This is a genomic window from Rhodospirillales bacterium, from assembly GCA_016712595.1.
Classification (GTDB): domain Bacteria; phylum Pseudomonadota; class Alphaproteobacteria; order Rhodospirillales; family Defluviicoccaceae; genus Defluviicoccus.
The window spans coordinates 1-42693 of the sequence record JADJQT010000005.1 but is presented as its reverse complement, the minus strand read 5'-3'; the positions used below and the strand labels follow the sequence as shown (position 1 = coordinate 42693).

General features: G+C 60.2%; 33 protein-coding genes. 20 read left to right on the top strand and 13 right to left on the bottom strand.

The window, feature by feature from the left end:
* Positions 1-72: 72 nt before the first annotated feature.
* On the bottom strand, positions 73-1260 hold the full coding sequence (locus tag IPK66_17825; protein MBK8177045.1) for a Fic family protein: 1188 nt from the start codon (positions 1258-1260) through the stop codon (positions 73-75).
* A 754-nt stretch (positions 1261-2014) separates the two neighbouring features.
* Here IPK66_17825 and IPK66_17820 point away from each other — a divergent pair.
* The 8 genes from IPK66_17820 (at position 2015) to IPK66_17785 (ending at position 15459) form a co-directional block, all read left to right on the top strand.
* Positions 2015-2932 carry a DUF1738 domain-containing protein gene (locus IPK66_17820; protein MBK8177044.1) on the top strand — a complete coding sequence of 306 codons (918 nt, stop codon included), beginning with the start codon at positions 2015-2017 and terminating at the stop codon, positions 2930-2932.
* Positions 2933-2946: 14 nt separating this feature from the next.
* Entirely contained in the window at positions 2947-3594 is a 648-nt protein-coding gene (locus IPK66_17815) for a hypothetical protein (GenBank protein ID MBK8177043.1), read from the top strand.
* A complete protein-coding gene (locus IPK66_17810; GenBank protein MBK8177042.1) occupies positions 3591-3797 on the top strand; it encodes a hypothetical protein in 207 nt (68 codons plus the stop codon). Before IPK66_17815 ends, IPK66_17810 begins: the two co-directional genes overlap by 4 nt.
* Positions 3798-4205: 408 nt before the next feature.
* On the top strand, positions 4206-7793 hold the full coding sequence (locus tag IPK66_17805) for a DUF3883 domain-containing protein (GenBank protein MBK8177041.1): 3588 nt from the start codon (positions 4206-4208) through the stop codon (positions 7791-7793).
* 7 nt (positions 7794-7800) lie between these two features.
* On the top strand, positions 7801-10809 hold the full coding sequence (locus IPK66_17800) for a DUF1156 domain-containing protein (GenBank protein ID MBK8177040.1): 3009 nt from the start codon (positions 7801-7803) through the stop codon (positions 10807-10809).
* 8 nt (positions 10810-10817) lie between these two features.
* The gene (locus IPK66_17795; protein MBK8177039.1) at positions 10818-14138 is read left to right on the top strand and encodes a DUF499 domain-containing protein; all 3321 of its coding nucleotides are present in this window, start codon (positions 10818-10820) and stop codon (positions 14136-14138) included.
* Positions 14139-14506: 368 nt separating this feature from the next.
* Complete coding sequence (locus IPK66_17790) at positions 14507-14737, top strand: hypothetical protein (protein MBK8177038.1); 231 nt, start codon at positions 14507-14509, stop codon at positions 14735-14737.
* 86 nt (positions 14738-14823) lie between these two features.
* Positions 14824-15459: a DNA methylase gene (locus tag IPK66_17785; protein MBK8177037.1), complete on the top strand. Its 636-nt coding sequence runs from the start codon at positions 14824-14826 to the stop codon at positions 15457-15459.
* A gap of 13 nt (positions 15460-15472) precedes the next feature.
* Here IPK66_17785 and IPK66_17780 read toward each other — a convergent pair whose 3' ends face one another.
* The 4 genes from IPK66_17780 to IPK66_17765 all read right to left on the bottom strand — a co-directional run bounded on the left by IPK66_17780 (position 15473) and on the right by IPK66_17765 (position 19327).
* A complete protein-coding gene (locus IPK66_17780) occupies positions 15473-15784 on the bottom strand; it encodes a type II toxin-antitoxin system RelE/ParE family toxin (protein ID MBK8177036.1) in 312 nt (103 codons plus the stop codon).
* Positions 15781-16056: a CopG family ribbon-helix-helix protein gene (locus IPK66_17775; GenBank protein MBK8177035.1), complete on the bottom strand. Its 276-nt coding sequence runs from the start codon at positions 16054-16056 to the stop codon at positions 15781-15783. Before IPK66_17775 ends, IPK66_17780 begins: the two co-directional genes overlap by 4 nt.
* A 75-nt stretch (positions 16057-16131) precedes the next feature.
* A complete protein-coding gene (locus IPK66_17770; GenBank protein ID MBK8177034.1) occupies positions 16132-16533 on the bottom strand; it encodes a hypothetical protein in 402 nt (133 codons plus the stop codon).
* The gene (locus tag IPK66_17765) at positions 16517-19327 is read right to left on the bottom strand and encodes a relaxase domain-containing protein (protein MBK8177033.1); all 2811 of its coding nucleotides are present in this window, start codon (positions 19325-19327) and stop codon (positions 16517-16519) included. Before IPK66_17765 ends, IPK66_17770 begins: the two co-directional genes overlap by 17 nt.
* Positions 19328-19611: 284 nt before the next feature.
* On the opposite strand from IPK66_17765, the gene IPK66_17760 reads away from it, so the two are divergent.
* On the top strand, positions 19612-21036 hold the full coding sequence (locus IPK66_17760) for an IS66 family transposase (GenBank protein ID MBK8177032.1): 1425 nt from the start codon (positions 19612-19614) through the stop codon (positions 21034-21036).
* Positions 21037-21123: 87 nt separating this feature from the next.
* Positions 21124-21714 (top strand): hypothetical protein, encoded by a 591-nt coding sequence (locus IPK66_17755; protein ID MBK8177031.1) that lies wholly within the window; start codon positions 21124-21126, stop codon positions 21712-21714.
* A gap of 60 nt (positions 21715-21774) precedes the next feature.
* On the opposite strand, the gene IPK66_17750 is transcribed toward IPK66_17755, so the two are convergent.
* Together IPK66_17750 and IPK66_17745 are read right to left on the bottom strand one after the other, a co-directional pair.
* Entirely contained in the window at positions 21775-22881 is a 1107-nt protein-coding gene (locus IPK66_17750; GenBank protein MBK8177030.1) for a hypothetical protein, read from the bottom strand.
* Positions 22859-23179: a hypothetical protein gene (locus IPK66_17745; protein MBK8177029.1), complete on the bottom strand. Its 321-nt coding sequence runs from the start codon at positions 23177-23179 to the stop codon at positions 22859-22861. Before IPK66_17745 ends, IPK66_17750 begins: the two co-directional genes overlap by 23 nt.
* A 102-nt stretch (positions 23180-23281) precedes the next feature.
* Here IPK66_17745 and IPK66_17740 point away from each other — a divergent pair, with 102 nt between their 5' ends.
* Together IPK66_17740 and IPK66_17735 are read left to right on the top strand one after the other, a co-directional pair.
* Positions 23282-24886, top strand: coding sequence for a type IV secretion system DNA-binding domain-containing protein (locus tag IPK66_17740; GenBank protein MBK8177028.1), 1605 nt, complete (start codon positions 23282-23284; stop codon positions 24884-24886).
* The gene (locus IPK66_17735; GenBank protein MBK8177027.1) at positions 24886-25572 is read left to right on the top strand and encodes a hypothetical protein; all 687 of its coding nucleotides are present in this window, start codon (positions 24886-24888) and stop codon (positions 25570-25572) included. Before IPK66_17740 ends, IPK66_17735 begins: the two co-directional genes overlap by 1 nt.
* Positions 25573-25584: 12 nt before the next feature.
* Here the strand turns inward: IPK66_17735 and IPK66_17730 are convergent, their stop codons facing one another.
* From IPK66_17730 to IPK66_17720, 3 genes are all read right to left on the bottom strand, one after another.
* Positions 25585-26013, bottom strand: a complete 429-nt coding sequence (locus IPK66_17730; protein ID MBK8177026.1) for a type II toxin-antitoxin system VapC family toxin — start codon at positions 26011-26013, stop codon at positions 25585-25587.
* Positions 26013-26255 carry a plasmid stabilization protein gene (locus IPK66_17725; protein ID MBK8177025.1) on the bottom strand — a complete coding sequence of 81 codons (243 nt, stop codon included), beginning with the start codon at positions 26253-26255 and terminating at the stop codon, positions 26013-26015. The genes IPK66_17730 and IPK66_17725 overlap by 1 nt, the downstream gene beginning before the upstream one ends.
* 65 nt (positions 26256-26320) lie before the next feature.
* Positions 26321-27328 carry a replication initiation protein gene (locus IPK66_17720; protein ID MBK8177024.1) on the bottom strand — a complete coding sequence of 336 codons (1008 nt, stop codon included), beginning with the start codon at positions 27326-27328 and terminating at the stop codon, positions 26321-26323.
* A 1335-nt stretch (positions 27329-28663) separates the two neighbouring features.
* On the opposite strand from IPK66_17720, the gene IPK66_17715 reads away from it, so the two are divergent.
* Positions 28664-30031, top strand: a complete 1368-nt coding sequence (locus IPK66_17715; protein ID MBK8177023.1) for a hypothetical protein — start codon at positions 28664-28666, stop codon at positions 30029-30031.
* 157 nt (positions 30032-30188) lie between these two features.
* On the opposite strand, the gene IPK66_17710 is transcribed toward IPK66_17715, so the two are convergent.
* Positions 30189-31394, bottom strand: coding sequence for a type IV secretory system conjugative DNA transfer family protein (locus IPK66_17710; GenBank protein ID MBK8177022.1), 1206 nt, complete (start codon positions 31392-31394; stop codon positions 30189-30191).
* Between the two features lie 283 nt (positions 31395-31677).
* Here IPK66_17710 and IPK66_17705 point away from each other — a divergent pair, with 283 nt between their 5' ends.
* The 4 genes from IPK66_17705 to IPK66_17690 all read left to right on the top strand — a co-directional run bounded on the left by IPK66_17705 (position 31678) and on the right by IPK66_17690 (position 38098).
* Positions 31678-32319, top strand: coding sequence for a ParA family protein (locus IPK66_17705; protein ID MBK8177021.1), 642 nt, complete (start codon positions 31678-31680; stop codon positions 32317-32319).
* Entirely contained in the window at positions 32300-32599 is a 300-nt protein-coding gene (locus IPK66_17700; GenBank protein ID MBK8177020.1) for a hypothetical protein, read from the top strand. Before IPK66_17705 ends, IPK66_17700 begins: the two co-directional genes overlap by 20 nt.
* Positions 32600-33065: 466 nt before the next feature.
* The gene (locus IPK66_17695; protein ID MBK8177019.1) at positions 33066-33680 is read left to right on the top strand and encodes a hypothetical protein; all 615 of its coding nucleotides are present in this window, start codon (positions 33066-33068) and stop codon (positions 33678-33680) included.
* The gene (locus IPK66_17690; protein MBK8177018.1) at positions 33677-38098 is read left to right on the top strand and encodes a calcium-binding protein; all 4422 of its coding nucleotides are present in this window, start codon (positions 33677-33679) and stop codon (positions 38096-38098) included. Before IPK66_17695 ends, IPK66_17690 begins: the two co-directional genes overlap by 4 nt.
* A gap of 23 nt (positions 38099-38121) precedes the next feature.
* Here the strand turns inward: IPK66_17690 and IPK66_17685 are convergent, their stop codons facing one another.
* Positions 38122-38367, bottom strand: coding sequence for a WGR domain-containing protein (locus IPK66_17685; GenBank protein ID MBK8177017.1), 246 nt, complete (start codon positions 38365-38367; stop codon positions 38122-38124).
* On the bottom strand, positions 38364-38942 hold the full coding sequence (locus IPK66_17680; GenBank protein MBK8177016.1) for a recombinase family protein: 579 nt from the start codon (positions 38940-38942) through the stop codon (positions 38364-38366). The genes IPK66_17685 and IPK66_17680 overlap by 4 nt, the downstream gene beginning before the upstream one ends.
* 257 nt (positions 38943-39199) lie before the next feature.
* On the opposite strand from IPK66_17680, the gene IPK66_17675 reads away from it, so the two are divergent.
* The 3 genes from IPK66_17675 to IPK66_17665 all read left to right on the top strand — a co-directional run.
* Positions 39200-40384, top strand: a complete 1185-nt coding sequence (locus IPK66_17675) for a hypothetical protein (GenBank protein ID MBK8177015.1) — start codon at positions 39200-39202, stop codon at positions 40382-40384.
* Positions 40384-40893, top strand: a complete 510-nt coding sequence (locus IPK66_17670; GenBank protein MBK8177014.1) for a hypothetical protein — start codon at positions 40384-40386, stop codon at positions 40891-40893. The genes IPK66_17675 and IPK66_17670 overlap by 1 nt, the downstream gene beginning before the upstream one ends.
* Positions 40894-40895: 2 nt before the next feature.
* The coding region (locus IPK66_17665) for a hypothetical protein (protein MBK8177013.1) at positions 40896-42693 on the top strand (1798 nt) is incomplete at its 3' end.

The window sequence follows — 42693 nt, the reverse complement described above, 5'->3', positions numbered from 1 at the left end:
TCGCCCGGATCAACGGCGGGGGTTTATCCCGGAGGCCGATAAATCTCAGACGAAGGACCCATAGTTTTCGTCTCACGCCTCTGGAAACAGACGCGGAAACAGCACCTCGACCGCTTTCATCGGGAAGCGCAGCGACACCGGTCCCTTCGGTGTATCGGAGCCGAGGATGCCATCCTCGACCAGCGAGGCGAGCAGATCGCGCGCGGTGCGCTCCTTCAGTCTCGTGGCGCGCTCCGCCTCCCCGCGCGGTAGTTCGCCGCGCAGGAGCGTTTCATCGAGCAGGCGGTAGGCTTCCGGCTTGAACCCTTCCTGACGGGCATAGAGTTTCAGCCGCTCGCCGAGCCGCTCCAGATCGAACAGCCCGCCCATGAATTCCACCTGGTCGAGGCAGACCTTGAGAAACCACACGACGTATTCGGTGAGCGCCTTTTCGGAGAGGTTGCCCCGTCCGTCGAGATCGCCCTGCCGGGGCGTGTCGGCGTAATCCATCATTCGTTTGTACTCGCCCCGGCTTTCCAGCCCTCTGGCGAGCCCGCGCGAGACCGACCACAATCCGTGTGCGCCGATACCGGCCTCAAGCGCCATCGCATGACTCATCAGGCGGCTGACGCGCCCGTTGCCGTCGGGGAAGGGGTGGATGTAGTTCAAGCGGTGATGCGCCGCCGCCATGGTGATGATCCGCGCGCTCTTGCCAAGCGCTGCCAGCCGGTAGCGCCACTCAAAATGTTCCATGAAGGCGGCAACGCGATCGCTTCCCGGCGGCACATGGCGGCCGACCGCGACATCATGCAGGGCGTCCGAACGCAACGCGCCCGGCTCCATGCGAAACCGCCGTCCCGCCCCTTCGATGATCAGCATCGCTTCGGGAGCTTCGCGGTAGAACTCCCGGTGCAGCCAACGGATGAAATCGCACGACGCCGGTTCGGGCAGTGCGCCCTCGGCGTAGAGCCGGTCGATTTCCCGTTGCAGCCGGATATGCGCCGCCGCCTCGACCTGCAAGTTGCGACGCTCCTCTTCGCCTGCCAAGTCTCCGGCAAGCGCCCGCTCGATCTCGCGCGGGGTCGTGTTGTGCCCCTCGATCAGGTTGGAATAAAAACAGTTCATCACCCGCACCAGCTCGGCCAAGTTCGCCGCCGTGCGGGGATGCAGCCGGTGGCCGAGCCGTTCGGACGCCGCTGAAAGCTCGGCGATCAGGTCAACCAGTTCCGTTCCCATCTGCTCAAGCAAACAGGGCTCAATCCGGGAGGGAGTTTCGATAATTTCTTCCATGCCGATCATCAAAAAACATTAGCGCATTGATATAATAAGGCTTTCTCTCAAGAAAAGCCAGTTTTTTGCCGATCTTCGCGCCGATGACGCGGCGGCTTCTATCCCTGTGGAATGTATGGATTTATCGCCCGTGTAGAGGGCGAGCCCTGCCGATCCTTAAGCGTCGGAAGACGCGCTTTCGATCTCCCGCCGGGAAATAACTCCGAGTATTGCCCGCCATCATCACCAATCCGAATCCAGGTGAGCGGCCCGTCGCAAGGCATGAAGTGACCTTGAGAGCCGCTCACGGGTATCCCGTACCCCGGTTCTGTGAGGATTTTCCAAGCTCTTACGGCCTATAGCGGTACACCGGTATAGCGGTATGCCGGTAAAACATCTTTTCAGGGGAGGGGGGAACGCCTTCCCCCTGGCCGGAGCCTGACCGTCTCCGGCACACCCTCTTCCGGCGGGGAGACCCCGCAACGCCCCCTTTTTCATGAACCTGTCAGGCCGCCGGTCGTGCGCCCGGCGCAGGTCTTTTTTCTAGAGGGACCCTGACGGTCCCCGCCCGTCAAGGCCAAGCCCCTGAAGGGGCGAGCCGCCCGGTTTCCCCAACCTTCCGCGCCTGAAGGCTTGTGCAGGCCGGGTGATACCCCGCCGGGCGTCTCGGCCTGTGACGGCTTTCCCCCCGCTCATTGCCGCTTGGCTAGTTCGGTTGCAGCAGCAGCGGCTGCGCAACCGGGAATACTAGCAAGGAGCAAGAGCCATGAATTCAGACGTTTACACCCGCATCACCAATCAGATTATTGCCGAACTGGAGCAGGGCGTTCGCCCGTGGATGAAACCCTGGGACGCCGCGCATGTCGCGGGGCCGGTCAGCCGCCCCTTGCGCGTGAGCGGCAAGCCCTACGGCGGCATCAATATCGTGATGCTGTGGGCATCCGCGATGGAGCAGGGGTTTACCGCCCCTATCTGGATGACCTTCCGACAGGCCAAGGAGCTCGGCGCGCATGTGAAGAAGGGCGCGAAGGGAACGCTCGTTGTCTATGCGAACACCATCACCCGCGAGGAGCAGGGCGAGGAGGGCGAAGCCCAGACGCGGGAAATCCCCTTCATGAAGGGCTACACCGTGTTCAACGTCGAGCAGATTGAAGACCTGCCCGCGCACTACCACGCCAAGGCCGAACCCCGGCTGAATGCTGAGCAGCGCATCGAGAACGCGGAAGGCTTCTTTGCCGCGACCGGCGCGACCATCCGCCACGGCGGAAATGCCGCCTTCTACAGCCCGTCTTCCGACCATGTGCAGATGCCGCCCTTCGAGGCCTTCCGCTCAGCCGAGGCCTACTACGCCACCCTTGCCCATGAATGCGTCCACTGGACGAAACACGACACGCGCCTTGCCCGTGATTTCGGCCGCAAGCGATTTGGTGACGCCGGGTACGCGATGGAGGAACTCGTGGCCGAGCTTGGCGCGGCATTTCTCTGTGCCGATTTGGAACTGACGCCGCAGATCAGGGACGACCACGCCCCCTACATCGCCGGATGGCTTCAGGCCCTGAAGCACGACAAGCGGGCGATTTTTACCGCCGCATCCCACGCCCAGAAAGCCGCCGATTTCCTGCACGGATTGCAGGGCCGGGAAGAGGCTTGCGAGCCGGAAGCGTCCCATCAGGCAGCGGCGTAGGGGAGGGCGGAACGATGCGCACCCATACCCCCACCGCCCAGCTTGGCTTCGAGGGCTTGCTTGATGAAGCCGAGACCGTCAACTACCGCCGCGCCTTCGAGAGGAGTACCGGGCATTTGCCCGGTACGCTTTCCGAGGCGTTGCCGCACTTCCGCGCCCTGCTTGCGACCCACCACGCCGCCATGCTCGCCGCCGACGTGGACGAGACGATGCGCCTGCGCAAGGAGGCGGATAATCTCGCGCGGCGACTGAATCACGGTGAGCCCGGCATCCTTGCCGGGCCGGATGCTCCCGGCTGCATCCTGCGACGCGAAACCGCCGCCGCGCGCGACTGTGTGCCGCTGTGGGGGCAGCAAGGAAGCTTTGTCGTCACCGTTTCCGGCGCGCGTGTGCGCATCGCAATGGACGGGATATTCGGCATTGGCAGCAGCTTCGGCTACTGGCCCGGCTTCGCCGCGCACGTAGTGGACGCGGGCCGCCCCTTCATCAGCGAGACCGGTTACCGCAGTTTCCTCGGTATCCACGCCGACCCCGCACCCGGCATGACGCCGGAGGCCTTCGCCGCCGAAATCGTCGCTGCGTATGTCGCCAAGGAACTGAAGGGCAGGCTGGTTGCCATCGAGCCGCGCTACCGCGAGCGGTCAGGGGAGGCCGTGCGATGAAGCACCCCGCCACCCTTCTGATTGACGGCAAGCCGTATCTCTGGCGCGACCTCCTGAAGATGCGCCGCGAGCAGCTTGAACAGTGCCGCAGACCCGACCAGCCCGCGCTGTTTGCGCTGAAGGACGACCGACGGCCCGCCCCGGAGCGCAGCGCCGCCGGACGCTATGCGCAGCCGTCGCTGTTCACATTGCTGGAGGAGTGACGGCTTGCTCCAAAAAGGTTAAAAACGTTGCTGGCACGCGCGCTATAGAGAGTCTCAACCTACGCCCTCAACTTCGCCGAGCAATAATGCCCCATACTACCTGGAAGGTTAGCCTTTCCATATTCGTGCCGGGTCGATACCTGCAAAGCCGATAATGTAGCAAGATAATAGAAACAATGCTTTACTTTTTGGGCCTGCTAAGTAGGTTAACAATATCTGCCATTTGCATATTACTACAAGCACAGAAAATTCAATAAGTAAGTTAAAATAACAATGACCTGCGGCTCGTATCTGGAACTAATGGCAACAACGACAGCGTTATGTTCGATGGGAGGCACTTCTAAATTGATGGGAACTCCTGTCTACGGCCGGTTGCTTGTCGACGCAGAACTATAGGACAGGGACCGAATGACAAGGCTCGAAGACCTCAAACCAAATGCGTCCATTCGTGGTGTCTTGCCCAGCAGCCTGGCGACGGTTGTGAACGTCCAATGGTTCGGATCGGAGGCGCTCGAACTGACCTACAAGGACGCGGGCGGCAAGGTCGGCAACGAACTCCTCTACCGCCACGACGAACCGCGTCTCGAAATTGTCGAGGAAGGCCGTCCCTGGAGTTTCGATGGGGATGGCCATCTCTTCCGCCTCGTCTCCGAGGCCCAGCGCATCCACTTGGCGCATCTCTTCGACCCGGTTCTGGCCGTGCATACATCGGTGGTGGAGCCGCTACCGCACCAGATCACGGCGGTTTACGAAAGTATGCTTCCCCGGCAGCCGCTGCGGTTTCTCCTGGCGGATGATCCAGGAGCCGGAAAGACGATTATGGCCGGGCTCCTGATCAAGGAACTGATCGCGCGCGGCGACCTTCAGCGGTGCCTTGTCGTCTGCCCAGGCAGCCTCGCCGAACAGTGGCAGGACGAACTCTACCGGCGCTTCAGCCTACCCTTCGACATTCTGACCAACGACAAGCTCGAAGCGGCGCGCACGGGCAACTGGTTCTTGGAAACCAATCTCATCATCGCCCGCCTCGACAAGCTGTCACGCAATGAGGATGTGCAGGAGAAGCTCAAAGCCCCGGATTGCCGCTGGGATTTGATCGTCTGCGACGAGGCGCACAAGCTGTCGGCGACCTTTTTCGGCGGCGAGGTCAAATACACCAAGCGTTACCGTTTGGCCCAATTACTCTCGACCCTGACGCGCCATTTCCTGCTGATGACGGCAACGCCCCACAACGGCAAGGAAGAGGATTTTCAGCTCTTCATGGCGTTGCTCGACGGCGATCGCTTCGAGGGCAAATTCCGCGACGGCGTGCATACCGCCGACGTGTCCGACCTGATGCGTCGGATGGTCAAGGAGAACCTCCTGAAATTCGACGCGACGCCGCTTTTCCCGGAGCGGATTGCCTACACCGTCCCCTACAAGCTCTCCGATGCGGAAGCCGCGCTGTACAAGGCGGTCACGGACTATGTCCGCGAAGAATTCAATCGAGTGGAAGCCCTGCAGAACGACAAGCGCGCGGGCACGGTTGGCTTTGCCCTGACCATCCTGCAACGCCGCCTGGCTTCCTCGCCGGAAGCTATCTACCAGTCCCTGCGACGTCGCCGCGAGCGACTGGAAAGTCGGCTCCGCGAACTGGAAATCCTGCGGCGCGGCGGGCAGGCGGCGGAAGCCTTTGGCGCACACCTACCAGTTCTCGACAAGGAGGACGTCGAAGACCTCGAAGATGCGCCCGACGCCGAGATGGAAGCGGTTGAGGAGCAGGTTCTTGACGAGGCGACGGCGGCACGCTCCATCGAGGAATTGCGCATTGAGATTGAGACGCTGACCCGGCTGGAGGGCATGGCTCTGGCCATCCGCCGCACCGGGGATGACAAGAAATGGCGTGAACTCGCCACGCTGTTGGGTGAAATCTTCACCCCTGCCTCGATTGCCAGCGGCTTTGCGGAAGACCCCGCCCCCTACGATGCGGGCGTACCTGCGCCGCCCAAACTGAAATCCTCCCAGCACCAGAAGCTCGTCATCTTTACCGAACACCGCGACACGCTGAACTACCTTCAGGCACGCATCGCCACGCTGCTTGGACGCGAAACAGCTGTCGTCATGATCCATGGCGGCATGGGGCGCGAGGAGCGCATGAAGGCCCAGGAATCCTTCAAGCACGATCCCGAAGTCCAGGTACTGCTGGCAACCGACGCGGCTGGCGAGGGTATCAACCTCCAGCGCGCCCACTTGATGGTGAACTACGACCTGCCCTGGAACCCCAACCGCCTGGAGCAGCGCTTCGGGCGCATCCACCGCATCGGCCAGACCGAAGTCTGCCACCTGTGGAACCTCGTGGCGGAAGAAACGCGCGAAGGCGACGTCTACCGCAAGCTTTTGGAGAAGCTGGAGCAGGCGCGCCAGACCCTGGGCGGCCAGGTGTTTGACGTGCTGGGCAAGCTCCAGTTTGAGGGGCGGCCGTTGCGTGAGCTGCTCATCGACGCCATTCGCTACGGCGAGCAGCCGGAGGTTCGGGCGCGGCTGACCCAAGTGGTCGAGAGCGCCTTCGACAAGGGGCACCTGCAAGACCTCTTGGAAGATCGCGCGCTCGCCCATGACACGATGGACGTGACCCGCGTGCATCGTATCCGCGAGGAGATGGAGCGTGCCGAGGCGCGCCGACTCCAGCCGCATTACATCGAGTCGTTTTTCATGGAGGCGTTCCGGGGGCTCGGCGGTGCTGCCAAGCTGCGCGAGCCGCGCCGCTACGAAATCACGCATGTTCCGGCACCGGTGCGCAACCGCGACCGGCTGATCGGCTTTGGCGAGCCGGTGCTGCCCCGCTATGAGCGCATTGCGTTCGATAAGGAATTCGTTGCGCCGCAGGGTCAACCCCTTGCCGCCTTTATCTGTCCCGGCCATCCGCTGCTCAATGCCGTCATCGACCTGACGCTCGAACGCCATCGAGACCTGTTGCGCCGTGGCGCGGTGCTGGTGGACGAACGCGATCTAGGCACGCAGCCGCGCATCCTTTTCTTCCTTGAACACGCGATCCAGGACGCAAGCCTGACCAAGAGCGGTGACCGGCGGGTCGTCTCAAAACGGCTGCTCTTCGTGGAGATCGACGGGGACGGCGCCGTCCGTCATCTCAACTATGCCCCCTATCTCGACTACCGCCCGCTGAAGGACGGGGAGCCGCCACTTGCCGACATCCTGGCGCGCCCTGAGTGCAGTTGGATCGGGCGCGACCTGGAGGGCAAAGCCCAAGGCTACGCGATCGCCTCGGTCGTCCCGGAACACCTCGCTGAAGTGAAGGGCCGCAAGCTCGCCCTGCTCGACAAGACCGAGGCCGCGGTGAAGGATCGCCTGACCAAGGAGATCAACTACTGGGATTTTAGGGCGGAGCAGCTCAGAGACCAGGAGAGGGCGGGCAAGCCCAATGCCCGGCTGAATTCCGGCGAGGCGCGCAAGCGGGCGGATGAACTCCAGGCGCGGCTGCACAAGCGCATGGAGGAAATCAGGCGCGAGCGTCAGCTTTCCCCCCTGCCGCCGGTCGTCCTTGGCGGGCTGCTCGTGGTGCCTTCAGGGCTGGTGGCCGAGATGACCGGGCAACTGCCCACGAAGGACAAGGCGAGCGTGGATACCCAGGTGGTCGCAGCGCGTGCGCGCGAGATTATTATGGAGATCGAGCGTGGCCTCGGCTTCCTTCCCGTGGACCGCGAGACCGACAAACTCGGCTACGACATCGAGAGCGCGATCCCCGGCACGGGCCGTCTGCGCTTCCTTGAGGTGAAGGGGCGCGCCGCTGGCGCGGCCACCATCACGGTGACCCGCAACGAAATTCTCTATTCCTTGAACAAGCCGGAAGAATTCATCCTCGCCATCGTCGAATTCCAAGGCGACGGCGCACACACCGTCCACTACGTCCGCCAGCCCTTCAAGCGCGAGCCGGATTTTGCCGCCGCGAGCGTCAATTACGAATTTTCAGAACTGCTGGCGATGGCCGGCGCGCCATCGTGAGGACGACATGACCGTCAAGACCCGCAAAAAGCTGATTGAAGTCGCCCTGCCACTGGAGGTGATCAACACCGAATCTTTGCGACGCAAGCAGAAGGCTCCAAAGGGTTGGCCTACGTCGTTTCATAAGTGGTGGGCTCAGCGACCTCTGGCGGCGGCGCGGGCGGTGATCTTTGCCCAGATGGTCGATGACCCCTCGGAGTATGTTGATACGCTCCTTTCTTTCCCGGAGAAACGGAGGACGGCGGAACGCGAACTCAAAAAACGCCATGCGCTATGGAAGACACGCAAGGCAGAGTTCGAAGCACACGATGCTGATGTTCTTGATCCTGGTTCCGAGCCGACACTGGAAGACTGCGCTGCGGATTTAGAAAGAAGTCGCCTGTTTCAGATCATTGAACAAATAGTGAAATGGGATAACACTCATAACGAAATCGTGCTCGATCAAGCCAGATCAGAAATCTGGCAAAGCTGGCGCAGAGCTTGCGCTGATAATGCAGACCACCCCGACGCCAAGCAGCTATTCGACCGTAACAAATTGCCATCCCTCTGCGATCCATTTGCCGGAAGCGGCAGCATCCCACTTTCGGCGCAATGGCTTGGTGTGGAGCCCTACGCTTCCGATCTGAACCCTGTCGCCGTGCTTATCAACAAGGCGATGATCGAAATCCCGCCGAAATTTGCTGGCCAGCCACCGGTCAACCCGGCGCGCGACCCCCACAAACACTGGAAGGGCGCGCAGGGCCTGGCCGAGGACGTGCGCTATTACGGCCAGTGGATGCGCGAGGAGGCACAAAAGCGCATTGGCCACCTCTACCCCAAGATCGAGATCACGGCGGAAATGGCCGCCGAGCGGCCGGACTTGAAGCCGTATGTGGGCCGCGAGCTCACCGTCATCGCCTGGCTCTGGGCGCGCACGGTGAAAAGCCCCAATCCCGCTTATCGGCACGTGGATGTGCCGCTCGCCTCAACCTTCATGCTCTCCACCAAAGCGGGCAAGGAGGCCTATGTCGAGCCGGTGATCGAAAACGGCGGCTACCGCTTCACGGTGTTGGTGGGAAAGCCAAAAGACATTGAGGCGGCAAGGAGAGGAACTAAGTCAGGCGGCAGCCACAGCAATTTTCTGTGCCTAATGTCGGGCACTCCGATGCCGTTTGCATATCTCCGGTCAGAAAGCCGGGGCGGACGCATGGGTGCACGACTTATGGCGATTGTAGTCGAGGGTCAGCGAGGACGAGTATATTTGGAACCGACCTCAGAACATGAGATGTTGGCCAGGAAAGCAGAACCAGACTGGAAACCGGAAGGTGAAATATCCCATTGGCCTGGTCGTACTAACGTCGTCGAGTATGGCCTAACGAAGTTCAGTGACCTTTTCACCCCGCGCCAACTCGTGGCACTATCCACCTTTTCCGAATTGGTGGGGGAGGCGCGCGAGCGCGTAAAGCACGAAAGCCTCGTTGCAGGCCTTGCTGACGATAACAAATCCCTCACTGAGGGCGGAAGGGGAGCCCAATCTTATGCGGATGCAATAGCTTTGTATTTGGCATGCGTTGTTGACCGCATGGTTTATTACGGATCAACCATTTCTACGTGGCTACCGAAAGACAATGCACTTCGCGATGCCATGCCACGACAAGCTTTGGCGATGACATGGGATTTTGCAGAGGGAAACCCTCTGGGAAAATCAAGCATTGATGTGCTGACATGCGCGGAATCTATTGCTTCATTCCTGGACATATGTACTCCGAACGCAGTAGCAACTGCGATGCAACTAAGCGCGCAAGAGCATTTCCCTGCGCAAAAGCCATGCGTATTTAGTACCGATCCGCCTTACTACGACAACATAGGCTATGCGGACCTTTCCGATTTTTTCTATGTGTGGATAAGACATGCTCTAAAAAACGTCTTTCCCGAGTTGTTTTCCACAATGACGACTCCAAAAACAGAAGAACTTGTTGCGACACCATACCGTCATGGCGGCAAAGAAGCAGCCGAAAAATTCTTTCTTGATGGTATGACCAAGGTAATGGAAAGGATCACGGGGCAGTCCCACCCGATATTTCCCGTGACGATTTATTATGCCTTTAAACAGTCTGAAACCGACAGTAATGAAGCTGTGGCTAGTACGGGGTGGGAGACGTTCTTAGAAGCGGTTATTCAAGCCGGCTTCGCTGTTTTGGGGACATGGCCGATGCGTACCGAAGGCGCAGGCCGCATGATCGCCTCCGGCACCAATGCACTGGCATCCAGCATCGTTCTCGTATGCCGCCCCCGCCCAGCCAATGCAGCAACAGCAACACGTCGCGAATTCCTGAATGCGCTGAAGGTCGAGTTGCCGTCGGCGCTCACCCACCTGCAACGCGGCAACATCGCGCCGGTGGACCTCGCGCAAGCCTCCATCGGCCCCGGCATGGCGGTCTATACCCGCTACGCCAAGGTGCTGGATGCCGAGGGCAAGCAGCTTTCTGTGCGCGAGGCGCTCGCCCTCATTAACCAGACGCTCGACGAAGTGCTGGCCGAGCAGGAGGGGGACTTCGACCCCGACAGCCGCTTTGCCGTCGCCTGGTTCGAGCAGTTTGGCTTTGCCGAGGGCGAATTCGGTGTCGCCGATGTGCTGGCGCGGGCGAAGAACACGGCCGTCTCAGGTCTCGTCGAGGCAGGCGTCGTCCATTCCAGGGGCGGCAAGGTGCGGCTCCTCAAGCCCAACGAGCTTCCCTCGGATTGGGACCCGGCGACCGACGCTCGCCTCACCGTCTGGGAAATGGTGCATCACCTGATCCGCGTGCTGGAGGCGGGGGGCGAAGCGGCGGCGGGTGAGCTGGCGGCAAAGATCGGCGTGCGCGCCGAGATTGCCCGCGAATTGGCCTACCGCCTCTATACCGTGGCCGAGCGCAAGAAGCGCGCCGCAGAAGCTCTGTCCTACAACGGCCTTGTGCAGAGCTGGCCGGAAATCATGCGCCTCGCGCGCGAAAGCACCGCAACCTCCGGCCCGGCGCAGGCCGATATGTTTGTATGAGGTAAGCCATGGCGATGACCAACCAGGAACGGGTCGCCAAGGCCCTGGAACTTCTAAAGGACGGGCTGGCACCCTTCGCCGAGCGCGAAATCCGCGCCGCCTTGGACAAGGGCCGGAAGATCATGGCCGTCCATGCCCTCGCCGAAGACCCGATGTTCAAGGAGAAGGCGATCGCCAAATGGGACGCCGCGCTCCTCCTCAAGCTGATGTGGGACAGTTGGAACGAAGTCTTCCGCGACGTCCTCGGCCCGGCGGAGCGTGGGCTGGTCGGCGAAATCCGTGGCTATCGCAATCGCTGGGCGCATCAGGAGCCTTTCACGGGCGATGACACCGACCGCGCGCTCGACTCCATCACCCGCCTGCTGACGGCGGTTTCCGCGCCGCAGGCCGAGGAAGTAGGCCGCATGAAGATGGAACTGCGGCGGTTGATCTTCGAGGAGCAGGCGCGCACGGAGCGGCGAAAAAGCGCCGGAACCGCCGTCGAAAGCCAGGTCACGGGAACCCTCAAGCCATGGCGCGAGGTGGTAAACCCGCACCGCGACGTGGCAAGCGGCCGCTATCAGCAGGCGGAATTCGCCGCTGACCTCTGGCAGGTGCATCTCGGCGAAGGCTCCGACGAATACCGCAAACCCTCGGAGTTCTTCCGCCGCACTTACCTGACGCAAAGCCTCAAAGACTTGCTCACCGGCGCGATGCAGCGCCTATCCGCCCAAGGGGGCGACCCGGTCGTGCAGTTGCAGACCAATTTCGGCGGCGGCAAGACCCACTCGATGCTCGCGCTCTACCACCTGTTTTCCGGCACTACGCCAGGCGAGATGCTGGGCATCGACGCGCTGATGGCTGACGCGGGCATTTCGGCATTGCCGGAGAAGGTCAAGCGCGTCGTTCTGGTCGGGAACAAGATTTCGCCGGGCAACCCTTCGAGCAAACCCGACGGAACGGTCGTCAAGACCCTCTGGGGAGAGCTGGCCTGGCAACTGGGCGGCAAGCCCGCCTTCGAAAAACTCCGACAGGATGATGAACGTGCCACTAGCCCCGGCGACACGCTACGCGAGCTGATGAATGAATACGGGCCGTGCCTGATCCTGATCGACGAGTGGGTCGCCTACGCTCGGCAATTGCATGACGACGCCGACCTGCCTGCTGGCAGCTTCGAGACGCATTTCACCTTCGCTCAGGCGCTGACCGAGTCGGCGAAGCTGGCAAAGCAGTGTCTCCTGGTAATCAGCTTACCGGCATCCGACACGGCGACCTCCCCTCATGCGCAGGCCGATGACGAGGAAGTCGGCGGCCTTCGCGGCCGCGCAGCGCTGTCTCGGCTTAGAAACGTCATTGGCCGCGTCGAATCCTCCTGGGCACCGGCAAGCACGGAGGAAGGCTTCGAGATAGTCCGCCGCCGCTTGTTCGAGCCGTTGATTGATCGCGAGCAGTTCACCGCCCGCGACAACGTCTCCCGCGCCTTTGCTGATCTTTACCGCACGCAGCATCAGGAATTCCCTCCCGAATGCCGCGATGCGGATTACGAAAAGCGCCTGCGTGCCGCTTACCCGATCCACCCGGAAGTCTTCGACCGGCTCTACACGGACTGGTCGACGCTGGTCAAATTCCAACGCACGCGCGGCGTCCTGCGACTGATGGCCGCCGTCATTCACAGCCTGTGGGAGAAGGGCGATCGCAATCCGATCATCATGCCCGCCAATATTCCGATCGACGATATACGCGTGCGGGACGAATTGACCCGCTACCTTCCAGACCAGTGGAAGCCCATCATCGAGAAGGATGTAGACGGCCCGAACGCTCTACCACTGCGCATTGACGGCGAGGTGCCGAACCTCGGCAAGTTCGCGGCAAGCCGTCGCGTTGCACGGACGGTGTATCTCGGCTCCGCGCCTACCGCCTCGGCAGCCAACCGGGGCATCGAGGATCGCCAGATTAAATTGGGATGCGTCATGCCCGGAGAATCGCCCGCGGTGTTTGGCGACGCGCTCCGCCGTCTCAGTTCGTCCGCGACCTTCCTCTATCAGGACGGGCCGCGCTACTGGTACGCGACGCAGCCGACCGTCACCAAGCTTGCCGAGGATCGTGCCGAGCAATTCAAACGCAATCCCGATCCGGTCATCGCCGAGATCGAGGATCGCTTGCGCACCGACCTGCGGAACATGGGCGACTTTCGGCGCATTCACGCGGTACCGCCGTCGGGCGCGGACGTGCCGGACGACATGGAAGCGCGCTTGGTGGTCCTGGGGCCAGACCATCCCTACAGCAAGGATGCCGGTAACAAGGCGCAAAGCGCGGCAGCGGCGATCCTTCAAAGCCGTGGCAATGCGCCGCGCCTCTTCCAGAACACCCTGGTCTTCTTGGCCGTTGACCAGACCCGCCTTCAAGACCTCGATGAGGCCGTCCGCCGCTTCTTGGCGTGGTCGTCAATCCTGGACGAGAAAGAGGGGCTCAACCTCGATCCGCATCAGGTCAGGCAGGCGGAGGCGCAGCGCAAGGCAGCCGACGGGGCCGTCGCCGCGCGGCTGCCGGAATCCTACCAATGGCTCCTGGTGCCGGTACAAACGACGCCGCAGTCGCCCGTTCAGTGGCAGGCCTACCGGCTCTCCGGGCAGGAAAACCTGGCGGTGCGCGCCAGCAAGAAGCTCCGCTCGGAGGAACTCCTCGTGCCCTCCCTCGCGGGTACGCGCCTGCGCATGGAACTCGACCGTATCCCGCTATGGCGCGGCGACCACGTTGCCCTTCGGCAGTTAGCCGAAGATTTTGCGCGCTACGTGTACCTGCCACGCCTGCGCGACCCCGACGTTCTCGCCGCCGCAGTCCAAGATGGCCTTGGCTTGATGCTGTGGCGGCAAGAGTCCTTTGCCTACGCCGATGCCTATGACGAAGCGACACGCCGTTACCAGGGGCTGCGCTGTGGTGAGCGGCTCAATGTCGTTGAGCCGTCGGGAGCAGGCCTCATCGTCAAGCCAGACGTGGCACTCAAACAGCAGGAAGCGGACCGCGCTGTAGCAGCAGGTGCGACGGCGACGGGCGCGAGCGCCGTGGAGCCGCAAGAGGAACCCGGCACCCCTGCGGAAGCTACCACCAAGACACGGCCTAACCGTTTTTACGGACGGGTGACGCTGGATGCGACTCGCGTAGGGCGCGACGCGGGTCGTATCGCGGACGAGATTATTGCCCACCTCACAGGGATCGTCGGAAGCAACGTAACCGTGACCTTGGAGATTGCCGCGACCATTCCCGACGGGGTTTCCGAAAGCGCGGTAAGGACAGTGACGGAAAATAGCCGCTCGCTCAAATTCGAGACGCACGGTTTCGAGACGGAATAAGCCCTAGCAGACCTCACGCCGCCAGATTTCCGCTCGTTTAGGCTGCCACCGCGCGGTCGCCGATCGCCAGGCAAGTCCCTCCCTTAGCCTTCCAGCCACCAGCGCACCGCCTATCCCGCAAGACGGATGCCGTCAGCTTGAGTCACGCTCCCGGCGCGTCCCGCGCGTGTGCCGCCGTGCCATTCCACCCTCGTCCCCTCCTTAGGGGTTTTGCCTCGCCCTTCGCCTGTCTGCCAGAGCCGCCGCTTCTAATGCGGTCAAGCCGCTGCCCGCTCCAAGGGGCCGTGTTGCAGCTTGACCGCGAAGCAGGGCTCTGGCCGGGCACCAGGCGTGCTTCGGCACAAAAACCCTAAACGAAGGAGAAAGTTATGAGCACGAACAACACCACCAAACGCCCGACCCACCGCATCAACTACGAGATCAAGGGCAGGGACGGCAAAACCGCCCGCAGCATCGAGATCGGCGCCGCCTGGCCGCACAGCGACGGCAAGGGTTTCAGCCTCAGGTTCGATGTGACGCCGCCCCCCGGCAGCTACATCAGCATGCGCGGTATCGAGCGTCAGGAGGGCGCGACCGAGGGGGAGTCCCAGGGGGCTTAGGCCCCCTTCCTCCCACCACCATGAGGGATTTCTCTCGGAAAGCGCCTGCGGTGCGCTCGCAGATCGGCTCTGCCCAGCCGGTACTCATGCAGGGCGATTGCACCGCCCTCCTGCGAGGTGTCGCCACCGCGAGCATTGACCTGGTGGTAACCGACCCGCCCTATGTCTGCCGCTACCGCGACCGCTCCGGGCGCAGCGTGGCGAACGACCATCAGGACGACTGGATCGCTCCCGCTTTCCGTGAGCTCTACCGCGTGCTGAAGCCCGACACGTTCTGCGTGTCGTTTTATGGCTGGAGCCATGTCGAGAAGTTCATGCGCGCCTGGAAGGAGGCGGGCTTCACGCCGGTCGGCCATATCGTCTGGCCGAAGAACTACGCCTCCCGGCGCGGCTACACCGCTGCCCGGCACGAACAGGCGTTCCTGCTCGCCAAGGGCCGCCCGCCACGGCCGCTCGTGCCCTTTGATGACGTTCAGCCCTGGGCCTACACCGGCAACATGCTGCACCCGACCCAGAAAGCGGTCGGCGTCATCCGTCCGTTGATTGAGGCGTTCTCAGCGCCGGGAGCCGTGGTGCTTGATCCGTTTCTCGGTTCGGGAACCACGGGCGTCGCCGCCATTGCGAGCGGTCGGCGGTTTGTCGGCATGGAACTTGACCCGGAGCATTTCGCGGTCGCGGAGCGCCGCATCACCCGCGCTGCGGAAGAGCGGAAGGCGGCATGAGCAGAGGCGTCGCTCAGCCGCCCGGCCAGCTTCCCTCAGGCCAGTCGCGCGCGCCGTGGATGATGCGCAGCACGGTAAGTGTGCCGTCTTCCGGCGGCTCGTCGCCGAGCGCGTAGGCGATGATATAGGGCAGACCGCTGACGAGTTTCTCGTAGGTTCCGGCAACCCGTCCCTTGCGGCCTACCGGCAATTCGGCCAGCGCCAGCACTGCCGCTTCAAGGCGATCAGCCACGCCGACGGCAGCGATAGGGTTGTCACGCGCGATGTAGTCAACGACGCTGCTGAATTCCTCCAGGCCGGAGTCCGACCAGACAACCCGCCTCACCGCGCCTTTTCGATTACCGCCCGAATCCGGCGCATCGCCTCATCATGGGGCACTACCCGACCGGCCTTCATGTCATCCAGGCCGCGTTCGATCCCCTCGATGATCTCCAGTTCACGCGCGACGTAAGCGGCAATCGCCTCACCCGCGAGGAAAGACTTGCTGCGCCGCGTCCGGGCAGCCAGACGGCTAAGCCCCTCCTTCAATTCAGAAGGGAGGCGCACGGTCATTGTCGTGCTGTTCAATGGGTTATCCGCCGCTATCTGTGTTCGCATGTGTACATCCTAACACAAACGCGCACGCATGGCAAACCTGAGAGGTTTTCTCAGTGGCAAGGGGCCGCCTGCCGCCTACGCGCCGCCGTCCTCGCGTACCGTGACGCTGTCAATGTACGGGGCGGCTTCCTCGGCGTCGAATTCGCCGACATGCTGCTCGTACACGTCCCCGACCTCGCGGCGGCGGATCATGTCAAAGCCCTTGCGCAGATTGCGCCCGACGATGCGCACGGTGACCACGCGATCATCAATGAATTTGAGCTCAATCACACCCCGCGCCTCGAATTTCCAGTGCACGAGATGCGTATAGGGCCAGCCGAAAGCATCGCCTGTCACCCGGTTGAAGGTGATCGACGGCCAGTATTCATTGCCCTTGAAGCGCGCAAAGGCGACCGGCGCGCCCTCGCCCTCCGGCGGCTGCGCGCCCCCGGGATGCACCGCCCCTGCGGGCGAAATCTGGTTACCGGGAGGGTGCATCCTGTCCTCCCTCGCGGGTGAATTCCCGCGCCGCCTCTGCTGTCGCCTCGCGCACCCGTTGCGCCATGCGCACCGCCGGAAGCTGCGCTTTCGCCGCTGCTTCGGCGAGATGGTCCAGCGTCTGGTTGAGGCGCATGGTCAGCCCCTTCACCCAGTCGCGTCGCGTCCAGGCCTTCGTCTTGGCCTGAAACGCCCCGCGCATCAGCTCGGTGGCCGAGGGCCGCGCGGCGCTGCGCAGGATCGCCGCCGCCAGCGCGTCCTTGTCGTCGGTGTAGATGCGCACATCCCGCCGTCCCCGGCTGACAGACACGTAGAATTGCTCGGTCGAACTGGCGCGGCCCGAAAAACTGTCCTGCGCGACGAACACCTGATCGACGGTGCGCCCCTGCGAGCCGTGCGAGGTGCTGACATAGCCGTAGGTGAAACCGCCGAACGTCGCATCGAGCTGCCAGCCATTGCCGAGCGTGACCCTCCCGTCGGGCTCGACGCGCGTCACCTCGTACACCCCGCCATTGCTGAAGCGGTGTTTGCGGTCGGCGCTGAAGCCGTTTTGCGTCAGGCGGATGGTGTCGCCCGCGCTGAGTCCGATCGTCTCCGGCTTATAGGCGGTGAATTTCCCGCTTTCCTCCAGCGGCAGGGCGCGCAGCTTCCCTTCGGCGTTGCGCAGCACCGGCAGGCCGTCCGGGTTCAGATGCGCGACCTCGAGCGTCTCGCCGCGCTTGATGCCGCGCGCATTCTGATGGAAGCGCACCACGAACCCCGGCTGGTAGCTCTTCGGGTCGCCCGCTTGCGCCTCGGTGAGGTCGAGGCTCTTCAGCACCCTGACCGGCGTCTCCTTGCTCCCTATGCGCCCGCTCGCCTTCAGCCCGTCGCGTAGCAGCCCGGTGACACGCTCCGCCTCGCGGTGCGTCGGCGAGACCACCAGCACGGATTTGCCCGTGTTCACCGCCGCGAGGTAGTCGTCCACGAGCCGCTGGTAGCGTTCCTCGCCGGGGGCTTCAACGATGCAGCCCATACGGTCGAGCAGGCGGAAACCCCCCGCTATCTCGCCGTGGCTGATGGCGCTCACCGCTTCGCGGTATTCGCCGCGTTGCCGCACTACCTCCAGCACGTCCGCCGGGCGGATACCGGCCTTTTGCTCCAGCAGCCGCAGCGCGTCGCCGCGCGCGACCGAGGCATGCTGCTTGGAGTCGCCGACCAGAATCACGCGGGCATTCACCTGCCCGGCCAGAGCGAAGACGCGGGCGGTGTCGCGGGCGCTCAGCAGCCCCGCCTCGTCAATCAGGATCACCTGGTCGCGCACATCCTCCCGCAGCTCCTTGTTGTTGAGGAGTTGCCAGACCGTCTCCGCGCTCGTAAATCCTTCCTGCCTCAGCACGTCGCGCGCGGCGCTCGCCGTCGGCGCGAAGGCAAAGATTTTTTTGCCCCCGGCCTCAATCCCGGCGACCGCTTCCTTGAGCAGGGTCGTCTTGCCGGTCCCGGCCCCGCCACGGATCATCATCACCCGATCCTGCGAGGAGAGCAGATGCACCACCGCGCTGAGCTGGTCACGGTTGAGCGCCTTGTTGCCGATGGTGTAGTCGCGCGGCCCCAGCGGGCGGCACACTCCCCGCCCCTCGCGCGCGAAGCGCAGCATCGCCTGCTCTTCGTCGTACACTTCGCGGGTGGTAACAAAGCGGCGACCATCCTTCTCGCGGCGCATCAGCGGGGCCTTTTGCGCGGCCAGTTTGACCTCCTCCGGGCTGACCTGCCCGAAGCCGCGTTGCAAGGCGGTGATCAACACGTCTTTTTCATCGGCGACCGACTGGCGCTCGAAACTATGCGACAGGGCGTAAGCAAGGCTGTCCTGCGGGCTGAGGCGCTCACCCTCTCCGCCTCCCTCCCCGGCCATGACCTTTGCCATTGCCGCGCGCTCATGGGGGTTCAGCCGCGAGCGCCACACCTCGGCAAGCTGCTCGGAGTTCAGCGCGCTTTCCCCCTTGCCGCGCCGTGTGAGTGCGCCCAGCGTCGCCTTCAGTTTCCCCCGGCTTTCCTCGCCGGTAATGCCGCGTTTTCCCGCTTCCGCCTCGATTTCGGCGGTGCGGCGGGAAAATTTCGCAACTAACGTTTCGGGCACTCCGGCGATCGCCATGTAGCGCCCGTCGCGCTCGATACCGTAGCCCAGCTCCCGCAGGGCCTTGGCGAGCCGCGCATGGAAGGCCGCCTCGAAATACGGGCCGTCGGCTTTGATGCCGCCGAACTCGGCCGCCTTGTAGCGCAGCTCGACCGGGTCGTAGGTGACGTTGAAGGCGTAGGCATGCACATGCAGATGCGGGTCGGGGATACCGTCCACCGGCCGCGAGGTGGTGTGCAGGAAGTCCGCCCACAGCAGGTTGCCGGTCGTGCGCTCGCCATTCTCGCCCCCTGCCCGCACCCGCGTCGCGATCTCCTGCTCGACTTCGCGCATGGTGGCGTTAGCCGACTCCCGCACCGCCTCGGCGATGCGCGAGTCACCCGACAGCGCATAGAGTACCGAGACGCTCTTGGGGGCGTTGAAGGTGAAATCATACCCGACGCGCCGGTTGCTTTTGGTGCGCGGGGTGATCTGCTCTCCCGTGGTGGGGTGGCGGTTATCGCACAGCAAGCCGAACTGCTCGCGCTTCACCTCCCCGGCGAGCTGCATCAGTTCCGCCACACGGCCATGCCAATGACCGGCGATTTCCTGCCCCTCGGTGTAGTAATCCTGGTGGCAGAGCGCCTGCGTGTAATAGGCTTTAGCTCCAGCGGCGGAGGTGCTCGGCGTTATTCTTAACATGCCTTAACCTCTTGCCTCCCTTCCCCTTTATACACGAAAACAGCGTGAATTTCCAAGAAAAGCTTGAATCAGACGTCTCTCCTAAGCATAGCTTAGGCAAATTTCGCTTGCCCGCGAAAACATGAAATTAACCATTTATTGTAACTGCCCAGGTGGATGACGGGCGCGGTATCCCGGCCACGCCGAGCGGGGGCAGGAGGGGTGAGCGGGTGGCGACGAAGTCGGCATAGATTTCGTTTGACGCGAGGCGGGGTTGTCGATTCAAGGATTCGATGGATCGCGCCGTGCTCAGCCAATTCGCGAAAGGCGACTTGATTGCCCTGCTGCTTGGGCAAGAGGCGCGCCACACCGCGGAGGTGACGGCGTTGCGAGCACGGATCGCCGAATTGGAGCGCCAACTCGGGCTGAACAGCAGCACCAGCGGCAAGCCACCGTCCAGCGACGGGCTGAAGAAGCCGGCGCGGGTGAGCAGTCTGCGGGAACGGTCTGGCAAGAAGACCGGTGGTCAGACGGGCCATCCGGGTGAAACTTTGCGCCAGACCGAGACACCCGACACCACCATCGACCATTATCCGCAGACCTGCACGACGTGCGGCACGGCGTTGACCGCGGCGATGGCGACAGACCACGTTGCCCGGCAGGTGTTGGACCTCCCCGAACCGCGACCGCTGATCGTCACGGAACACCGCGCGCACGGTTGCCGTTGCGCGGCCTGCGGCACGCAAACCCGGGCGGTATTTCCCGAAGGGGTCACTGCGCCCGTGCAGTACGGCACGCGGATCGGCGCCTTCGTACTCTATCTCCTGCACTACCAGTTGTTGCCCGAGAAGCGTCTGGCCGAATTGATGGCCGACCTCTTCGGGGTGAATTTGGCCACCGCGACGATCGCTCGGATCAGCCAGGACGGTGCCAGACGCTTCCAAGGTTTCGCCGATGCGGTGCGCGACCACGTGGCAGCGGCACCGGTAAAGCACATGGATGAAACCGGCTTTCGGATTGGCGGCAAGACGCAGTGGCTGCATATCGCCTCCACCATCCTGCTCACGTTCTACCGCATCTCGCCGAAGCGCGGCAGCCTGCTCGCGCCTGTCATGGGCATTGTCGTGCACGACCACTGGAAGCCCTACTACACCCTGTCCGGCGTGCTGCACGCGCTGTGCAACGCGCATCATCTGCGTGAACTGAAGGCGCTGGTCGAGATCGAGAAGGAAGACTGGGCGCGCAAGATGCAGCGCCTGCTGCGCCGCGCCTGTCACGCAACGAACCTCGCACGCGATCAGGGCGTGCCGTTGAAGCCATCGCTGATCGCACTGATCGAGCGAGGTTACGACGCCATTCTCGCGGAAGGCCTCGCGTTCCACGAGGCACAGCCCGCACTGGTCCCTGCCGCGGCAAAGGCCAGGCGCCGCGGCCGCTCGCCGCGACGGATTGGCCACAACCTCTTGCTGCGCCTCAGCACCCGTAAGCAGGACGTGCTCCGCTTTCTCACCGATCCGCGGGTGCCCTTCACAAACAACCTGGCGGAGCGGGATGGACGTATGATGAAACTGCGGCAGAAGATCTCCGGCGGCTTCCGCTCAACCGACGGCGCGAAAGACTTCGGCGTGATCCGCTCGCTCCTCTCGACAGCGAAAAAGCAGGGCTGGGGTATCCTCCAGACACTGACCACCGACCCCAAGCGCCTAATCGCACAACTCCGTCTCGTATGACCGCGCCCGCCATACCTGGGTAGTAACCATTTATTAGGAAATTCACGCGCTTTCGGGTGTGACGGGAGGCAAGGGATACCGCCGCGCATGGCCTCGAAACTCGACCCCTACCGCGAGGAGATTCTCCGCCTGCGCACAGCGGGCGCACCGCTCGCCGAGATCGTTGACCGCCTCGCCCGCGAGTATGGCTGCCTCGTCTCGACGCCGACCCTGTCGAAGTTTCTGGCGAAGGAAACCTCGACCGACCCCGCGATAACGCCTGAGCGCCCCCTCCCGCCGGAGCTGGAGCATCCTCTGGAGCAGGCCGCCGTCGTCGCTGAAATCCGCGCCACGGTGCGCGAGGCGCAGGCGATGACCGGGCATCTGGTCGAGGCGACCAAGGCGCTCACCATGCAGACCTTCGATCATCAGAAGGCGGTGCTGGCGAAACTGGAGGCGCTCACCGTCGTCGCTGGTAAGGGGAGCGAGCCGCCCGCTCCGCTCCTCGCCGAGCTGCGGGAGCTGCGCGCCATTCTTGCGAAGCCGGTCGCACCCTCCCCTGCTCCCGCCGCATCCGGCCAGGCTCCCAGCCTCGCCGGGCGGCAGCTTCGGCGCATCTGGTGGCGGGCGCTATGGATCACGGCCCTGTTCTGGTTGCTGGTGGCGGCGGGTGCGTGGTTCGTATCAGGAAAAATATGAATTTCGGTGAGACGTAGATTGTGTATGTAATAATTCAGTTGCAACTTTATAATCACGCTCTCATGCCATACCAAATGGCTCTTCATCTTCCTTTTGTATTGCCGTGAGTCTCTCGTAATTTTCCTTAAACTGTTCGTAGATAGAAGGCCGTTTCCCAGCGTCAAAATACGGGCGTCCAAGCGCCATTTTATCCATACGCTCTGTCGAAACATTCGACCGTCGATCGAAAGAAACAAACCAGTGTCTCTCCCGCCGTAAATCTAGTCTAATATTGGGTTCGATGACGGAAGTATGTTCAATAAAGTCATCCTGCCTAACTTTGAATACAAATTCGAGCTTTGAACAATATAGATTCCTACGTATGTCTTCGAAAACCATAAAAAGTAATAAAAAATCATCTATAGACCGGTCGAGTTCGTACCAATCTTGGATTGTTCTTGGTTTTATATGGGTAGGAAGTGTAAAGTTTATTTTTTTGTCGATGTCGACGCGGCCTATTAAATGTGTTGAGTGAGATAAGCTCAAATTGCGTGGACCGTCGCCATAGCGGTAAATATAAGTTGCTTTTGCATTGATCATGGGTCCGCGACCAATGTTTTCTAGCTCAATGTCAAAATAGATCTTAGTTGTTCTTTCAAGGATAATATCCTCACCGTCCAGACGCTGTCTTTCGTGAACTTTTGTTCGTGAAAGCCTTGACTGAAAGGCACTGATCCCAGACGTTGTTAATCGGGCGATCCCCACTACATGTGGCCGGAATGCCTCTCTTGCTTGTGCAAGCGATGTTTTAAGTATTTGTCTAGTCAAGCCAACATACAATGCAGTGACACCCAAAAGCAAAAATGACGATAGTAAATTGAGCAGAGCTGCATCTTTTACAAGAATATCTTTAAAGGGTATTAATTGCCATATCGCAAAGCAGAGAAACATGAGTGTGACAACAATAAATAACGTGGATTTGAAATGCTGGCGCATCGTGTCCCGCAAAGACAGGCGCACGGCCTTAGTAGCGCGCATGAGCGCTTGCAATAATTGCTGAATGCGGCGCGATGGTGATGCAATCAATGTATTAGCAAGCGTAATGACGCGCAGCGGTGATGGTAAAAACGGGCTGTAGTATCTGAGTAAGACAAGACTAAAACCTTTACCTCTCCATCTCCCGCTCATAAGCGGGCGGCTCCGGCTCCTTCACCTCCTGCTCTAGCGGCCCGTAGAACGCTTCCATGCTGGCTTCCTGTGCCGGAACCTCGACCTGCGGCATCGCCGCGTCCTGCGTCCGGTCGGCGTAGCGGTAAAGATCGTCGGCGTATTGCTGCGGGTACTGGCCGAACCAGGCATGATGGATCAGCTTGTCGTAGAGGTCGCTGCGCACCGCATCCACCACACCGCCGATGCGCTGCTCCGACGAGGCGCGAATAGCCTCGGCCGCCATCATCTCCATCACGATGCGCTCGCGATCGTCCATCACGCCCTCTTCTGGCCTACCGGTTGCAACTGTGCCTCACGACGTGCTGTTTGAGAAGCAAACACGGAACCAACCTACGGGCGCAGCATCAAAGATGTGACCATGAGCGTGATTGACCGAGTGCTTGGCCGTCTTTCCGGGGTGGCGACCACCAGCGCGCCGCCGCCCGTCATCGGGCGGGTGCGCGGCTTGCCGAGCTACGGCACGGGGCTCGATCAGCCGCTGGTGATGCTGACACCCAAAGACCCGTGGACGATCCGCGACTCCTTCGAGGGGACGCAGATTTTCGGGGAGCCGGGATCGGGCAAGACGACCGGCAGCGGCGCGGCGCTCGCCAAGGCGATGCTGCGCGCGGGATATGGCGGGCTGGTGCTGACCGCCAAGCCGGACGAGCGCGCGCTGTGGGAGCGCTATGCCCGCGAGACCGGACGCTTGGATTCCTTGCTGGTAGTTCACCCCCGCCATCCTTGGCGGTTCAATTTCCTCGACTACGAATTCTCCCGCCCCGGCGAGGGCGCGGGCTTCGCCGAGAACGTGGTCGAGCTGTTCATGAACGTGATCGGCGCGATCGAGAGCGACGGCCGCCAGGCCAATGAGAAATTCTGGGACAACAACGCAAGGCGTCTCTTGCGGCATGCGCTGGAGCTGATTGTCGCCGCCGGGGAGACGCCGACCATGACCCGCATCATGGACGTGATCGACTCCGCACCCACGGAGAACCCCGATACGCACACGCTGCACCGCCGCCCGGAGTCTTACTGCGACTCCTGTCTCGCGCACGCACGGGAGCGCGGCGCGCCGCAGCTTGCCAACCTGGAGCGTTTCTGGCTGGGTCAGTGGGCGCGGCAGCCCCACAAGACCCGCGCCGGGGTGGAGGCCACCTTCACCGGCATGGCCGACCCCTTCCTTTCCGGCCCCGCCGCCGACCTGTTTTGCACCACGAGCAATTTTACGCCGGAGTGGAGCCTGCTCGGGGCGGTCATCGTCGTTGACCTCTCCGAGGCCGAGTGGTTCCAGGCCGGACGGCGCGCCCAGCTTCTTTTCAAATATATCTGGCAGCGGGCGGTGATGCGGCGGCAAGGCATGCCGCGCGGCCACCGCCCGGTCTTCCTGTTCGTGGACGAGGCGCAGACCTTCACCACGCCGCTCGATGCGCAGTTTCAGGCGGTCGCCCGCGCTTCCTGCGCGGCGACGATCTACCTCACCCAGAATATCAGCAACTACCTCGCCATCATGGAGCCGCATCGCGGCCAGGCGCAGGCCGACTCCTTGCTCGCGAATCTCGGCACCAAGATTTTTCATCGCAACACCGACCACCGCACCAACCAGTGGGCGTCCGACGCCATCGGCAAGGGCACGCTGATCCGCTATAGCGGCGGCGGCTCCAAAAGCCTTGGCCGCTCGGCGCAGAAATCCGTCGGCGGCGGCAAGAGCTACGGGCCGAGCAACGATATGCTGCTCTGGGGTGCGTCCACCGTCTCCACGCAGCACGGCTACAGTGACGGCATCAACTCCTCGCAAAGCGAGAACACCGGCTGGCGCGAGGAGGTGGATTACCTGATCCAGCCACAGGTCTTCACCGCCCTGTCCGGCGGCGGCCCGCAACACCGCTGGACGGTGCAGGCCATCGTGCTCAAAGGCGGCAAACGCTTCGCGCTCACCGGCCTGCCGGTGACCGGCGCGGCCTTCCTTCAGGATACCGGCTGATGCGTATGGTGTTGATGTTTCTTTGCTGCGAGTGGATACCGCTGCTGCATTGGCGGCCCGGTCTCGCTTACGCCTTCGCCGTCGTCATCGCTTACCTCCCGAAGGCGTTTCTCCTAGCGCAGCTTCCCTTAAACGGTCTCTACGTGGACTTCCTCCTGCTCTCCCAGATGGCGCTGGGGGCGCAGTTCCTGCTCGCGGCGGGCTCAACCATCTTCGGCGGGCATGACACGACCGACCCCGGCAGCTCAGTGCTGAATATCCTGCGCAAGCCCAAATTCACGTGGCTGACCCTGGAGCCTATCGTTGCCGTGGGCTTCGCCCTGGTCTGCGCCGGGTCCACCCTCGCGGGCGATCCGCCGATGCTGCTGCCCTATATCGCCGGTCAGCCGGTGATGTTTCCCGGCCCGTGGGCATTCTGGGAAGATGTCGGCCCGGACGGTCAGATGCTGGCGATGCTGCTGGTGCCGTTGGTGAGCGCGCTTGCCTTGCGCCGCTATAACCGGATGCTGTATGCGCAGACCGATCTCGCCTTCGCGGAAGCCGCCGGGATGTCCGGCTCCCGCCCGCCGAAGAAGCCGACCAGCGCCACCATTGCGGGCAGCGCAATCACCTTCCCCAAGGTGACGGGGGTATCGCGCAAGGCGGACGCCCCCTCGCTCAAGAAAATTGGCGGCAGCTTCCGCTGAGGGCGCGGCCTGTTATTCGTCCGGGGTTTCCCAGGGGTTGATGATCGGCACACCGCAACCGGCAAAGCCGTTTTCGTCGCGCGTTACCACCGTTGCGCCATGCGCCTTGGCAATGGCTGCAATCATGGCGTCCTCGGTAGCGATACGCCGTCCGGTACGCTGGCGCATTGCGCGGATGTCAGCGCATGCTTCCGCCGCATGGCTATCGAAGGGCAGGACGCGGTCGGCAAAGCCCTGGACGATGAGTTCGGAGAATTTTCTGTCCAGTTCGACTCGCCGCTTGCCTTCCGGCAGGACATGGATACCGAAACGGATTTCCATGGTTGAGACGGCCGTAATCGCCATCTCCATCATGGGCTGCGCCCCCACCCATGCCAGTACAGCGGGCGCGGGATGCGGGCGCATGAGTTCTGAAACCAGATTGGTGTCGAGCACGAGCATCAGTCGAAGCGTGGCGGCTCACGCCCCGGTTCACGAAGGGGAAGCTCCAAATCAACACCATGGTCAGGACCAAACAGGCGTCGAGCGACATCCACCAGGCTCTCCGCTGTCCGTTCCGTTTCGCAAGCGTGGGTCAAAATCCGTCGTGCTTCCTCTTCCATCGAGTGCCCCTGCTGGGCGGCGCGCACACGCAGCCGGTTCTTCACTTCCGGGTCGAGCTTGCGAATCGTGAGGGTGGCCATCGGGCTGCCACTATGCAGAGTGTCTAAGTGCATGCACTGAGTATAACATTATGCATGCATTGCTGTCAATGCAGCGGATGGCGTTCGGTGTAACCGGCGAAGAAACCGAGGAAGGCCCGATCCAGATTCTGCGGCAGTTCCTCCTTCCCCGCCATCCAGGAGCGCCACTCCTCCTCGACGAAGTAGATGTCGTAGCCGGGGAAGAGACGGCGCGCCTCTTCGTAGGTCGCGGTGCGGAGCAGTCCGCTGCCCTCCCTCTTCCCCCCGAAAGAGACATCCTCGACCGTGCCGTCGATGCGCGCCTTGCGCCCGACCTTGGGACGATTCAACTCCGCCATGACGCCGCTGACTTCCTCCTGCTCCTTGCGTACCCAGCGCAGGCGCACACCGCTGACTTTGCGACCTGATTTCAGGGGATCGATCTCGACGGTGAAATCCGACAGCGCGTTCACTTCCTTGATCGCCGGAGCCAGCGCCCGCTGATGCAGATTGCCCCACATCGGCAACTTGCCGCGCGGCACGCCGAGCAGCTCGCGGAATTCGCCTATCTCGAAATCCTCATGGCTTTTCATCGTCATGTTGCCGCGCTTTTGTACCATCTCGTAGAGCGCGAGCGCGTATTTGCTCGACAGCGCGAACATCACCTCCTTCTGGAGACGCGCGAAAATCGTGCTTTCCTTGATGATTTCGCGCAGCCGCGCCGGGAACTCGTAGCGCAGCATGCCGTCGGGCGATTCGTGCTCGGTATTGCTGCCCAGAAGCTGGACGCGCTCGACCGCGCGTTCGCCGTCGCGCACCACCCGCACCTTCACAATCGCCGCCATCAGGCGCTCAATCGAATCCCCCACCCGGTCATTGGCGTTGTGACTGCCCCGCAGATCGCGTTTGGCGATCACATGCTCGCCGGGTTCCTGGATGCGATCCCAGGCATGGGCGAGAAGCTGGTTATAGATGCGACGGTCGTTCAGGGTGAGCGGCGTCATCTCGACCAGATCAACCAGTTCCCCTGGCTTGATGATCGAGCTTTCCGTCGGTTTGGCTTCCAGCGTGCGGTAGGCTACGGCGCGTTCCATAACATGAATGAATAACAAAAGTTATAGTTTCTGTTATACATCGCCGCGCGATTCGTGCAACCGGAAACCGCAGGTCACGCCGCTACCCTGCACTACCCCACCCAAAATGTTAGAGTTGGTCTCCGGCCCGCGCATCAGTGGGCCGCTGCGAGCCTCCGCAACCCGCTGAGAAGATACGAATATCTCAAGATGTTGTGGGACGCAGGTGCGGGAGACCTAGCCCCCACCCAAAAAGTTAGGGTTCACAGGGCGGAATGCGCGCCCGTGCGAGCCCTCCCAAAAAGTTAGTTTTGCCATCCCAAGACGTTAGGATTCGCACCCAGGATGTTAGCGAAGTCATCCCGATTTGTTATAGTTAGGCGCGCAACTCATTGAACTAACGCGCATTTTTGCGCCCGAACATAGAACATTTAGAACAAAAGAACACCACCGCACGTTATCCACATCTATAACATCACCCCGAGAAGCCTCGCTACGCTCGGCACACGGCGCCGCTTAACAGCGGCAAGTTTATCTTTAGTCTCCGCTGGCGCGCGGAGCCGGGCCTTCGGCCCGCCCAGCCAAATGTGTGCCGCCCTTTAGGGCGGCACAACTTATCCTTCTTAGCCGAAGAAAAGGATACCGACCGGATCGTGCGCCCTGTCAAGGCTGCGTCCCTCAAAAGGGACGCACCGCCTCCGGCGGCTTACGGCCTTGACAGGCCACCCGCCCGGCGGTCACCGGAAGGTGTCGGCTCCGAAGGGATGTCAGGCTTACGTCTCTCCAAAGGGATGTCGGTTGATAATGCGTCGCATCCGCGACCATTCCGGGCTAGTGGCAGGTGCCGTATTTCTGGTCTCCCCAGAAGCAGCCAATCGAGGTGTCAGGTTCCGCATCCTCCTCCCTGCCGCCGCTTTGCGGGCTGTCGTCACGGCGGTAGTTGCTTCCGCTGTTTGCGCTAGCTGGTTCATCATCGCCGCTAAAACAGCCCAAGAGAGCGCAACCGATCACCCCCGCCGCCGCGAGGCCAATTCCCAATAAGACGGAGTTATCCGTCGAACGCTCCGGTTCGGCATAAGAAGGCGCGGGAGCATTCGGGATCGCCGGGGTCAGTAGGCGGGGCGCTTCCGCAGCGGAAGGCGCGATACTGCCGACCAGCATACTGCCACTAAGCAAAACACACGCTACAGCCTTCATGCCGCGCCGCGTGATATTGCCCTGTCGCGGCCGACTACTTCGCCTCATCTCCTGGTTCCTCCTTTGCAAGGCCTCACCTGGCGGGGCGGTGTGCCCCGCGCAGTCAGGCGTAGGCAAGAAGATGAGAAGCAAAAGTAATGCCTGCCGGAGCAGCAGGCCATGAACTGGGGCACAATTCTGAGTTGGGCGCTCATGGCAGCGGTTGGCAGTATTTTGCAGTCCCGCCCCGCGTGGCGGGCACAGATCACGCCGCCGCTGCTCTGGGCAGCAGGCTTCGCCGCCGTCGGCGCTGCCGCTTTTTATAGCATTCGCGCCTTGAGGCAGCGCAAAGGCGCGGCGACGAGCGCTGCAAGCGTTCCGTCCTCCCCTTCCCCTCTCGCAGCCCCTGCTCCCTGCCCGGCGGACGGACGACGCCATCCCCTCTACCGTGCGGTGCGCGTCGCGCTGTTTCTCTTCTCCGCAGGGCTGTTCGTCACCTCGCTCGGCGGTATCGTGCGTCACGCCGATACGCTTTTTTATGCCGCCGAACTGCAATTGCCGAAGAGTGACGCTGAGTTCAAGGACGCCATCCTGGTGCAACTGGCGATAGCGACCGCCACGCTCGACTATGATTCCATCATCCTGCAAGCCCTCGCCGAGGACGACATCGCCCGCGCTGAAATCTACGCCAATGTCGCCCGGCGTATCGGCTTCTCCCTGAAGCCGGATACCGCGCGGCGGCTGGAGGACGCCACGGGGCTCTGGGCAACGCTGCGCAGGGACGGGGAGGATGCCCTGGAGGGAGCCTGGAGCGGCAAGGTGGAGAGTACGGCGAGCTTAATCGGCGCAGGCGTGGCAGATTTCTCCGGCTTCGGTGACATCCGCGACATCTGGAACCAGGGCGGGGCCTGGCTCGAAGGAAAGTCTTACGATGAATACCTGCTTGGCCTCTCGATCTTCGGCCTGGCCGTTACCGTGATCGACCCCAGTCAGGTGCTCAATACCGGCGCGGCCATCCTCAAAAGCGCCGCCCGCCTGCGGCGGGTGAGCGTTTCGTTGGTGCGGCGGCTGCGGCGACTGGTCGCCGAGACGGTGGATATGGGCGCGGCGAAGACCGTGGTGCGCAATCCCTCCGCCGCCGGTGCCGCGCGGGTGATCCGCCGCGAGAGTCTCCCGGAGCTGCGCCGGGTGGCTACCGAGGTAGGCACCATTTACGACACCGGCGGCAGCAGGGCCGTGCTCATGGCCCTGCGCCACGCCGATGACGTCGAGGAGCTCACGCTGTTCGCGCGCGTGTCGCGCGTCATGGGCAAGCAGGCCGGTGAGGTGATCGAGATCGCCGGGAAACGGCTGAAGACGGTGTTTCGCGTCGGCAGGCTCAGCACCCACGTCGCCACCGTCATCACCGGCTGGGCCGCCGCCCTCGCCGGGGCCGTGATCGGCCTCGTCACCTCTCTCTCGGAGATGATCGCGCGGCGGCTCGGCACCGGGATCGTGCTGCGCGGCCTCGCCGCGTATCTGGCCAGGAGAATGGCGAGCGCGGGGTAGATCGCAGGCCGGTACAGCAGCATACCATTATACTGGTATACTAGTATAATGGTATCGTCTCCCCTCCCCTCCTCTCAAAGGAATCGGAGCCGGGGCGCGGCGTTGCCGCGCGGGAGATGAAACCTCCCCACATCCCCGATGAATCCCCTATCCCCCTTCACTCCAACACCGCCTCCTGCGGGGGACGGCCCGGATGCGGATCGAAAAGCCCCGCGCAAAGCGGGTCATGCAGGTAGTTGATCCGCCGTGAGCGAAAGGAACGACCGCCTTCGAGCAGCAGAAGCTGTTCGTCGCGTCCGAGCGCCATTACCCCTTCCGGCGAGACATCCCCCAGCAGCCGCGCGTAAGCCTCGGCCATCCGGCCATTGCGCGCGGCAAAAAGCTGCACCACCCCGGCATTGTCCACCAGCACCATCGCTTCGCCGCCATAGGTGGCTTCAAGCTGCGCCGCCTCGTCCATCAGCATGAGAGTGCGTTGCGCGGGCAGCCGGGTGCGCGCTGCCAACGCGAGGATCAGCGTACCCAGCCATAGCCGCAGTAGCGGACGGTGCGATACCAGCTTGTTTGGCGGTACGACGATGAACAGGCTGAGCGGTCGCCCTTCGACCAGGTCACCCAGATCGAAGCTGGTGCGGTCGGTCGCGGTGCGCACTACGCCTGAGCCAAACAGCGGCAGGTGCTGGCGCGCCGTGGATTGGACGCTGGGGCGCGTCTCCCGCTCCGGGTGGTTCAGGAACGCTGCAATCTCCGCGATTGCCGCCGGGTGGCGTATCTCCCCGCTGTCGAGCATGCCGGAGAGTCGGTAGGCGAGATCGCTATCGGAGAACAGATCGTAGAGGCGGCTGAAGCAGCGCTCCTCGGGTGGGCAATCCGTCAGCAGCCAAGTGAGCAGGCCGGTAATGAAGGCCTGCGCGGTAATGTCCCAAAACGGGTCTTTGTGAGAGAGCTGGCCGCCGGTCAGCAGCGTCGCCAGGCTCGCCGCTGCGTCTTCCGGGCGACCCGGATCAATCAGCCCGGCAAGGTCAAGCGGGTTCAGCGCATCGGCGGGCTGACCGGTGGTGCCGAACACATCGAGCAGCACGACCTTCTGGCCGAGCTCTTCGCGCCGCCGCTTGGTCACGGCATACACCTCGCCCTTGGGGTCAAAGACAATCAGCGGGCCGGGATAGAGCAGCGCGTTGGGTATCACGCAGCCGACCCCCTTCCCTGCCCCGGTCGGCGCGATGGTCAGCAGATGCGCGTCGCCTGCGTAGGTGACGAGCGCATCACCGCCCTCCTCCGCGTCGCTCAGAAAGCCGGGCCGCTGCCGACCGGCGCAGCTACGCCCCAGGATAAGGCCGCCCGTCATCGCAGCGGCCGGCAAGCCGGTAGACCTGTATACCTGTATACCGGGAAAACGGCATAACGCTGTACCATTGCTGCGCACCCGAGGGAGATACCCTACCTGTATGACAGCGTAACGCTATACCGGTATACTGGTAAACCATTAAAATGGTATAGCGGTACAGGTTCCCTCTGGTGTGTCGCGCATGCCGCAGCACCGGTAAACCGCGATAGCGGTATAGCGGTTTACCCTTCTACTGCTTTACCGGTGCAATGGTATGATGGTACGGCTGGATTTAAGAACCAGCAGCCGGGAGCGATGCATGCGCGTGATTTCATTCGTCAGTCAGAAGGGAGGGTCGGGGAAGACGACGCTCTGCTTCTCCCTTGGCGTCGCCGCGCGGGAAGCGGGGCGCAAGGTCTTCATGCTCGATCTCGACCGACAGGCCTCGCTCAGGGACTGGTACGCCGACCGCGAGGCGGAAGAGCCGGAGGTGGATACCGTCGAGCTACCGAAGCTGGAGGAGGCGCTTGCTGGCCTGGAGAAGCTCGGCTTCGATTACGTCTTCATCGACACGCCGGGCAAGGACGATCCCGCCAACAGCAAGGCGATCACACTGTCCGACTTCTGCCTCATCCCGTGCCGCCCGACGCCGGGCGACCTCAAGGCGATCCGTCCGACCATCGCGAATGTCGATCGGGTCGGTACGCCCGCCGCGTTTGTGCTGACGCAGACGCCGCCCAAGAGCTTCCGGGTGCATGAGGCGAAGACCGCGCTCTCCATGCTGGGCCTGGTCGCCACGACCTGCATCGGGCAGCGCAACGACCATCAGGACTCGCAAGGGGCGGGGCTTGGCGTTACCGAGTACGACCCCGGCGGCAAGGCCGCCGAAGAGGTGCGAGAACTCTGGCAGTGGATCGAGAAGACCATGCGGAAGGTAGGCAATGGTAAAAAAGCCGCGTAGGACGCTCTCCGCAGCACTGGCGAGGGAAGGGGAGGGGACGGAGCCCCAAGCGCCCGGCGGCGCAGCCGCCGCGACGCCGGAAGCCGCTGCTCTCGCACCGAGCGGGCTGGAGACCGTGCGCTATACGGCCTACCTGCCCAAGCCGGTGTACCGCCAACTCAAGGAACTCGCCTACACGCATGACCGCAAGATGCACGACTTCGTGCTGGAAGGTTTAGACCTCGTCTTCCAAGAACACGGCCTGCGTTCCATCCACGACCTGACCGCGCAGGACGAGTAAACCAGCGTACCGGTATGCTGGTTTAACGGTGTAATGGTATAGCGGCCTACCGGTTTTAACCGCACCCATTAGCCGCGTAGGACGCGGTCGGCCGCATTGGCGAGCGAGGAAGGGGAGGGGGCCGAGCCCCCAGACGCCCGCTGCCGCCGCACCGGTTGCGCCTGGCGGGCCGGAGACGGTGCGCTATACCGCCTACCTGCCCAAGCCGGTCTATCGCCAGCTCAAAGAACTCGCCTACACGCATGACCGCAAGATGCACGACTTTGTGCTGGAGGGCCTCGACCTTGTCTTCCGCGAGCACGGCCTGTGGTAAACACAGGAACTCGTGTCAGAGAACGACTAAATAAGAGTATGCTTTCGTGTTCTGGCTGTGTGCGGCATGTATTATCACAACTTTTATGTTGCGAATAGATATATATTAATTTATGACGATGTGTAGCATTATCCGTACGACGTAAATATTTGTATGGCACCATTACAAAAAGATATGTTTTCGCATCTCGCCAAGTATAATCTCTGTATAGGCCGCATGATGCTTGGTGTATGGGCGCTGCTTGTCGTGCATTACATATTGGGGTTGGTGCTGGGAGTGTCTTTCGATGGCGTGGCCAACTATTTCGCACCGTTCTTAGCGGATTTGCCGATTTTCCCGCGGGTGGCAGCATACTACGCGCATAACCCGGAAGCACTGGCACAGGCGCGTTCCTTTTATCTCGTGAATAACGGTATATTCTTCCCGGCGCTCGCTATTTGCCTTATCAGCGCGCTGGCGAACATTATGCCAGCGTACCGGGCAATAGAACAACGCATAGAACAAGAAGAACAAAAAACAGAGGCGCGTAAAAAATGGAAAGATGTAAGAACGAGCGTGTTTGCTGTGCTTCTGTGTTTTTATATTATTAGCGCTCTCGTAACGAAGTTGGCCGGATATACGCAATTACCAGAACAAGGGGTGGGACGCGGATTCGCTGTTATCTTAGGTCAGTTCCTATCTATAACGTTTATATTAGCAACTCCACACATTATCGCCCCATCTTTATACACTGTATTTCATACAAATAATAAAAGGAACACGTTATGACATGCTTACCACATCCGCTTTATGCCGATGATACGACCGCCGATGAATGGCTGGCAGCTGCCGGTGGAGTTGCAGGATTTTTGGCTGCGTCGGAGGTGCTTGGGCCATATAGCGCGCCACTAGCTGCATTGGCTTTTGCTTTTGGTACGGGATCAGCGATTGCCGCTTCTTGGGAAGACGGAGATTTTGATTGGAGTGGATTTGAGCGTTCGATGGCCGTACTAACGGGATCGACCATCTTATCCGGCACTGTACTTAGTCCAATACATACTTTTATCGGAGAAGCTACTGAAAGCTGGATATCTATAGCACTAAGTAGGTTTCCCGAAAGCACGGCAGCAGCACTATATTCAGGTGGTTGGGCCGCTCTGACCGGCGCCTATGCTGTTAACCCACTCCTCGACAAATTATTAGATATTGGGTGTGGTCACAGTGATCCTACATACGGCGATTTTCTCGTTGACGACGCAACGAAAATCGATCCGCTTGTCATTGACCTTAACAGAGACGGTCACGCGGACTTTATCCCATTAGTGGACTCGCCGGTATTCTTTCAACCCGGAAGTTACGCGCCAACTTTCGTGGGCATGGCAACCAGAACAGGATGGGTGGGGCCGACAGATGGCTTGCTTGCAATAGATGGTGACGGCAACGGAACCATAGATGGTCATAGCGAACTATTCGGCAGCGAACTTAGCATCTGGGTAGGTCTTGATTATAAGGACGGATTCAAAAAGCTCGCGTCATATGACCTCAACCACGATAACGTCATCAACAGTCAGGATGCGGTGTACGACCGCCTGCTCGTCTGGCAAGACCTTAACACCAACGGCTATTCTGAGCCGAACGAACTCAAATCCTTACAACAGGCGGGTATTGCTTCGATCAACCTTAACGCCGATGCTAACCTAGCTAGCACCGTCACTTATCAGGCTGGCGGCACAGGAGCGATCTGGGATGAGTTATTCGGCCATAATTATACTGATTCTGTCTACCAAACAAAGGCCCCATTCGCGCCGGAGGTGTTTGACCTTCCACAATTGGATGGATTGGGTAACAACAAAGACTTATGGAGGGCGATGACGGACGATCCGCAATTGCATGACATGGTAGAGAATTTCAAGAACGGCATCACCACGACCGATCTCGCAAGTTACCGCAGCGCATTCGAAAACATTCTCTTCCATTGGTTTGGCGTGGATTACTATGCAACGACTGATTACGTCCCGTATGTGGATGATCGCGTTTATTATGCGATGTCACTGATGACAAATGCGATCGTTCAACCGAATTCGCAAATTCGTGGGGATGAACTGCAAGCAACGTGGGACGGGTACGTCAATACGACGCTGCTAAAGTTCGCAGCGCAGATTCCTACTTCAGAGATGGTGAATGCATTCTATTTGGCGCTTGATCACCTCCAGCATTTGCAAGAAACAGGTACTGATCTATCGTCTCTTTCGGTGGCGCAGATAGATGCAGAGATCAAGTCGTACTTCGATGCAGGAAGCAACTATGCACAAAATCACCCTCTGAAGGCGCTGGGGCTGGACTATGATTTTGATCAAGATATACTAAAAGGCGATCCCGGAAAGATTCTAGAAGGACTCGTCGCAGGACTACCGAGCAATCCTGCTCAGCAGCAGAGCTACTGGGACAACCAGTTACTTCTCTTTGATGGTCTTGCTCGCACCGATTTGGCGATGGGCGCTTCCGCTGCCCCTGTGGAGAAGGATAATAGAATTATCGGCACAGGAAATAATGAAACACTCAATGGTGGGACATCAAACGACATCATTCTAGGCGGTGGAGGAAACGACGTTCTAAATGGTGGGAACGGAGATGATGTGCTCTTCGGTGGAACTGGAAACGACACACTTGTGGGCGGAGAAGGACAGAACACATATTACTGGAATGCGGGCTTCGGTAGCGATGTAGTAGACAATAGTAGTACATCGCTTTCATTGTGGGACGTGGACACCTTAATCATTGGCAAGGGCGTTGATCCTGACACGGTGCTGGTTCAACGAAATGGAAACGATGTGATTTTACGTGATCCCGTGACGAACAGCACCGTCACGATACATGATCAACTCAGCAATATTGGAATACATGAGGTCGGCCGCATTATGTTCGAAATGGGTGAAACGTGGGATGGGAGCGAGATTCAGGATAAAGTAATCGCTGCTGGCATAACCAATGGCAACGATTACATAATGGGACTGTTTGGGAGCAACACGATAAACGGCCTCGGTGGTGATGACACCATTAATGGTGGCCAATATTATAGTTTTGATACACTCGATGGTGGGGCGGGAAAGGATGTGTTGACAGGCGGCCCGGGCAATGATGTGTTCAAGTTTTCGGCGCTGACCGACAGTGTCAGCACGAACATGATGCAGGATCGCATCACGGACTTTGTCGTAACACAAGACAAAATAGACCTCACTGGGTTGGGATTTACCGGGCTAGACACGGACGGCGGAAATACGGAACCCAGTGAATTGCGTCTGATATATGACGCAGCATCTAATCGCACCTATGTGCATTCTGATCAATCAACATTCGAGTTCTATCTCGATGGCAATTTTACAAGCACACTAACAAGCAATAACTTCATATTTGATCTTACCACAGGTTCCACCACCATCACCGGTACGTCAGGTGCGGATAGCCTGACGGGTACCGCAGGGGCGGACACCATCCTGGGGTTGGATGGAAACGACTTCCTCTACGGTGGCGGTGGCAACGACAATCTGCAGGGAGGTGCGGGAGACGACCGCCTCTTTGGTGATGACGGCAACGATCTTCTCCAGGGCGGTGACGGCAATGACGTGCTTATGGGGGGCAATGGTAATGATACGCTCGATGGCGGTGCGGGTACGGACACGGTGGATTACCGCTATTCCAGCGCCAACTGGACGATCAACCTGGCAACGGGTGTGGCGACGACAGGCAGCGAGACAGACACATTACTCAATCTCAGCCATGTACAGGGCAGCCAGGGCAACGACACCATCACCGGTGACAGCACCATCAATACGCTGATTGGCAACGATGGCAACGATTTCATTTACGGCGGCGGCGGTAACGACCATCTTCAAGGCGAGGCTGGGGACGACCGCCTCTTCGGAGATGACGGCAACGATCTTCTCCAGGGCGGTGACGGCTACGATTATCTCACCGGTGGCAATGGTAATGACACGCTCGACGGCGGTGCGGGCGCCGACGTGGCGGATTACCGCTATTCCAACGCCAACTGGACGATCAACCTGGCAACGGGTGTAGCTACATCGGGTAGCGAGACCGATACCCTCATCAGCCTCAGCCATGTGGAAAGCAGCAATGGTAACGACACGGTGACCGGAGATAGTGACATCAACACACTTAAAGGCAATAACGGCAACGACTTCCTCTACGGTGGCGGTGGCAACGACAATCTGCAGGGAGGTTCGGGGGACGACCGCCTCTTTGGTGATGACGGCAACGATCTTCTCCAGGGCGGTGACGGCTACGATTATCTCACCGGTGGCAATGGTAATGACACGCTCGATGGCGGTGCGGGTACCGACGTGGCGGATTACCGCTATTCCAACGCCAACTGGACGATCAACCTGGCAACGGGTGTAGCTACATCGGGTAGCGAGACCGATACCCTCATCAGCCTCAGCCATGTGGAAAGCAGCAATGGTAACGACACGGTGACCGGAGATAGTGACATCAACACACTTAAAGGCAATAACGGCAACGACTTCCTCTACGGTGGCGGTGGCAACGACAATCTGCAGGGAGGTGCGGGGGACGACCGCCTCTTCGGAGATGACGGCAACGATCTTCTCCAGGGCGGTGACGGCTACGATTATCTCACCGGTGGCAATGGTAATGACACGCTCGATGGCGGTGCGGGTACCGACGTGGCGGATTACCGCTATTCCAGCGCCAACTGGACGATCAACCTGGCAACGGGTGTAGCTACATCGGGTAGCGAGACCGATACCCTCATCAGCCTCAGCCATGTACAAGGCAGCAATGGCAACGACAACGTTACCGGCGACAGCAATGCCAATACGTTGATTGGCAATAACGGCAACGACACGCTCAGCGGCGGCGATGGCGATGACAAACTTTACGGCATGCTGGGGGGGGATTCCATGTCCGGTGGCGTGGGTGCTGATATTTTTGCCTTCCAGACACTCTCTGATTCCACATCTTCTGGTCAGGATGTCATCACCGACTTCACCAAAGGCACGGACAAGATCGACTTCTCCGGCATCTCTGCCATCGCTAGCATGAGCGATTTGACCCTGTCGCTTTCCGGCGGGAACACCCACATCGTCCACGGCACTTTCGACCTGCTGCTCGACGGCGACTTCACGCAAGGCGCAAACCAACTTGCGGCGAGTGACTTTGTATTTTAGAGAACAAAACAGGTACACGCGTCTTAGTGGCATGCCGCCGTTAATGGCTGATACCCCCGTCGGCGCTTGGCGGCGGCCATCTCCTGACCGGCGGCAACAGCATCCTCCTCCTCGGTGAACCAGCATTCCATCCGACCACCGCGCCTGCCAATGCGCCCCCATTCCCGCACCATCGCCCATTCGCCGTAAAGGGTAGGGAGGACGGTGACTCGGTAGTAGCGGTGCAGGTTCCGCGCGGCGTCGCGTTTCTCCAGGTAGGCAATCGTCATTCGTTGGACTCCATGACCGCGCTCCTGCCTCCCGGCAGGTGCCGGTAGAGCGTTGAGGGCACGACGCCGAGCCTGCGCGCGACCTGTTCGACCGTGATACCGGGGTCGCGCAGCAGGGCTTTCGCGGCCGCCAGGTCGTCGGGCGACAGGGCAGGGGGCCTGCCCCCGGTGCGACCTCGCGCGCGGGCAGCATCGAGTCCGGCGCGGGTGCGTTCGCGGATGACCCCGCGCTCGAATTCGGCCAGCGCCCCGAAGATATGAAAGATCAGCTTGCCGCCGGAGGTGGTCGTATCCATTGCCTCGGTGATCGAGCGCAGGCCTATCCCCCGCGCGGCGAGCGCCTCGACCGTCTCAATCAGTTGCTTCAGCGAGCGGGCGAGGCGGTCGAGTTTCCAGATCACCAAGGTGTCGCCCTCGCGCATGTAATCGATCGCGGCCTGAAGCTGCGGTCGCTCGCGCTGCGCGCCGGAGGCCTTCTCGGTGAAGATTTTTTCACAGCCCGCCTGCATCAGCGCATCGAGCTGAAGGGCAGGGTCCTGATCCTGCGTTGAGACACGGGCATAACCAACGAGCATAGAATCTCCGAAAACTTATCATCACCATACATTATCGGAGAAGACATTTCAAGAGATAGTTTTCGGAGATAAGCAGGCGGCAAAACACGCTTCGCCAGACCGGGGACGGCGGGTATTGCAAAAACGGTCGTTTTTCGGATATCAGTATATTGATCCTTGCTTCTTCAATCACCCTAGTGGTTGAATCTGGCGAGTCCGGCTGGTAGAACGGTGCGACTAAACCCTTATGTGTAACCGCAAATGCAGCGGCGCCGTTTATGGTTGATATGAAAAGCAATTCCACCAGCACTAAGAATAAGAAGAGCGCGGCGAAGAATGGCCGGGTCTCTGGCGATCTATCAACTACGCGCGAGCTACCATCACCTTCCCCGTGGCCGGGCGCAAACGCCCGTCTATTAGGCCTAGGGGTAGGGTTGCCTATTTCACCCCTAGAAAGGCTCGGCGGCTTCAGTGCTGACGACTTTGAACGATTTGTGCTCGAATGGGCGCATGATTACCTCACCAAGAGAGTGCCTGAGATTGTCGAGGTGCAGCAGCGCGGGGGGGCGGGTGATAAAGGCCGCGACATCATTGCTTGGATCGACCCGTCCGACGTTACGCCCCGTCGCTGGCACCTCTATCAGTGCAAGCACTATGCCTCGCGGCTTTCTGCTGACGAGGCGGCCAGAGAAATTGGAAAAATACTATATTACACCTACACCGGAGACTTCTCTTCACCAGAAGAATACTATTTTGTCACCCACAAAGGTATTACAAACCCACTACAAGACCTGCTCGATAATCCAGCCAATTTGCGGCAGTATATTATAGATAACTGGGACAATCACTGCGCAACAACAATTACAAGCACGAAGCGCATTAAGTTAGACGCGGCGCTCCAGAACCATATCAGTAGTTTTAATTTCTCTATTTTTCGTGCCAAACAACCTATAGCGCTATTAGATGAGCATAGACAGACGAGGTATTATCTTGCTGTTTTTGGAGCACCTCTTATCAACCGCGATCCCGCTCCCAAACCACCATCTGAGGTGGCAGCAGTAGAGAGCGGATATGTACAACAGTTATTCGATGTAATAGCAGAATACTTACAACTTAGCGTTACCACTATAAGCGACTTTTCGCATAATGACTATACGCGAAAGCTCTTTGAGCGATCACGTATAATGTTTTATAGTGCAGAAGGGCTTAAAGAGCTCGCGCGTGACCAAATGGCGGACGCTGAATATTTTGACAGTCTTCTCGATGCTTTCTGCGATGGTCTTTATTTTGCGTATACAGACCCTACAAAAAGGGGGCTCCAGCGGCTTCAGCATACGGTTTTGTCTGCGCAATCCCTACAACTTGGGGGGCACGTTCTAGAGCCGCACGCTACACCATGCGACCGCGAAGGTGTGTGCCATCACCTCGCAAATGAAGACCGCGTACGGTGGTGCGAGCGATAATGGCACAGACATCAGAGCACAAGCCCGCAGGCAGACCCTTTAATTCACCACTCGAATACGGATTGCGGATGCTGTTTCTTCTCCACGCAACGGCACCGAAAGAGGCGGACCTGCAGCGTCTAATCAGCTATGACTATCTTCTTGTTCACTCTAATGATGTGGAAAAGGGGCCACATAGCCTTCACCCGGCTGTGCCGTTTCGGGGGGCGGAGTGGCTCGTCAAGCGAGACATGATCCGCGACGGCCTCGACCTGATGTTCTCGCGAGAACTGCTCGACAAGCGGTTTACGCCACACGGCATCACCTACGCTGCGAACAAGCTCACGAAAGCGTTTCTGTCGCTTTTGAAGTCCAAGTACGCACGTGAATTGGGCGCTCGCTCTCAATGGGTAAGCGGCCGCTTCGGCGAACTGTCCGACCAAGCGCTAGGAGCCTTCATGTCCGAAAACATCGGACGGTGGGGTACCGAGTTTGAGCGCCTAACCGCGCTTCGTGAGTTGGAGCTGTAGGCATGATGCAGCTTCGCGAAGTGCGCCTCGTTGGCACTGGAGTAAAAGACGCGGTGGTTACGTTCGCGGCAGGTGCCAATGTCATAACCGGCGATTCCGATACCGGAAAAAGCTACATGCTCAGGTGCATAGATTTTGTGCTTGGCGCCGATGAAATGACAAAAACAATTGACGAGGCAAAACTTTACGAAAGAGTGCTCGTAGAATTCAAAAATAATGATGGCGATTTTCTCACCCTGGAGCGCCATCTCAGCGGCGGCGACGTGGCTGTGTATCATACCCCGATTGATGAAAGAGATGGGGCGGCAGAGACTGTTAATTGGAAGAGGAAAGGACGAAGCACAGCACCAGATGTAACTTCCATAATCTTTTCCTTTTGCGGGATGAAAGAGGCGGCGTTACGAACCAATAAAGATGGAGCTGTGCAAAGGCTATCTATAAGGACCATGCTGCCGGTGTTTTTAATAGATGAAATTTCTATTCAAGCAGAACAGTCGCCTATTTTCGGCGAGAAAGGATATGACGAAACACCGCGCAAGCGCATGTTTTCATTTATTCTCACAGGCAAAGATGACACTGGGATAATCTCCCAGGAGCGCCGCGAGATTACACAAGCTGAGCTTAAAGCGAAGCTTGGCCTCATAGATAGCCTGTTAGAACCGATTGAAAAGCGGCTGCTGGAACAAGAAAAAGAGTTGAGTGAAGAGGATGTCTCTACTATAGATCGGGTAGACACCACGATAGAACGACTTTCGGCAGCATTGACAGAAAACAATGGTGAGCGCGTAAAGCTTCGCACCGAACGACTGGAGGCGATTGGCAGGCAACAACATGCAGAAGGGCAGATAGTTGCCATAGACGAACTCATAAAGCGTTATCGTCTCTTAGAACAACGGTACACCTCGGATTTAGACCGACTCGATTTTGTCTCAGAGGGCGCTCATTTCTTTAAGGGTTTACAAAAATCGCATTGTCCGCTCTGCGATCAACCGTTAGGGCCGGAACACGCCGAACATTTTAAGGAGGAGGCGGTACGCTCTGTGTACGAGGCAGCACAAGCGGAGGCGGCGAAAATACATGGACATCGCACAGACTTGGCTCTCGCAATGGAGAACCTGCAAAGCGGCCGGCAGCAATGGATTGCTGGACGGGATGACGCGGCAAGCAAACTCACGCGCATCGATCGCCGCGTCAGTCGAGAGCTCACGCCCCGTCTTCAGGAGACAAAAGCGCGGCTTGATGAATTAATACAGCGACGCCTTGAGCTGGAAGGTATAAAGTCAGATGCGGATCAAGCGACTGCGCTGCGCGATAAACGAATAGAATTCGAAAAAGCACTTGGAGAAACTACAGGCTCTGCGCCCAAAAAGTGGGCAAGCATAGAGCCGTCATCACTTCACCAGCTTTGTATGGAAGTGGAATCTGTCCTTAAAAGTTGGGGTTGGCCAGATACCGTGCGCGTGGAATTCGATGAGGGAAAAGCATTTGACATCAAGGTCGACGGCAAGGCACGGCAGTCGCATGGGAAGGGTTATCGCGCGATTCTCCATGCTGCATTTTCTATCGCCATATTGCAGTACTGCGTGAAGAATGGGACGCCCCATCCGGGGTTTCTTGTGATTGATTCTCCATTGACGCCTTTTAAGAAGACGGAAAAGAGGACACAGTCGGATACGATAGACCCTGGTATAGAAGAGCGATTTTGGAATAGCCTGCTATCGATAGACCCCAGGCACCAAATAGTGGTGCTTGAAAACAAGGAACCGTCCGGGGCGGTGGCGTCGTCGGTCAACTACATCT

Excerpts from the sequence above, each read along its gene's own strand:
- IPK66_17695 (MBK8177019.1), top strand. The coding sequence starts at position 33,066 with ATGGCACCATTACAAAAAGATATGTTTTCGCATCTCGCCAAGTATAAT.
- IPK66_17805 (MBK8177041.1), top strand. The coding sequence starts at position 4,206 with ATGACAAGGCTCGAAGACCTCAAACCAAATGCGTCCATTCGTGGTGTC.
- IPK66_17720 (MBK8177024.1), bottom strand. The coding sequence starts at position 27,328 with ATGGAACGCGCCGTAGCCTACCGCACGCTGGAAGCCAAACCGACGGAA.
- IPK66_17675 (MBK8177015.1), top strand. The coding sequence starts at position 39,200 with ATGGTTGATATGAAAAGCAATTCCACCAGCACTAAGAATAAGAAGAGC.
- IPK66_17795 (MBK8177039.1), top strand. The coding sequence starts at position 10,818 with ATGGCGATGACCAACCAGGAACGGGTCGCCAAGGCCCTGGAACTTCTA.
- IPK66_17810 (MBK8177042.1), top strand. The coding sequence starts at position 3,591 with ATGAAGCACCCCGCCACCCTTCTGATTGACGGCAAGCCGTATCTCTGG.
- IPK66_17725 (MBK8177025.1), bottom strand. The coding sequence starts at position 26,255 with ATGGCCACCCTCACGATTCGCAAGCTCGACCCGGAAGTGAAGAACCGG.
- IPK66_17685 (MBK8177017.1), bottom strand. The coding sequence starts at position 38,367 with ATGACGATTGCCTACCTGGAGAAACGCGACGCCGCGCGGAACCTGCAC.
- IPK66_17765 (MBK8177033.1), bottom strand. The coding sequence starts at position 19,327 with ATGTTAAGAATAACGCCGAGCACCTCCGCCGCTGGAGCTAAAGCCTAT.
- IPK66_17800 (MBK8177040.1), top strand. The coding sequence starts at position 7,801 with ATGACCGTCAAGACCCGCAAAAAGCTGATTGAAGTCGCCCTGCCACTG.
- IPK66_17715 (MBK8177023.1), top strand. The coding sequence starts at position 28,664 with ATGAACTGGGGCACAATTCTGAGTTGGGCGCTCATGGCAGCGGTTGGC.
- IPK66_17700 (MBK8177020.1), top strand. The coding sequence starts at position 32,300 with ATGGTAAAAAAGCCGCGTAGGACGCTCTCCGCAGCACTGGCGAGGGAA.
- IPK66_17670 (MBK8177014.1), top strand. The coding sequence starts at position 40,384 with ATGGCACAGACATCAGAGCACAAGCCCGCAGGCAGACCCTTTAATTCA.
- IPK66_17680 (MBK8177016.1), bottom strand. The coding sequence starts at position 38,942 with ATGCTCGTTGGTTATGCCCGTGTCTCAACGCAGGATCAGGACCCTGCC.
- IPK66_17820 (MBK8177044.1), top strand. The coding sequence starts at position 2,015 with ATGAATTCAGACGTTTACACCCGCATCACCAATCAGATTATTGCCGAA.
- IPK66_17745 (MBK8177029.1), bottom strand. The coding sequence starts at position 23,179 with ATGGACGATCGCGAGCGCATCGTGATGGAGATGATGGCGGCCGAGGCT.
- IPK66_17750 (MBK8177030.1), bottom strand. The coding sequence starts at position 22,881 with ATGAGCGGGAGATGGAGAGGTAAAGGTTTTAGTCTTGTCTTACTCAGA.
- IPK66_17775 (MBK8177035.1), bottom strand. The coding sequence starts at position 16,056 with ATGCGAACACAGATAGCGGCGGATAACCCATTGAACAGCACGACAATG.
- IPK66_17785 (MBK8177037.1), top strand. The coding sequence starts at position 14,824 with ATGCAGGGCGATTGCACCGCCCTCCTGCGAGGTGTCGCCACCGCGAGC.
- IPK66_17770 (MBK8177034.1), bottom strand. The coding sequence starts at position 16,533 with ATGCACCCTCCCGGTAACCAGATTTCGCCCGCAGGGGCGGTGCATCCC.
- IPK66_17730 (MBK8177026.1), bottom strand. The coding sequence starts at position 26,013 with ATGCTCGTGCTCGACACCAATCTGGTTTCAGAACTCATGCGCCCGCAT.
- IPK66_17815 (MBK8177043.1), top strand. The coding sequence starts at position 2,947 with ATGCGCACCCATACCCCCACCGCCCAGCTTGGCTTCGAGGGCTTGCTT.
- IPK66_17690 (MBK8177018.1), top strand. The coding sequence starts at position 33,677 with ATGACATGCTTACCACATCCGCTTTATGCCGATGATACGACCGCCGAT.
- IPK66_17790 (MBK8177038.1), top strand. The coding sequence starts at position 14,507 with ATGAGCACGAACAACACCACCAAACGCCCGACCCACCGCATCAACTAC.
- IPK66_17755 (MBK8177031.1), top strand. The coding sequence starts at position 21,124 with ATGGCCTCGAAACTCGACCCCTACCGCGAGGAGATTCTCCGCCTGCGC.
- IPK66_17740 (MBK8177028.1), top strand. The coding sequence starts at position 23,282 with ATGAGCGTGATTGACCGAGTGCTTGGCCGTCTTTCCGGGGTGGCGACC.
- IPK66_17705 (MBK8177021.1), top strand. The coding sequence starts at position 31,678 with ATGCGCGTGATTTCATTCGTCAGTCAGAAGGGAGGGTCGGGGAAGACG.
- IPK66_17735 (MBK8177027.1), top strand. The coding sequence starts at position 24,886 with ATGCGTATGGTGTTGATGTTTCTTTGCTGCGAGTGGATACCGCTGCTG.